The 57,426-nt window shown below is 66.2% G+C and carries 51 protein-coding genes and 6 tRNA genes (2 of these 57 cut by a window edge); 31 read left to right on the top strand and 26 right to left on the bottom strand.

Annotation, left to right across the window (positions count from 1 at the left end; genetic code table 11):
- A protein-coding gene (locus CBI38_RS17235) for a DUF3159 domain-containing protein (RefSeq protein WP_109330647.1) crosses the window boundary here: on the top strand, nt 1-130 show its 3' end. 596 nt of this gene lie to the left of the window's left edge; 130 of the gene's 726 nt are visible here — the last part of the coding sequence; the start codon falls outside the window, past its left edge; the stop codon is at nt 128-130.
- 30 nt (nt 131-160) lie between these two features.
- Here CBI38_RS17235 and CBI38_RS17230 read toward each other — a convergent pair whose 3' ends face one another.
- Together CBI38_RS17230 and CBI38_RS17225 are read right to left on the bottom strand one after the other, a co-directional pair.
- Complete coding sequence (locus CBI38_RS17230) at nt 161-820, bottom strand: potassium channel family protein (protein ID WP_109330645.1); 660 nt, start codon at nt 818-820, stop codon at nt 161-163.
- Between the two features lie 47 nt (nt 821-867).
- On the bottom strand, nt 868-1,533 hold the full coding sequence (locus CBI38_RS17225; protein ID WP_109330643.1) for a potassium channel family protein: 666 nt from the start codon (nt 1,531-1,533) through the stop codon (nt 868-870).
- 163 nt (nt 1,534-1,696) lie between these two features.
- Here CBI38_RS17225 and CBI38_RS17220 point away from each other — a divergent pair, with 163 nt between their 5' ends.
- The 3 genes from CBI38_RS17220 (at nt 1,697) to CBI38_RS17210 (ending at nt 5,574) form a co-directional block, all read left to right on the top strand.
- The gene (locus tag CBI38_RS17220; protein ID WP_109330641.1) at nt 1,697-3,691 is read left to right on the top strand and encodes an APC family permease; all 1,995 of its coding nucleotides are present in this window, start codon (nt 1,697-1,699) and stop codon (nt 3,689-3,691) included.
- 46 nt (nt 3,692-3,737) lie between these two features.
- Nucleotides 3,738-4,994, top strand: a complete 1,257-nt coding sequence (locus tag CBI38_RS17215; protein WP_109335158.1) for a class I SAM-dependent RNA methyltransferase — start codon at nt 3,738-3,740, stop codon at nt 4,992-4,994.
- Between the two features lie 76 nt (nt 4,995-5,070).
- Nucleotides 5,071-5,574 carry a MarR family winged helix-turn-helix transcriptional regulator gene (locus CBI38_RS17210; RefSeq protein WP_109330639.1) on the top strand — a complete coding sequence of 168 codons (504 nt, stop codon included), beginning with the start codon at nt 5,071-5,073 and terminating at the stop codon, nt 5,572-5,574.
- 27 nt (nt 5,575-5,601) lie between these two features.
- Here the strand turns inward: CBI38_RS17210 and CBI38_RS17205 are convergent, their stop codons facing one another.
- The 3 genes from CBI38_RS17205 to glsA all read right to left on the bottom strand — a co-directional run bounded on the left by CBI38_RS17205 (nt 5,602) and on the right by glsA (nt 9,315).
- Nucleotides 5,602-6,441, bottom strand: coding sequence for an ABC transporter permease (locus CBI38_RS17205; RefSeq protein WP_109330637.1), 840 nt, complete (start codon nt 6,439-6,441; stop codon nt 5,602-5,604).
- On the bottom strand, nt 6,438-7,400 hold the full coding sequence (locus tag CBI38_RS17200; RefSeq protein ID WP_109330635.1) for an ATP-binding cassette domain-containing protein: 963 nt from the start codon (nt 7,398-7,400) through the stop codon (nt 6,438-6,440). Before CBI38_RS17200 ends, CBI38_RS17205 begins: the two co-directional genes overlap by 4 nt.
- 94 nt (nt 7,401-7,494) lie before the next feature.
- On the bottom strand, nt 7,495-9,315 hold the full coding sequence (gene glsA / locus CBI38_RS17195) for a glutaminase A (RefSeq protein WP_109330633.1): 1,821 nt from the start codon (nt 9,313-9,315) through the stop codon (nt 7,495-7,497).
- Nucleotides 9,316-9,566: 251 nt separating this feature from the next.
- On the opposite strand from glsA, the gene dxs reads away from it, so the two are divergent.
- The gene (dxs, locus tag CBI38_RS17190; protein WP_109335157.1) at nt 9,567-11,522 is read left to right on the top strand and encodes a 1-deoxy-D-xylulose-5-phosphate synthase; all 1,956 of its coding nucleotides are present in this window, start codon (nt 9,567-9,569) and stop codon (nt 11,520-11,522) included.
- A gap of 66 nt (nt 11,523-11,588) precedes the next feature.
- On the opposite strand, the gene CBI38_RS17185 is transcribed toward dxs, so the two are convergent.
- Together CBI38_RS17185 and CBI38_RS17180 are read right to left on the bottom strand one after the other, a co-directional pair.
- Complete coding sequence (locus CBI38_RS17185; RefSeq protein WP_109330631.1) at nt 11,589-12,986, bottom strand: sugar porter family MFS transporter; 1,398 nt, start codon at nt 12,984-12,986, stop codon at nt 11,589-11,591.
- A 93-nt stretch (nt 12,987-13,079) separates the two neighbouring features.
- Entirely contained in the window at nt 13,080-14,087 is a 1,008-nt protein-coding gene (locus CBI38_RS17180; protein WP_109330629.1) for an iron-siderophore ABC transporter substrate-binding protein, read from the bottom strand.
- A gap of 295 nt (nt 14,088-14,382) precedes the next feature.
- On the opposite strand from CBI38_RS17180, the gene CBI38_RS17175 reads away from it, so the two are divergent.
- From CBI38_RS17175 to CBI38_RS17150, 6 genes are read left to right on the top strand one after another with little or no spacing between them, the layout of a single operon-like run.
- On the top strand, nt 14,383-15,192 hold the full coding sequence (locus tag CBI38_RS17175) for a GntR family transcriptional regulator (protein WP_109330627.1): 810 nt from the start codon (nt 14,383-14,385) through the stop codon (nt 15,190-15,192).
- Nucleotides 15,189-15,416: a 4Fe-4S dicluster domain-containing protein gene (locus CBI38_RS17170; protein WP_109330625.1), complete on the top strand. Its 228-nt coding sequence runs from the start codon at nt 15,189-15,191 to the stop codon at nt 15,414-15,416. Before CBI38_RS17175 ends, CBI38_RS17170 begins: the two co-directional genes overlap by 4 nt.
- An 18-nt stretch (nt 15,417-15,434) precedes the next feature.
- Nucleotides 15,435-16,865: an ABC transporter substrate-binding protein gene (locus tag CBI38_RS17165; RefSeq protein ID WP_109330623.1), complete on the top strand. Its 1,431-nt coding sequence runs from the start codon at nt 15,435-15,437 to the stop codon at nt 16,863-16,865.
- Between the two features lie 20 nt (nt 16,866-16,885).
- A complete protein-coding gene (locus CBI38_RS17160) occupies nt 16,886-17,722 on the top strand; it encodes an ABC transporter permease (protein ID WP_418328343.1) in 837 nt (278 codons plus the stop codon).
- The gene (locus CBI38_RS17155; protein ID WP_109330619.1) at nt 17,719-18,516 is read left to right on the top strand and encodes an ABC transporter ATP-binding protein; all 798 of its coding nucleotides are present in this window, start codon (nt 17,719-17,721) and stop codon (nt 18,514-18,516) included. The genes CBI38_RS17160 and CBI38_RS17155 overlap by 4 nt, the downstream gene beginning before the upstream one ends.
- On the top strand, nt 18,513-21,212 hold the full coding sequence (locus CBI38_RS17150; protein ID WP_109330618.1) for a fumarate reductase/succinate dehydrogenase flavoprotein subunit: 2,700 nt from the start codon (nt 18,513-18,515) through the stop codon (nt 21,210-21,212). The genes CBI38_RS17155 and CBI38_RS17150 overlap by 4 nt, the downstream gene beginning before the upstream one ends.
- A gap of 50 nt (nt 21,213-21,262) precedes the next feature.
- Here CBI38_RS17150 and CBI38_RS17145 read toward each other — a convergent pair whose 3' ends face one another.
- From CBI38_RS17145 to CBI38_RS17130, 4 genes are all read right to left on the bottom strand, one after another.
- Nucleotides 21,263-23,371, bottom strand: coding sequence for a 3-hydroxyacyl-CoA dehydrogenase NAD-binding domain-containing protein (locus CBI38_RS17145; protein ID WP_109330616.1), 2,109 nt, complete (start codon nt 23,369-23,371; stop codon nt 21,263-21,265).
- Complete coding sequence (locus CBI38_RS17140; protein ID WP_109330614.1) at nt 23,372-24,580, bottom strand: thiolase family protein; 1,209 nt, start codon at nt 24,578-24,580, stop codon at nt 23,372-23,374.
- A 145-nt stretch (nt 24,581-24,725) separates the two neighbouring features.
- Complete coding sequence (locus CBI38_RS17135) at nt 24,726-26,084, bottom strand: ribonuclease D (protein WP_109335156.1); 1,359 nt, start codon at nt 26,082-26,084, stop codon at nt 24,726-24,728.
- 49 nt (nt 26,085-26,133) lie between these two features.
- Complete coding sequence (locus tag CBI38_RS17130; RefSeq protein ID WP_109335155.1) at nt 26,134-27,528, bottom strand: WS/DGAT/MGAT family O-acyltransferase; 1,395 nt, start codon at nt 27,526-27,528, stop codon at nt 26,134-26,136.
- A 159-nt stretch (nt 27,529-27,687) separates the two neighbouring features.
- Between CBI38_RS17130 and CBI38_RS17125 the strand changes: the two genes are divergently transcribed.
- Entirely contained in the window at nt 27,688-28,935 is a 1,248-nt protein-coding gene (locus CBI38_RS17125; protein WP_109335154.1) for an alpha/beta hydrolase, read from the top strand.
- Between the two features lie 3 nt (nt 28,936-28,938).
- Here CBI38_RS17125 and CBI38_RS17120 read toward each other — a convergent pair whose 3' ends face one another.
- A complete protein-coding gene (locus CBI38_RS17120) occupies nt 28,939-29,532 on the bottom strand; it encodes a DUF3000 domain-containing protein (RefSeq protein ID WP_109330612.1) in 594 nt (197 codons plus the stop codon).
- Between the two features lie 161 nt (nt 29,533-29,693).
- Here CBI38_RS17120 and hemE point away from each other — a divergent pair, with 161 nt between their 5' ends.
- From hemE to CBI38_RS17100, 4 genes are read left to right on the top strand one after another with little or no spacing between them, the layout of a single operon-like run.
- Nucleotides 29,694-30,761 (top strand): uroporphyrinogen decarboxylase, encoded by a 1,068-nt coding sequence (hemE, locus tag CBI38_RS17115; RefSeq protein WP_204164972.1) that lies wholly within the window; start codon nt 29,694-29,696, stop codon nt 30,759-30,761.
- Nucleotides 30,758-32,119 (top strand): protoporphyrinogen oxidase, encoded by a 1,362-nt coding sequence (locus tag CBI38_RS17110; RefSeq protein WP_109330608.1) that lies wholly within the window; start codon nt 30,758-30,760, stop codon nt 32,117-32,119. The genes hemE and CBI38_RS17110 overlap by 4 nt, the downstream gene beginning before the upstream one ends.
- 4 nt (nt 32,120-32,123) lie before the next feature.
- Nucleotides 32,124-32,819 (top strand): hydrogen peroxide-dependent heme synthase, encoded by a 696-nt coding sequence (hemQ, locus tag CBI38_RS17105; RefSeq protein WP_109330606.1) that lies wholly within the window; start codon nt 32,124-32,126, stop codon nt 32,817-32,819.
- Nucleotides 32,820-32,834: 15 nt separating this feature from the next.
- Nucleotides 32,835-35,183, top strand: coding sequence for a molybdopterin-dependent oxidoreductase (locus tag CBI38_RS17100; RefSeq protein ID WP_230989872.1), 2,349 nt, complete (start codon nt 32,835-32,837; stop codon nt 35,181-35,183).
- Here the strand turns inward: CBI38_RS17100 and msrB are convergent.
- The 4 genes from msrB to CBI38_RS17080 are packed head-to-tail and all read right to left on the bottom strand — an operon-like array spanning nt 35,143 to nt 39,375.
- Nucleotides 35,143-35,580, bottom strand: coding sequence for a peptide-methionine (R)-S-oxide reductase MsrB (gene msrB / locus CBI38_RS17095; RefSeq protein ID WP_109330604.1), 438 nt, complete (start codon nt 35,578-35,580; stop codon nt 35,143-35,145). The two genes, CBI38_RS17100 and msrB, sit on opposite strands and share 41 nt — an antisense overlap.
- Before the next feature lie 55 nt (nt 35,581-35,635).
- Nucleotides 35,636-36,940 (bottom strand): glycosyltransferase family 87 protein, encoded by a 1,305-nt coding sequence (locus tag CBI38_RS17090; protein WP_109330602.1) that lies wholly within the window; start codon nt 36,938-36,940, stop codon nt 35,636-35,638.
- 57 nt (nt 36,941-36,997) lie between these two features.
- Nucleotides 36,998-38,563 (bottom strand): alpha/beta hydrolase, encoded by a 1,566-nt coding sequence (locus CBI38_RS17085; protein WP_204164764.1) that lies wholly within the window; start codon nt 38,561-38,563, stop codon nt 36,998-37,000.
- A 23-nt stretch (nt 38,564-38,586) separates the two neighbouring features.
- The gene (locus tag CBI38_RS17080) at nt 38,587-39,375 is read right to left on the bottom strand and encodes a pyrimidine reductase family protein (protein WP_109330600.1); all 789 of its coding nucleotides are present in this window, start codon (nt 39,373-39,375) and stop codon (nt 38,587-38,589) included.
- Nucleotides 39,376-39,409: 34 nt separating this feature from the next.
- On the opposite strand from CBI38_RS17080, the gene zapE reads away from it, so the two are divergent.
- Entirely contained in the window at nt 39,410-40,426 is a 1,017-nt protein-coding gene (gene zapE / locus CBI38_RS17075) for a cell division protein ZapE (protein WP_109330598.1), read from the top strand.
- A 10-nt stretch (nt 40,427-40,436) separates the two neighbouring features.
- Here the strand turns inward: zapE and CBI38_RS17070 are convergent, their stop codons facing one another.
- The gene (locus CBI38_RS17070; RefSeq protein WP_109330596.1) at nt 40,437-40,967 is read right to left on the bottom strand and encodes a GNAT family N-acetyltransferase; all 531 of its coding nucleotides are present in this window, start codon (nt 40,965-40,967) and stop codon (nt 40,437-40,439) included.
- A gap of 537 nt (nt 40,968-41,504) precedes the next feature.
- On the opposite strand from CBI38_RS17070, the gene CBI38_RS17065 reads away from it, so the two are divergent.
- Complete coding sequence (locus CBI38_RS17065; RefSeq protein WP_109330594.1) at nt 41,505-41,993, top strand: 2-isopropylmalate synthase; 489 nt, start codon at nt 41,505-41,507, stop codon at nt 41,991-41,993.
- A 75-nt stretch (nt 41,994-42,068) separates the two neighbouring features.
- On the opposite strand, the gene CBI38_RS17060 is transcribed toward CBI38_RS17065, so the two are convergent.
- The 5 genes from CBI38_RS17060 to CBI38_RS17040 form a co-directional block, all read right to left on the bottom strand.
- Nucleotides 42,069-42,143 (bottom strand) — tRNA-Val (locus CBI38_RS17060).
- A gap of 15 nt (nt 42,144-42,158) precedes the next feature.
- Nucleotides 42,159-42,234: transfer RNA gene (locus CBI38_RS17055), tRNA-Gly, on the bottom strand.
- Nucleotides 42,235-42,305: 71 nt separating this feature from the next.
- Nucleotides 42,306-42,377: transfer RNA gene (locus CBI38_RS17050), tRNA-Val, on the bottom strand.
- Nucleotide 42,378: 1 nt separating this feature from the next.
- Nucleotides 42,379-42,449, bottom strand: a tRNA-Cys gene (locus CBI38_RS17045).
- A 24-nt stretch (nt 42,450-42,473) separates the two neighbouring features.
- Nucleotides 42,474-42,546: transfer RNA gene (locus CBI38_RS17040), tRNA-Gly, on the bottom strand.
- Between the two features lie 231 nt (nt 42,547-42,777).
- Between CBI38_RS17040 and CBI38_RS17035 the strand changes: the two genes are divergently transcribed.
- The 10 genes from CBI38_RS17035 to pdxS all read left to right on the top strand — a co-directional run bounded on the left by CBI38_RS17035 (nt 42,778) and on the right by pdxS (nt 52,428).
- A tRNA-Val gene (locus CBI38_RS17035) sits at nt 42,778-42,849 on the top strand.
- A 162-nt stretch (nt 42,850-43,011) separates the two neighbouring features.
- Nucleotides 43,012-44,214: an RtcB family protein gene (locus CBI38_RS17030; protein ID WP_109330592.1), complete on the top strand. Its 1,203-nt coding sequence runs from the start codon at nt 43,012-43,014 to the stop codon at nt 44,212-44,214.
- 226 nt (nt 44,215-44,440) lie between these two features.
- A complete protein-coding gene (locus tag CBI38_RS17025) occupies nt 44,441-44,851 on the top strand; it encodes a TIGR02611 family protein (protein WP_109335151.1) in 411 nt (136 codons plus the stop codon).
- 94 nt (nt 44,852-44,945) lie between these two features.
- A complete protein-coding gene (gene thrS / locus CBI38_RS17020) occupies nt 44,946-47,003 on the top strand; it encodes a threonine--tRNA ligase (protein WP_109330590.1) in 2,058 nt (685 codons plus the stop codon).
- 5 nt (nt 47,004-47,008) lie between these two features.
- Complete coding sequence (locus CBI38_RS17015; RefSeq protein ID WP_109330588.1) at nt 47,009-47,584, top strand: ATP adenylyltransferase; 576 nt, start codon at nt 47,009-47,011, stop codon at nt 47,582-47,584.
- A gap of 79 nt (nt 47,585-47,663) precedes the next feature.
- Complete coding sequence (gene pgsA / locus CBI38_RS17010; protein ID WP_109330586.1) at nt 47,664-48,329, top strand: phosphatidylinositol phosphate synthase; 666 nt, start codon at nt 47,664-47,666, stop codon at nt 48,327-48,329.
- Entirely contained in the window at nt 48,326-49,231 is a 906-nt protein-coding gene (locus CBI38_RS17005; RefSeq protein ID WP_109330584.1) for a phosphatidylinositol mannoside acyltransferase, read from the top strand. The genes pgsA and CBI38_RS17005 overlap by 4 nt, the downstream gene beginning before the upstream one ends.
- A complete protein-coding gene (locus CBI38_RS17000; protein WP_109330582.1) occupies nt 49,228-50,355 on the top strand; it encodes a glycosyltransferase family 4 protein in 1,128 nt (375 codons plus the stop codon). Before CBI38_RS17005 ends, CBI38_RS17000 begins: the two co-directional genes overlap by 4 nt.
- A complete protein-coding gene (locus CBI38_RS16995; RefSeq protein WP_109330580.1) occupies nt 50,352-51,374 on the top strand; it encodes an NUDIX hydrolase in 1,023 nt (340 codons plus the stop codon). The genes CBI38_RS17000 and CBI38_RS16995 overlap by 4 nt, the downstream gene beginning before the upstream one ends.
- 151 nt (nt 51,375-51,525) lie before the next feature.
- On the top strand, nt 51,526-52,428 hold the full coding sequence (pdxS, locus tag CBI38_RS16990; RefSeq protein WP_005565691.1) for a pyridoxal 5'-phosphate synthase lyase subunit PdxS: 903 nt from the start codon (nt 51,526-51,528) through the stop codon (nt 52,426-52,428).
- A gap of 60 nt (nt 52,429-52,488) precedes the next feature.
- Here pdxS and CBI38_RS16985 read toward each other — a convergent pair whose 3' ends face one another.
- Nucleotides 52,489-53,346, bottom strand: a complete 858-nt coding sequence (locus tag CBI38_RS16985) for a UbiA family prenyltransferase (RefSeq protein ID WP_230989871.1) — start codon at nt 53,344-53,346, stop codon at nt 52,489-52,491.
- 156 nt (nt 53,347-53,502) lie between these two features.
- Between CBI38_RS16985 and CBI38_RS16980 the strand changes: the two genes are divergently transcribed.
- Nucleotides 53,503-54,324 carry an acyl-CoA thioesterase gene (locus CBI38_RS16980; protein WP_109330578.1) on the top strand — a complete coding sequence of 274 codons (822 nt, stop codon included), beginning with the start codon at nt 53,503-53,505 and terminating at the stop codon, nt 54,322-54,324.
- Nucleotides 54,325-54,336: 12 nt separating this feature from the next.
- Here CBI38_RS16980 and CBI38_RS16975 read toward each other — a convergent pair whose 3' ends face one another.
- Nucleotides 54,337-54,960: a nucleoside/nucleotide kinase family protein gene (locus tag CBI38_RS16975; protein WP_109330576.1), complete on the bottom strand. Its 624-nt coding sequence runs from the start codon at nt 54,958-54,960 to the stop codon at nt 54,337-54,339.
- Between the two features lie 55 nt (nt 54,961-55,015).
- Between CBI38_RS16975 and tesB the strand changes: the two genes are divergently transcribed.
- Together tesB and pdxT are read left to right on the top strand one after the other, a co-directional pair.
- Nucleotides 55,016-55,870: an acyl-CoA thioesterase II gene (gene tesB / locus CBI38_RS16970; RefSeq protein ID WP_109330574.1), complete on the top strand. Its 855-nt coding sequence runs from the start codon at nt 55,016-55,018 to the stop codon at nt 55,868-55,870.
- A complete protein-coding gene (gene pdxT, locus CBI38_RS16965) occupies nt 55,867-56,475 on the top strand; it encodes a pyridoxal 5'-phosphate synthase glutaminase subunit PdxT (protein WP_109330572.1) in 609 nt (202 codons plus the stop codon). Before tesB ends, pdxT begins: the two co-directional genes overlap by 4 nt.
- On the opposite strand, the gene CBI38_RS16960 is transcribed toward pdxT, so the two are convergent.
- The gene (locus tag CBI38_RS16960) at nt 56,472-57,398 is read right to left on the bottom strand and encodes a hypothetical protein (protein WP_109330570.1); all 927 of its coding nucleotides are present in this window, start codon (nt 57,396-57,398) and stop codon (nt 56,472-56,474) included. The two genes, pdxT and CBI38_RS16960, sit on opposite strands and share 4 nt — an antisense overlap.
- A protein-coding gene (locus CBI38_RS16955) for a GntR family transcriptional regulator (protein WP_109330568.1) crosses the window boundary here: on the bottom strand, nt 57,395-57,426 show its 3' portion. 325 nt of this gene lie beyond the right edge of the window; 32 of the gene's 357 nt are visible here — the last part of the coding sequence; its start codon lies off the right edge, out of view — the gene reads right to left on this strand; it ends in the stop codon at nt 57,395-57,397. The genes CBI38_RS16960 and CBI38_RS16955 overlap by 4 nt, the downstream gene beginning before the upstream one ends.

The raw sequence follows: 57,426 nt of genomic DNA, 5'->3' as shown, positions 1-57,426 counted from the left end.
CGAGCCGCGGCCCCTGGAGGCGACCGATCATCCGGAGGCGGCGGAGCCCACCGATCATCCGGAGGGCGCGGTCATGCCGACCGACGACACGGAGGCGGGTGGACCCCGCGAGGATCCACGGTCGTCGTAGGCGGTCGCCCCGACGCCTCATCCGCGAGCCTTACGAGAGGCCGACAGCGGTCCGCAGAGCGTCTTCGACGTCGACTCCGGCGACGAAGAGAAGTTCGTCGCCGCCCTCGAGCGGGTCGTCCGGCTGAGGCACGATCACTCGACCACCGCGAAGAATGGTGACCAGCGCTGCGTCACGCGGCAACTGGAGCTTGCGCACGGCTTTGCCTGCAAGTGGGGTGTTGTCGGGCAGCGTGACCTCGACCAAGTTGGCCTGCCCTTGACGGAGGGTCATGAGGCGAACCAGGTCGCCGACCGACACCGCCTCCTCGACGAGTGACGCCAGCATCCGTGGCGTCGACACCGCCACGTCGACGCCCCACGATTCGTCGAACAGCCATTCGTTGCGGGGGTCGTTGACCCGGGCGACGACGCGGCGAACCCCGAACTCGGTTTTGGCGAGCAGACTGAGGACGAGATTCGCCTTGTCGTCGCCGGTGGCAGCGATCACCACTTCGTACGTTTCCAGGGTGGCGGCCTCGAGGCTGCTCAGTTCACAGGCGTCGGCGTGAACCCAGGTGGCCTCGGGTACGGACTCCTGCTCGATGTGTTCGAGCTTGCGCTCGATCAGCATGACATCGTGTTCGCTGCGCACCAGTTCCCGCGCGATGGAGCGTCCTACGGCACCCGCGCCTGCGATTGCGACTCTCATCGGCTGCTTCCGTTCGGGTGTTCGATCGTGAAATTTCTCACTGACACTCAGTTCTCCGAGGGTGGGGGATTGCCCGCGAGAGCGACGGCTTCGGCGACGGTTCCGGACACTGCCGCGATATACACCTGATCGTCAGCCTGGAAGATCGTCTTGCGGTCGGGGAGGATGCCCGTTCCGAAACGGATGATGAATGCCACCCGTGACGAGGTGGCGGCCTCGAGTTCGGCGATCGGCCTGCCAATCCAGTCCTCGTGGAGCGACAACTCGGTGACGGCAACGGTTCCCGAGGGGTCACGCCATTTGGCCGTCTGGCTGTCACGAGTCAGGGTGTGCAGGAAACGATCCGTCGACCACGGGACGGTGGCCACGGTGGGGATTCCGAGCCGCTCGTAGACGGCGGCGCGCTTCGCGTCGTAGATGCGGGCGACTACGCGCTCGACTCCGAACGTCTCCCGCGCCACACGTGCCGAGATGATGTTGGAGTTGTCGCCGGAAGACACGGCCGCGAAGGCCTCGGCCCGTTCGATACCGGACTTCACCAGTACGTCGCGGTCGAATCCCATCCCGACGACCGTGCGTCCGGGAAAGTCGGGATCGAGTCGCAGAAATGCGGCGGGATCGCGGTCGATGACCGCGACGTCATGTCCGATGCGGGTCAGCGATCCGGCGAGGGACGAGCCGACTCGGCCGCATCCCATGATGACCACATACACCTGTTACTCCGTTCATGGACTTGTGGTGTCACGTCCCGAGCACGTGCATACCGAATCGAACCGTACAGTGCCCAGGCGAAAGAGCAACCGAGACACAGATCGCAATCCGGACACTTCGGTGGGCGACGGTCCAGTTTCTTCGCGGACGGCTTACGCTTTGCCAGTGTCAAAGCTCTCGACCGCCACCAAGCGGCTACTGCTCGGCAGACCCTTCCGGAGCGACAAGCTCGGGCACACGCTGCTTCCCAAAAGGATCGCACTACCGGTCTTCGCGTCCGACGCGATGTCCTCGGTCGCGTACGCGCCTGAGGAAATCTTCCTGGTGCTGTCGGTGGCAGGCATCTCCGCGTACGCGTACACGCCGTGGATCGGACTTGCCGTGGCCGCCGTGATGGCGGTGGTGGTGGCGAGCTATCGGCAGAACGTGCACGCCTATCCGTCGGGCGGCGGCGACTACGAGGTCGCCACGGTCAATCTGGGTCCCACTGCCGGTCTCACCGTGGGCAGCGCGCTGCTGGTCGACTACGTGCTGACCGTTGCGGTATCCATCTCGTCGGCAGCGTCCAACATCGGCTCGGCTGTGCCGTTCGTGGCTCAGCACAAGGTTCTCTTCGCCGTGGCGGCCATCGTCCTGCTCACTGCGATCAACCTTCGTGGCATCCGCGAATCGGGTATCACGTTCGCGATTCCGACGTACGCGTTCGTCTTCGGCATGGTGCTGATGCTGTCCTGGGGGCTGTTCCGGATCTACGTTCTCGGCGAAGACCTACAGGCGGAATCTGCGGGGTTCGAACTCGCGGCAGAGGACTCCCACCTGTACGGCATCGCCTTCGCCTTCCTCATCGCGCGCGCGTTCTCGTCGGGGTGCGCGGCGCTCACCGGTGTGGAGGCCATCAGCAACGGTGTTCCCGCGTTCCGTAAACCGAAGTCCCGGAACGCGGCCACGACGCTGCTCTTGCTGGGCACGATCGCGATCGTCCTCCTGATGGGCATCATCATCCTGGCGCAGAAGATCGGAATCGTCTACGCACACAATCCCGCTGCACAGTTGATCGGCGCGCCGAGCGGCTATGAGCAGAAGACGCTGATCGCTCAGGTGGCCGAGACGGTCTTCGGCGGATTTCCCATCGGCTTCTACTTCATTGCCATCGTCACGGCGCTCATCCTCGTGCTGGCGGCCAACACGGCGTTCAACGGGTTCCCGGTCCTGGGCTCCATCCTGGCGCAGGACAGGTATCTGCCGCGTCAGCTCCACACCCGTGGTGACCGGCTCGCCTTCAGCAACGGCATCCTGTTCCTCTCTGGTGCGGCCATTGCGTTCGTCGTCCTCTTCGACGCCGAGGTCACCAAGCTGATCCAGCTCTACATCGTCGGGGTGTTCGTCTCGTTCGTCCTGAGCCAGACCGGGATGATCCGGCACTGGACCCGGCATCTCGCGTCGGAGACCGATGCGCGGCAACGCCGCCGGATGCAGCGTTCGCGGGTGATCAACTCGATCGGTCTCACCATGACCGGCGCGGTCCTGATCATCGTGTTGATCACCAAGTTCGCGGCCGGGGCTTGGATCGCCATCGTTGCCATGGTGGCCATCTTCGTGGTGATGAAGATGATCCGGAAGCATTACGACAGTGTCACTGCTGAGCTCGAGGAGCAGGAGTGGGACGGTGTGCTGCCGAGCCGGACCCACTCGATCGTCCTGGTGTCCAAGCTCCACATGCCGACCATGCGAGCACTCGCGTACGCCCGCGCCACTCGCCCCGACACCCTCGAGGCGATCACCGTCAACGTCGACGAACCGGATACGCGCGCGCTGGTGCGGCAGTGGGAGAAGAGCGACATCGCGGTGCCCCTGAAGGTCATCGAATCGCCCTACCGTGAGATCACCAAACCGGTCCTCGACTACGTGCGGCGGGTCCGCAAGGACGCTCCGCGTGACGTCGTCACCGTGTTCATTCCCGAGTATGTCGTCGGGCACTGGTGGGAGCAGATCCTGCACAACCAGAGCGCGCTGAGACTGAAAAGCAGGCTGTTGTTCCAACCAGGTGTGATGGTGACCAGCGTTCCCTGGCAGCTGAACTCGTCGGAGAAGGCGAAGACGCTCGGCGTCGAGTACACCGCCGGCGCCACCCGGCGTGGGTACGACCCCGAAGAGAAGTGACGAATGGCAGTGTTGGACGGATGGCAGTGTTGGACGGATGGCAGCGTTGAGTGAGAACTGGACCGGCCGGCACCTCGAGCTGACCCTCGGCAATCCTGGCCACGGTGGATTCGTCGTCGCACGGCACGAGGGGCGGGTGGTGTTCGTGCGTCATGGCCTGCCGGGGGAGCGGGTCATCGCGATCGTCACCGAAGATCGCGGCGGATCGTTCTGCCGCGCGGAGGCCGTCGACATTCTCGCGGGTTCGCCGGAGCGAATTGCGCCGATCTGCCCGATATCGGGACCGGGAGGCGCCGGGTGCTGTGACATGTCTCATGCCCGCCTCGCCTTCCAGCGACAGATGAAGTCGCAGATCGTGTCCGAGCAGCTGCTGCGGCTCGCGCGGGTGGACCGGAACGTGGACGTCGAGGAACTGCCCGGCACCGGTGACGGAACCGGCTGGCGCACCCGGGTGCGGTTGGCTGTCGATGGCAACGGGCTGCCGGGATATCACCGGTACCGGAGTTCGGGCATCGTCACCGACCTCGAGTGCCCGCAGATCGAGACTGCCGCGTATGACGGCATCGCCGAGCACGAGTGGACGCCGGGCAGCGAGGTGCAGATCGTTCTCGACGGTGCCGGAGAGCGCCACGTTGTCGAGATCGCGCCCCCGAAGGTGTCGAAGACGGGACGAACGAGTCCCGGTCGACGGGGTGCCGCAGCGCGACGCGCGGCTGTCGCGGCGCCGCGAGTCGAGCGGCTGTTCGAGGGGTCTGGGCGGCCGCGGGAACGGGTACATCACCGAGAATGGACGCTAGCTGCCACCGGTTTCTGGCAGGCGCATCGCGGAGCGGCGCAGACGTATTCGACCGTGGTAGCGGAGTGGGCCGGTGTGACCGCGAGTGATACGGCATGGGACCTCTACGGAGGGGTGGGTGTGTTCGCGGCAGCACTGGCAGGCGCCGGGCTCGTGGAGTCGGTGGAGTCCTCGAAGCAGGCTGTCGCCGATGGAAGGGCAGCGCTGGCGGATGTACCGCAGGTCCGTTTCCATCCGGAGCGGGTCGAACGTGCGCTGTCCGAACTGGCGAGGCCGCCCCGGGTGGTGGTGCTCGACCCGCCGCGCACCGGCGCGGGGCGAGACGTGATCGCGGCGGTGTCCTCCGCAGACGCCGAACGCATCGTGCACGTCGGATGTGATCCGGCGTCCTTTGCCCGGGACGTCGGTCTCTACCTCGGTGAGGGCTACCGGCTCGATACCGTCCGGGCCTTCGATGCATTCCCGTTGACTCACCACGTGGAGTGCATCGCCCTGCTCACGCGCTGACCGGACTGCATCGGCGTGCCGCACCCCGACCTCCGTATAGTTTTCCCTGCAACAGCGGGACTAGGACGGGGATCGGATGTCGGTACAGCCAGATACAGCGCGGGCGCTCGCCGATGCAGTACTCGCACTGGGGCGCTCCCTGCGTGCAGTGGTCTTCACGAGCGGTGAGACGGTGATCGCGCCCGCTCTGACGAGCGTGTTGTTCGTGCTGTCCACCCGTGGTGAGTGTCGGCAGAACGAACTCGCCGCCGACCTGTGCGTCAGTCAGTCGTCCCTGAGCCGGCAGATCGCCGAACTCGTCGATGCGGGATACGTCCTGCGCACGGCTGACCCACACGACAAACGCGCTTCGCGTATTCAGGTGTCACACAAGGGATTCGACGTCCTCCGCGAGACAACCGAACGTCGCGCGGAACGGCTGCGGGCCATGTTGGACGGCTGGTCGCAGGAGCAGGCATCGGCCGCGGTGACGTCGCTGCTGCAACTCAACGAGACGTTTACGGCGTCTGTGCAACAGCGAAACGGTCGCGTGCAGAGTGCTGCGCCGCCTCAGCGCCCGGTCCGGACCGAGAAGGACTAGACACCCGCTTCCGGCCGGTGCTTGGCACTAGGACTTCCGGTTGTAGAGGCGCATCGTCAGGGGTCCGAAGATGACAATGAAACCGGCGCACCAGCCGAAGACCACGACGAGGTCAGCCGACTGCACCGATCCGGCCATCAGTCCGCGAATGGCCGTCACCAGTTTGCTGATCGGATTGACCCCAACGAACGCCTGGAGCCATCCGGGCATCGTGGCGGGATCGACGAAGATGTTGCTGGCAAATGTCAGCGGAAACAAGATGAACATCGACACCCCCATCACCGCCTGCTCGGTTCGCATGAGCATCGCGAACATCGTCCAGATCCAGGACAGGCTGAAGGAGAACAGCAACAGCAGTCCGATCGACGCCGCGACTCCGACGATCCCGCCATCCGGCCGGAAACCCAGGACCAGACCGAGGATCAGGACGATGATCGAGGCGATCGTGTAGCGCACCACGTCACCGAGCAGGGCGCCGACGAGGGGCGACGGACGCCAGATCGGAAGCGAACGGAAGCGGTCGAAGACACCCTTCTCGATGTCCTTGTTCAGCGTCAGGCCGGTGTACATGGTGATCATGACGACGGTTTGAACGAGGATGCCGGGCAGCAGGAACTGGACGTAGGCGTCGGTCGATCCGGCGAGTGCCCCGCCGAACAGGTACGTGAACATCAACGTGAACATGATCGGGAACATGGTGACGTCGAAGAGTTGCTCGGGAACGTGCTTGATCTTCAGCAATGCACGCCACCCGAACGACAGGGAGGTCGACCACGCAGTGGGACGCGAAGGGCGCGGTCCGGGCATCTTCAGGACGTCGGCGACCGCCTTCGTGGTGTCGGTGGTCCGGTCGGCGGTGGAGGTCATGACGCAGGCTCCTCGGTGGGTCGGCCGGTCAGGGATAGGAATACTTCGTCGAGGCTCGGCTGCCCCAACGCAAATGTGCTGACGGCGATTCCGGCGTCGTGGAGGGCGGGGAGTGCCTGCGCGACCCTTCGCGGATCGTCGATGCGGGCAGTCAGCGCGACGGGGTCGTTCTCCTCGGTAACCGGGACACCGAGTACGTCACGGAGCAACCTCGCTGCGGCCGGCCGGGTGTCCGCATCGGTCACGCGCACATGCAGAGACCCGGATCCGACGGACGCCTTGAGTTCGCCGGTGGTGCCCTCCGCGATCACCTTGCCGTGATCGATCACGGCCACCCGGTCGGCCAACTGGTCTGCCTCGTCGAGGTACTGCGTGGTCAGCAGCACTGTCGTCCCCCCGGCCACGAGGGCGCGCACGATGTCCCAGACTTGGTTGCGGCTGCGGGGATCGAGTCCGGTGGTGGGTTCGTCGAGGAAGATCATCTCGGGTGTGACGATGATGCTCGCCGCGATGTCGAGCTTGCGACGCATCCCGCCCGAGTAGTTCTTCACCTGTCGATTTCCGGCCTCCTCGAGGCCGAACGCCGCGAGCAGCCGCTCGCATCGCGATCGCGCTGCCGCGCGCGAATAACCGAAGAGGCGGCCGAGTAGCAGGAGGTTTTCAGTACCCGTCAGATCCTCGTCGAGCGAAGCAAATTGGCCCGTCAGCGATACCTTGCCGCGAACGGCGTCCGGTTCGGTGGCGACGTCGTGTCCGAGTACCGTGGCCGATCCGCCGTCGAGGGGCAGCAGCGTGGCGAGCATGCGGATCGCGGTGGTCTTGCCGGCACCGTTGGGACCCAGGACGCCGTAGACGCCCCCGAGGGGTACGCAGAGGTCGAGTCCGTCGACGGCGCGGGTGGAACCGAAAGTCTTGACGAGTCCCGTCGTCTCGATGGCCAGCTTCGTGGCTGTCAGCATTGCACCCTGCCTTCGCGTTCGAATGGCGTCGAATCCCGAGACCCCGAGCCTGTCCGATTTTCCCGATTCCGGCAAGCGGATTTCGGTATGCCGCTCAGCTGCCGTTCCCTTGCCTCAGCAGCGACCGCAGCATGAGGTCGAGCTGTTCGTAGGCGCCCGACGCCAGTCGCTCGAGCAGCGCGACTTTCAGTGCGGGTTCCTTCGACGCCATGTCGGCATACCGCTCGGGAGTCAGCACCGCGACGGTCACCGCGGTGTCGGCCCGGACGTCGTTGAGGAAGCGGGAATCGAGCATCATCGGCATCTCACCGAAACTCATCCCGGCTGACAAGGTGATGATGCGGTACGTCGACCCCGCCTGATCGGTGATCGTGGTGCTCACCTTGCCCGAGAGAATGAGGAAGAGCCCTGAGGCGGAATCCCCCCGGTGAACGATGTGCTCGCCGCGGTCGAAAGTTCGGATCTCGAGGTCGCGGGTGAGCCGATCGAGCTGTTCGGGATCGAGTGCGGACAGGACCGGATGCTCGGTGACAGCGAGGGAGGCCGGCTGGCGGGCCGACCGGCAGTGCCGATCCAGGAGAACGTCCTCACACCACTGCACGGCGGCGTCGAGGTCGGCGAATACCCGTCCGGTGTCTCCCGTGAGGTCCGAGCGGGAGTTGCCGAGCAATCCGCCGGGGTCGACGAACGCCACGGCGCACCCGCGCTGGGCGAGCGTGCCGCGCAGGGTGTCGATCATCCGGCAGGCCACCCCGCTCACATCGTCGACTCGCCGGACGTCGACCACCACTACCTCGAGGTCCTCGTCGACGCCGCCGATCTCACGGACGGCGGTCTCCGCGCCGGCGAACAACAGATCGCCGTGCAGTTCGTAGATGCGGCTGCGTTTGCCGACATCGTCGAGGGTGGCCCGCTCGACCGGGGTGCGCCGCATGCGCGACGGGGCATCCGACGCGGAGTAGCGGGCGCGGATCGCGGCGCGCGCCGCCCGAGTGACGTGGAGGAAATGCAACTCGAGTTCGGCCGACAGTGCCCTGCATGCCTCGACTCCGCGGACGCTGTTTCCGTGGGCATCGAGCCTCGGCGAGTAGATGGCGATGCCGATCTGGCCCGGCAGAACCGCCACGATCCCGCCTCCGACGCCGCTCTTGGCGGGCAGGCCCACCTCGTAGAGCCACTTACCGGCGCCGTCGTACATGCCGCAAGTGGACATCACACTCAGCACCCGCTCGACCAGGACGGGGGCGAGCACCGTGTCGTGCGTGACGGGATTGACCCCGTTGTTGGCCATCGTCGCCGCCATCAGGCTCAGGTCTCGGCAGGTCACGTCGATCGAGCACTGCCGGAAGTAGAGGTCTACCGCCTCGTCGGGGTCGCCCGTGATGATGTCGAACGAGCGCAGCATGTGCCCGATGGCGCGGTTCCGGTGGCCCGTGTGCGACTCGGACGCGTACACCGCCTCGTTGAAGGTGAGCTCTCGCCCTGCATACCGCGAGTAGGCCTCGCGGATTCGTTCGAATCGCGAGTCCACGTCGGGCCCGGCCACCAACGACGCAGCAGTGATCGCACCGGCGTTGATCATCGGATTGCGCGGCCGCTCGGTCATCGGGTCGAGACTGATCTCGTTGAAGGGTTCCCCCGACGGTTCGACGTCGATCTTCTCCGCGACGGCCTCCGCGCCTCGGTCGGCGAGCGCGAGGGCATAGGTGAACGGTTTCGAAATCGACTGGATGGTGAACGGCAGGCGCGTGTCGCCCACCTCGTATACGTATCCGTCGACCGTGGCTATGCAGATACCGAACGAATCGGGGGCCACGGCCGCCAGCTCCGGAATGTAGTCGGCCAGCTCGCCGCCGCGGTTGCTGCAGGTCTCGGAGAAGATCTTCCCGATCAACGCGTCGACGACGGTGCTCATGAGACGACCCTAGAGCCTGACGACGGCGAAGTCGGGGGTTCCGAGGGGTGCCCGTGTGGCCGCAGTCGTGTGAACCCGGTCACGGCCGGTCGCGCGGCTGTCGAGGATGCGGGGGTGTTCGGAGGACGCCTGTGTGCACATGGTGTGTCGCCCGGTCCCGCGGCTCCGTAGACTGGGTGCACTGTGACGTGACACGAAGCCACGACGCAGAGGCACGTAATGCGGCGTGCATCACGGAGGGAGCGATCTCGTTGGGTGTTCTTGCCCGTATCCAGACGCCTGACGATCTGCGTCAGCTGAACCCCGCGGAGATGAAGCAACTCGCCGCGGAGATCCGTGAGTTCCTGGTCCAGAAGGTGTCGGCGACCGGCGGCCACCTCGGACCGAATCTCGGTGTCGTCGAGCTGACGCTCGCCCTGCACCGCACGTTCGTCTCGCCCGCCGATCCGATCATCTTCGACACCGGTCACCAGGCCTACGTCCACAAGATCCTCACCGGTCGCAAGGGAGACTTCGAGTCGCTCCGCAAGCAGGGCGGACTGTCCGGGTACCCCTGCCGCGCCGAGAGCGAACACGACTGGGTCGAGTCCTCGCACGCCTCCGCATCCCTGTCCTATGCGGACGGTCTCGCGAAGGCATTCGAATTGACCGGCCAGGCTCGCCACGTGGTCGCCGTCGTCGGTGACGGCGCACTGACCGGCGGTATGTGCTGGGAAGCGCTCAACAACATCGCGGCAGGCAAGAGCCGATCGGTGATCATCGTCGTCAACGACAACGGCAGGTCGTACGCGCCGACGATCGGGGGTCTCGCCGATCATCTCGCCACCCTCCGGCTGCAGCCCGCCTATGAGCGGGTGCTCGACAACGGTCGCAGAATCGTCAAGAAACTGCCGTGGGTGGGCCGTACCGCCTACTCCGTCCTGCACGGGATGAAAGCAGGTCTCAAGGACGCGGTCGCCCCGCAGGTCATGTTCACGGATCTGGGAATCAAGTACCTCGGTCCCGTCGACGGTCACGACGAAGCTGCCCTCGAGTCTGCGCTGCGCCGTGCCAAGGCGTTCGGGGGACCGGTCATCGTGCACGCCGTCACCCGCAAAGGCATGGGGTACGCACCAGCAGAGAATCACGTCGCCGACCAGATGCATTCGACCGGTGTGATCGACCCCCTGACCGGGAAGTCGACGGCGACGGCATCCGCCGACTGGACCTCCGTGTTCTCGGCCGAGCTCATCGAGCAGGCCGGTCGCCGCGAGGACATCGTTGCGATCACTGCCGCGATGGCGGGTCCGACCGGACTGGCAGCGTTCGGTGACGCCTATCCCGACCGGATGTTCGATGTCGGCATCGCCGAGCAGCACGCCGTCACCTCGGCGGCGGGGCTGGCACTCGGAGGACTGCACCCGGTTGTCGCGGTGTATTCGACCTTCCTCAATCGTGCATTCGACCAGCTGTTGATGGATGTCGCCCTGCTGAAGTTGCCGGTCACCCTGGTGCTGGACCGCGCGGGGATCACCGGAAACGACGGTGCCAGCCACAACGGCATGTGGGACATGTCGCTGCTGGGCATCGTGCCCGGCATGAGGGTCGCGGCTCCGCGCGACGCCGCGACTCTGCGCGAAGAACTGGACGAGGCGCTGGCTGTCGACGACGGACCCACGGCGGTGCGCTTCCCCAAGGGCACCGTGGGTGACGACGTGCCCGCGCTGAGCCGAATCGATGGTGTCGTCGACGTCCTGCGGGACTCCTCCGGCCGAAAGGACGTCCTGCTCGTGTCGGTCGGGGCGTTCGCCGGACTCATTCTGGCTGCGGCCGATCGTCTCGAGCAGCAAGGTATTTCTGCGACGGTCGTCGACCCGCGTTGGGTCCTCCCGGTGCCGGAATCTCTGGTCAAGCTCGCCGAGGACTACAGCATGGTGGTCACGGTCGAGGACAGTGGCCTGCATGGAGGCGTCGGTTCCACCGTGTCGGCGGCCCTGCGCTCTGCGGGCGTCGATATCCCGTGCCGGGATCTGGGCGTTCCGCAACGGTTCCTCGACCACGCCTCCCGCACCCAGGTTCACGCCGAACTGGGGTTGACTGCGCAGGATGTCGCCCGCCAGATCACCGGCTGGGTGGCGAGTCTGGGGAACCACCCCCCGTCGGCGGCCAACGGGGTGGTTGCGCGCGAGAGCGCCGAACACATCGAGAACAGCGGCCGGCAGAGCTGACACACCCGTGAAAAACCCGATCCGGCCGAATCGGAACGATTCGGCCGGATCTGTATGTAGACCACGTCAGGTCGTCATCTCCTCGAGTTCCATCCCCTTCGTCTCCCGGACCCTCGACCGGACGAAGAAGAACGACAGCAGCGCGAAGAACGCGAACAGGCCGTACAGGAACCACAGGCCCACCGAACGGGTCAGCGGCGGGAACGACAGCGTGACGGTGAAGTTGGCGATCCAGTTCGCCGCCGTGCTGATGCCGAGTGCGTAGGCGCGCATGTTGTTGGGGAACATCTCGCCCAGCATCACCCACATGACCGGGCCCCAGGTGGAGGCGAAGAAGATCACGAACAGGTTGGCGCCGATCAGGGCGACTGCCCCCCACGGGCTGGGGAGCACGACGTCGTCACCGCTGCCCTTCGCCTGGGAGAAGGCGATTGCGGCCGTCAGCAGGCTCACGAACATGCCGAGCGAGCCGACCATGAGCAGGATGCGCCTGCCGATCCGGTCGACGAACAGGATGGCGACGAATGTCATACCGACGTTGATGACCGCGGTGATCACCGACGTAACGAACGACTCGTTCTCGGTGAAGCCCACCGACTTCCAGAGCGTGGTTGAGTAGTAGAAGATCGCGTTGATACCCACGAACTGCTGGAAGATGGCCATGAAGATACCGACCCAGACGATGGGCTGCAGCCCGAACTTGGGGCCGCGAATGTCGTCGAACGACGCCGTCGATTCGTGGCGAAGGGTCACCCGGATCTCGGATACGCGCCCCTGCGGGTCGACTTCGCCGGTGATGTTCGCGAGGATGTCGGCCGCTTCCTGGTCGAGGTGCTTGCCGACCAGGTAGCGCGGAGACTCGGGAATCATCAGCGCGATAATGCCGTACACGACCGCGGGGACCACGCCGACGATGAACATCCAGCGCCACGCGTCGAGGTTCAGCCACAACTCGTTCGATGCGCCGCCTGCGGCATTCTGCAGCACCGCGTCCGACAGCAGCGCGGCGAAGATGCCGAGAGTGATCGCCAGCTGCTGCAGCGACGCCAACGCGCCGCGGTAGCGTGCCGGTGCGATCTCCGCGATGTAGGTCGGCGCAATGACAGACGCGATACCGATTCCGAGGCCGCCGAGAATGCGCCAGAGCATCAGGTCGGGAACGCTGAAGGCGAGTCCGGCGCCGATCGACGAGACGACGAACAACACCGAACCCAGCAGCATCACCTTCTTGCGGCCCCACCGGTCTGCGAGGCGGCCCGCAAACCACGCGCCCACAGCGCATCCGAGCAACGCGATGGCCACCGCGAAGCCGGTGAAGAACGCACTCAGTTCGAAGTGCCCCTGGATGGAATCGACGGCGCCGTTAATCACCGAGCTGTCGAATCCGAACAGGAAACCCCCGACCGCTGCCGCGACCGTGACCCCGATGACCTTGGCGGTGTGTCTTTCGGACATCTGTGTCATCGCATACCTGCTTTCGGCGAGCGTGGCTGTGGGCCGGCTACGAAATTTCGTGTGGAATCACGCTACGCTCGCGATGCCTGATCAGGCGGGACTTCACGCACCGGCCTTGTTCGCCGCCTCGCTCAATTGCGGCGTCAGCCTCTCGAGCGCCCAGGGAGTGGCAAGCACGCTGGTCTGGCTGAGTCCTGCGATCACCTTCGTATCCGACAATGTCACCGCGCTTCCCCGGCCGAGGGCGCCGAGATTCGCGTAGGCAGGGTTGGCCGCGACGGTGCTGTCGTCGGCGACGAACGCGACCACGACATCGGCGTCGATATCGGCGATGTTCTCCACCGAGATGTCGGCGAAGAACTTGTCCGGATTCGACTCGGCGAGCTTCGACACACCGGGTGCGACTGTGAATCCGAGCTCGGTGAGCACCTGCACGCGGGGGTCGGAGGGCATGTAGACGTTCACCGTGGCAGCGTCGGTATCGAAGTTCACCACCGACACCGTCTTTCCGGCGAACTCCTGGTGTTTTGCGGCGGTCTGCGCGAGCCGGTCGTCGAGGCCGGTGACGAGAGCCTCTGCCTCGGCGGTCTTACCGAGCGCCTGACCGATCAGGGTGGTCTGGTCCTGCCAGCTGGTCTGCCACGCCTTGTCCGGGTAGGCGACGGTGGGGGCGAGCGCGGAAAGTTTTTCGTAGGTGCCCTGGTCGAATCCCTCGTAGGGTGCGAGGACGACATCGGGTGCCAGCGAGGCCACTTGCTCGACGGGAATGGTGGTGGCGGTGTCGAGGAGTGTGGTCCGGCTGGGGTCGTAGCGGTCCTGGAGCCAGGGCATCACTCCGTTCGCCTCGGCGCCGTAGGAGTACTTTGGCATGCCGACGGGGGTCTCGCCGAGCGCGTAGACGACGTCCTGGGCGTTCCAGCCCAGGGTGACGATGCGCTCCGGGGCGGCGTCGATCGTGGTGGATCCGAAGGTGTTCTCGATCGTGACCGGGAAGCCGGCTCCGCCGCCTTCCGCGCTCGTGCCGCCGTCGCCGGACGAGCAGGCGGCGACGAGCAGCGCGGTGCCGGCCACGGCGAGTGTTACAGCGATCGGGCGTGGGGGTGTGTACACGGCAACGACTCCTTCGACGAGCGAGTAAAAGGTAAGCCTAACCTAGATATCGGGCCGGGACCGGGTTCTGCGCTCGACTTCGGATCACCGTGATTCGAACTCTGCTTCCGGTTCAGCGGTGGCGTAATGGGGCGCCGTAGTCGCGTTTATCCAGGTGAGCGGGGCACTCCACGGGACCCAACCGGCAGATTCGCGGAGGCCGCGCCGGGTGGTCCGTAGGCGCGACTTCCGGTGGTCGAACAGCAGTTAGCGTCTCTTGTCGTTCAGCACACTGCACAATCGACGGAGGAAACGCATGGCGCTCGCCGCGGACGATGCAGAGGCGGTGGTGGCTCCGACTGCCCTGCACGGCCAGCCCTCTGCCCGCAGATCTCGCGCCGACGAGGCTCGCCGATTCGCCGACCTCTTGCGGCAGCAGATCCACGCGGACTCTTTCGCCGACCGCGGACTGCCTCCGGAATCGGAGTTGGCGCACGAATTCGGGGTGTCTCGGAACGCGGTGCGGGACGGGCTCGCGCTCCTCAAGCAGGAGGGTCTGATCGACCGTGCGCCCCGGGTGGGCACTCACGTGGCGCGGCGCAAGTACGACCACGGGCTCGACGCCCTGCTGGGACTGAGGGAGACCTTGAAGGAACACGGTGAGGTGCGCAACGACGTGCGCGTGGCCAGGGAGATCACGCCACCACCGGCCGTGGTGCGTCGATTGCAGCTGGCAGCAGGGGAATCCGCGGTCTACATCGAACGTGTCCGCTATCTCGGTGACCTCCCGCTCAGTCTCGACCTCACCTATCTGGTGCCCGACATCGGGCGGAACATCCTCGGCCGCGACCTCGAGCACAACGACGTCTTCACGCTGATCGAGGAGGTCTGTGGGCAACCACTCGGTTCAGCGGATGTGGCGATCGAATCGGTGAATGCGGATGCGCACTCGGCGGCGAACCTACAGACCCCGGACGGGGCCGCGCTCCTGTTGCTCGAGCGTCTCACCCGACTCGTCGACGGACGTCCCGTCGACCTCGAGTACATCCGCATGCGCGGTGATCGAATCACCATGCGCAGCAACCTCATCCGACGTCCCGAAATTTCGAACTGGGAGCTCACATGACACTTGTCAACGCACGCGCCGACGTACCGGTCACCATCGACGAGTCACTGTGCATCGAGGGGTGCACGCTGTGCGTCGAAATCTGTCCTCTCGACTCGCTGGCCATCAACCCGGACAACGGCAAGGCCTTCATGCACGTCGACGAATGCTGGTACTGCGGCCCGTGCGCAGCCCGCTGTCCCACCGGCGCCGTCACCGTGAACATGCCGTACCTCCTCCGCTGAGCGAAAGACTTCGAAAACATGTTGCGTCCCTACTCCTCTCTCGTGCTGACCGCTGCGGTCGCACTGCTCGCGACCGGCTGCTCGCTGGAAGACACCACCGCCGGGAGCGACGATGCAGTGCCCGTAGTGATCGGTTACCAATCGAAGACGATCAACACGGTCACCGCCGGAACACTGTTGCGAGCCAGGGGCTACCTCGAACAGCGTCTGCAAGAACTGACCGAGGAGACGGGGACGAAGTACTCCGTCGAATGGCAGGATTACGACACCGGCGCGCCGATCACCGCGCAGATGGTGGCCGAGAAGATCGACATCGGCTCGATGGGTGATTATCCCATGCTGATCAACGGCTCACGCACACAGGCGAATCCGCGATCGAAAACCGAGATCGTGTCGGTCACCGGGTACAACCCGGAGGGTGCCCTGAACATGGTGGTCGTCCCTCCTAGCTCTCCCGCCACCACGCTCGCCGATCTCGCGGGCCGGAAAGTGTCTGCCAGCGTCGGTTCTGCCGGGCACGGCACCCTCGTCCGTGCACTCGACCGCGCCGGAATCGAGCCGGGCACCGGCGTCGAGGTTCTCAACCAGCAACCGCCGGTCGGATCCTCCGCCCTCGAATCGGGTCAGGTCGAGGCATTGTCACAGTTCGTGGCCTGGCCCGGGCTTCTCGTGTTCCAGGACAAGGCGAAATTGCTCTACGACGGCGCAGAGCTGAACACACCCACCCTGCACGGGGTCGTCGTGCGGGAGGCCTACGCGGACGAGCACCCCGAAGTCGTCGATGCGTTCCTCCGTGCACAACTCGACGCCACGCACTTCATCCGGACCGAGCCACTCGAGGCCGCACGTATCGTCGCCGAAGACAGCGGACTGCCGCAGGAGGTGGTCTACCTGTACAACGGGCCCGGTGGTACGACGTTCGACACCACGCTCCGACCCGAACTGGTCGAAGCGTTGAAGGCAGACGTCCCGTATCTGAAATCGATCGGTGACTTCGCGGATCTCGATGTCGAGGGGTTCGTCGACGATGCGCCTCTGCGCGCGGCATTCGATGCCGAGGGGCAGAACTACGATGCCACGGTCACGACGCCTGGCAGCCCCACAGCGGTGACCGGCACCGATCCTGTGTGCGGCACGCCTGCGACCGATCCGGCTCTGGCCGGGGAAGTCTGGTTCGCAGATGCGACGCAGACCCAGCCTGCGGCGAGCCCGACGTGCCTGCTCCGGGCGGTCAAACAGGCACGCGCCGAGGGCCGTGACGTCCGCAGCGCGTACATTCCCGATGCCGAATTGGGCACCCGCTGGTTCGCGGACAAGGCGGTGTGGGTGCGCGACGGTGACACCTTCCTGCCTTTCACCACCGACGCCGCCGCCGGCCGCTACCTGCGCGTCCACCCGGCGGGAACGGTTGTCACGTACGACCGCGCTGTGGAGGAGGTTCGGCAGTGACCACCCTGCAGTCGTCGATCATGTCGATCGAATCCGAGGCTTCGGTACTGCAGCCCGATCCGGCACCGCTGCCCGCGTCGGCATCGTCGTGGCGATCCCGCCTTCTGCGCATCACGTCCGTCGTCGCCGCCATCGCAGCGTGGCAGCTGCTGACGGCCAACGACGTGCGGTTGTGGTTGCGATTCGACACCCTTCCCACCGTCACCGATGTCGTGTCCGCGTTCGGCACCCAGCTGCGCAACGACCTCTTCTACCTCGACCTGGGCCAGTCCCTGATCCGCATTCTCAGCGGGTTCGGACTCGCCACCGTGATCGGTGTGGCCGCCGGGATCGCGCTCGGCAGATCGACGCTGTTCGCCGACGTCCTCGGACCGTTGACCGAACTGGCCCGGCCGATTCCGGCGATCGCCGTGGTCCCCGTTGCGATCCTGTTGTTTCCGAGCGACGAGGCCGGGATCGTCTTCATCACCTTCGTGGCCGCATTCTTTCCGATCATGGTCAGCACCCGGCACGCGGTCCGGGCGTTGCCCACGCTGTGGGAAGACTCGGTGCGCACCCTCGGCGGCGGGCGCTGGGATGTGCTGGCCCGGGTGGTGCTTCCGGGGATCCTGCCCGGAGTGTTCGGTGGCTTGTCGGTCGGGATCGGTGTCGCGTGGATCTGCGTCATCTCCGCGGAAATGATCTCCGGCCGGCTCGGCGTCGGCTACCGCACCTGGCAGGCCTACACGATCGTCGACTATCCCGGTGTATTCGTCGGCATGATCACCATCGGCATCCTGGGCTTCGCCACATCGGCAGCGGTGGAGCTGCTCGGCAGGCGTGTCACCCGCTGGCTGCCCCGAGGGGAGCGCGCATGACCGCCACCACGCTCGCGACCGGAATGTCACTCATACTCGACGACGTCACACTGTCGTACACCGGAGCCCCGGTCATCCGCTCGCTGTCGCTGACCGTGGTGCCGGGTGAGATCCTCGTACTCACGGGGCCGTCCGGTTGCGGTAAATCGACAGTGCTCCGGGCTCTGGCCGGGTTGCTGGCACCCACCGCCGGCCGGGTGGTCGCGGACGGTGAGTCGGTGGTGTCGACGTCCCGGGACAGGGCTGTGGTGTTTCAGGACAACGCTCTGCTGCCGTGGCGCAGCGTGCGCTCGAACATCGAACTTGCTCTGGCGCTTCGCGGTGAGCCGCGGAAGGGTCGCCGGGCCACTGCCGACCGCTGGATCGACGAAGTCGGTCTCACCGGGTTCGGAGACTTTCTCCCGAAGAACCTCTCCGGCGGCATGCGACAACGTGTGCAGTTGGCGCGTGGTCTCGCCGGCGCACCCCGCGCCGTGATGATGGACGAGCCGTTCGGCGCTCTCGACACGCAGACCCGCGGCGTGATGCAGCGGCTTCTCGTCGACACCTGGAGCACCCACCCCACGACGGTGGTCTTCGTGACCCACGACGTGGACGAGGCGGTCCTGCTCGGAGACCGGGTGGCGGTCCTGGGCGGCGCGGGCAGACCACTGCGGGCGCTCGTGGACATTCCCCACCCGCGCAAGCGGGAGTTCCTCGGCGACACCGAAACCCGAGCCGCACGCGACGAGGTACTGGCGGCGCTGGAACAGACCGATGACGCCCCGACGACGAACGATCCGGAGAACCGATGAACATCCCCGACCTCGACGAGACCGTGCGTCTCGACTGCGATGTACTGGTCATCGGCGGTGGCACAGCAGGCACGATGGCTGCCCTGACTGCAGCCGAGAACGGGGCGAACGTCCTGCTGCTGGAAAAGGCACACGTGCGGCACTCCGGGGCCCTCGCCATGGGCATGGACGGCGTCAACAACGCGGTCATTCCCGGCAAGGCCGAACCCGAGGACTACGTCGCGGAGATCACCCGGGCAAACGACGGAATCGTCAATCAGCGCACGGTCTATCAAACCGCAACCCGCGGCTTCGCCATGGTGCAGCGCCTCGAGAAGTACGGAGTGAAGTTCGAGAAAGACGAGTACGGAGAGTACGCGGTGCGGCGCGTGCATCGCTCCGGTTCCTATGTGCTGCCGATGCCCGAGGGCAAGGACGTGAAAAAGGCTCTGTACCGGGTGCTGCGGCAGCGGAAGATGCGGGAGAAGATCCGCATCGAGAACCGGTTGATGCCCGTTCGCGTCCTCACGGAGAACGGCCGGGCCGTCGGGGCCGCTGCGCTGAACACCCGCACGGGGGAGTTCGTGGCAGTCGGCGCGAAAGCGGTGATCCTGGCGACCGGTCCCTGCGGCCGACTGGGACTACCGGCCTCCGGATACCTGTACGGCACCTACGAGAATCCGACGAACGCCGGCGACGGCTACTCGATGGCCTACCATGCCGGCGCAGAACTCAGCGGCATCGAGTGCTTCCAAATCAATCCGCTCATCAAGGATTACAACGGGCCTGCCTGCGCCTACGTCGCCAACCCGTTCGGCGGTTACCAGGTCAACGCGCACGGTGAACGGTTCGTCGATTCCGACTACTGGTCGGGGCAGATGATGAGCGAGGTCAAGAGCGAAATCGAGTCGGCCCGTGGGCCCATTTATCTCAAGGTGAGTCACCTTCCGGAGGAAACGCTCGACACCCTGGAATCGATCCTCCACACCACCGAGCGTCCCACCCGCGGCACCTTCCACGCGGGCCGCGGTCACGACTACCGCAGTCACGACATCGAGATGCACATCTCCGAAATCGGACTCTGCAGCGGGCATTCCGCGTCCGGAGTGTGGGTGGACGAGCACGGCGCCACCACCGTTCCCGGGTTGTACGCCGCGGGCGACCTCGCCTGCGTTCCGCACAATTACATGATCGGCGCGTTCGTCTACGGCGACCTCGCCGGGGCACACGCGACCGGCACGCTGCCCGGTATCCCCGCGCCCACCCTGCTGCCCGAAGACCAGTTGAAGGAGGCGCACGAGCTGATCTACCGGCCGTTGCGCAACCCGGGCGGCCCCCCGCAGCCGCAGGTGGAATATAAGCTGCGCCGATTCGTCAACGACTACGTCGCGCCGCCGAAGACGGCCACCAAGCTGTCCATTGCCGTGGAAACCTTCGAACGGATGGAGCGCGAGATCGCCGAGATGGGCGCCACCACCCCGCACGAGTTGATGCGTTGCGCGGAGGTCACGTTCATTCGCGACTGCGCCGAGATGGCCTCCCGCAGTTCCCTCACCAGAACCGAGAGCCGCTGGGGGCTCTACCACGAGCGCGCCGACCTACCGGAGTCGGGCGACGAGGAATGGGGGTATCACCTGAACCTGCGTCGCGGGGAGAACGGGGAGATGGAGTTCTTCAAGAGGCCGGTCGCACCCTACTTCGTTTCGGTTCCGGGCCTCGATTCCCTTCCGCCGCAGGACCAGACGGTGGTCGCGGTGACTCAGCCGCCGCTGGTCGGAGGACGCGCGCCGGTCGAGGAGCGTTCGCGTATCGCCGCGCCGGTCCGGCAGGAACCGTCGTCGCCCGCCCTCGTCGCGCTGCTCGGCCTCGATGCACCCAGCATCGGCGAGCTGGAGCCGTACCTCCGAAATAACGACCCCCAGGTCCGGGTGACCGCACTGTCGGTGCTGACCGAGGGAACTCCCGACGGCTTCACCGGAGCACTCTTGGCGGCTCTCGCCGACGAAGCCGTCACCGTTCGCCGCGCCGCCGCCGAAGGACTGCGCGAACTGGTCGAGGTGCTCACCTCTGCCGCTGGGCTCGAGGCGCATCTGGGGTCGGGTGACGCCGTGGTTCGGGCCGCGGTGATCGACGTGCTGCGCGCACTGCACGCGGGGTCGGCAGAGCAGTTCCTGACGGCGTTGTCCGACTCCGATCACCACGTTCGGATCGAAGCGGTGCGAGGCCTGGTGTCGCTGGACAAGTGGGAGTCGGTGGCGTCGGGGGCACACGACGAGAACCGGGAAGTGCGGATCACGGTGGCGCACGGGCTCGCCACCATCGGTCTCGGTGGACTCGACGCAGTGCGAGAGTTGACCGATGACCGCGACCCGCTGGTGCGTGCAGCGGCACTGACGGCATTCGCCGGATTGGGGTGCCGCGACGACGATGTCGCCCTCGTCGTCACGGCACTGCGCGAATCCGCCTGGCAGATACGGCAGGGGGCAGCACGCGGACTGGCCGGAGCGGACCCGGGCATTGCCGTGCCCGCTCTCGCGGAAATATTGGAGGATCCGCACCTCGATGTGCGGAAGGCAGCCGTGCTCTCACTCGGACGGTGGGCCGGCGATCGGACTGCGGCTCAGGCTTTGACCGAGGCCCTGGACGACACCGATGCCGACGTACGGGCCTACGCCCGGCAGGCGTTGAGCGCGGCGAACAGCGTCCCAGTCGCCTGACACAGGTGGGGGCGAAGGACGCCGTGGCGTCCTTCGCTCCCACCAGGAAGTCAGACGCTTGCGACGCCCGGCGCCAGGAACCGCTTCCCGTTGACTGCCTCGGAGGTGCCCGTGCGGTCCAGGTACGGCGTGATGCCACCGTTCCAGAAACCGAACCCGCCGCCCAGGATCAGGCAGAGATCGATGTCCTCGGCCGCGGCGACGACACCCTCGTCGAGCATGATCTGGATCTCTTCGGCGAACGCGCGACGAGTGCGCTCCAGAACCTCTTCGGACGTGGACGCCTTGTCGCCCTGCTTCCACAATTCGGCGACCTCGGGGTCGACGACCTGTTTTCCGTCGGCGCCGTAGCTCCACACCGCGGGCTTCTTGGCCTCGACCAATGCCTCGAGCCCGGGGGAGTTGTGGAACCGCTCGGGGTACGCCTCGGCGAGCGTCTCACCGGTGTGCAGCGCGACCGCCGGTCCGACGAGTGCGAGCAGCGTGAAGGGCGTCATCGGCATGCCCAGTTCGGCGATGGCGTTGTCGGCCACCTCGAACGGGGTGCCCTCGTCCACCGCGTTCATCACCTCACCGAGGGTGCGGATCAGAAGCCTGTTGAAAACGAAGCCGGGCAGGTCGGCGGAACCGACGGCCGACTTCTTCAGCGCCTTCGCGGTCGCGAATGCCGTTGCCAGAGTGGCGTCGTCGGTCTTCTCACCCTTGATCACCTCGAGCAGCGGGAGGACCGCAACAGGATTGAAGAAGTGGAAGCCGACGACCCGCTCGGGGTGCTTCAGGTCCGCGGCCATCTTGGTGATCGACAGCGAAGACGTGTTGGTCGCCAGGATCGTCTCGGGAGCGATGTACTCCTCGAGTTCCGCGAAGATCTTCTTCTTCAGATCGAGATTTTCGAACACGGCCTCGATCACGAAGTCGGTCTTCGCGAAGGCGGACTTGTCCAGCGATCCCGATACCAGGCCCTTGAGGCGGTTCGCGGCGTCGGGAGACAGCCGCCCCTTGCCCTGGAGCTTGTCGATCTCACCGTGGACGTAGCCGACACCCTTGTCGATGCGCTCCTGGTCGATGTCGGTGAGGATCACCGGAACCTTCAGTTGCCGCACGAACAGCATGGCGAGCTGGCTGGCCATCAGGCCGGCGCCGACGATGCCGACGCCGGTGACCTTGCGTGCGAGGGACTTGTCCGGCGCGCCCGCGGGACGCTTCGCCCGCTTGTTCACCAGGTCGAATGCATACAGCCCGGCGCGGAGCTCGTCCGCCAGCAGAAGGTCGGCGAGAGCTTCGTCTTCGGCGGCGAAACCCTTGTCGAGCGACGCCGGATCGGTGAGGTCGGTGTTGCGAGCCAATTCCAGCAGCTCGACGGCCTTGACCGGTCCGGGAGCGTTGTTCTTCGTCTTGCCTTCGACGATGGCCTTCGCGCGCGAGATTGCCTCGTCCCAGCCCTGACCCCGATCGATCTCGGGACGGGACGGAGTGATCTCACCCGCGAGAACCTGTGCCGCCCAAGCGAAGGACTGCTCGAGGAAGTCGGCCGAACCGAACACGGCATCGACGACACCGAGCTCGAGAGCCTTCTTCGGGTTGAGAATCTTGTTCTGGTTCAGCGCATTCTCGAGGACGACGGTCACCGCGTTCGAGGGCCCGATCAGATTGGGCAGCAGCTGTGTTCCGCCCCAGCCGGGGACCAGACCGAGGAAGGTCTCGGGCAGACCCAGCGCGCCGGCGCTCTCGGATGCCGTGCGGTAGTGGCTGTGCAGCGCGACCTCGAGACCGCCGCCGAGCGCGACCCCGTTGACGAAGGCGAAGGTCGGCACGGAGGACTCACGCAGGCGACGGAACACCCTGTGACCCAACCGGCCGAGCTCGAGCGCCTGCTCGCGGTCGGTAATGCTCGGGACGCCCTTGAGGTCGGCGCCGGCAGCGAAGATGAACGGCTTGCCGGTGATCGCGACCGCAACCGGGTTCGCCGCGAAGGCCTCTTCCAGGGCTGCGTCGAGGGCAGCGAGGCCGCTCGGGCCGAACGACGACGGCTTGGTGTGGTCGAAACCGTTGTCGAGCGTGATCAGGGCGACCGGACCCTCGATGCCCGGGACTGCCACGATCTTGGTGTACGCGTTCGTCACGACCTCGTCGGCGAATGCTGTGGTGATAGAAGTCATTTACTTCGCTCCGTCGAAAATCGGGTTCTCCCAGATCACCGTTCCACCCATGCCCAGACCGATGCACATCGTGGTCAGGCCGTAGCGGACGTCGGGACGCTGGGCGAACTGGCGGGAAAGCTGAGTCATCAGGCGCACGCCGGAGGACGCGAGCGGGTGACCGCAGGCGATGGCGCCACCCCACTGGTTGACCCGCGGATCGTCGTCGGCGATGCCGTAGTGCTCGAGGAAGGCGAGCACCTGTACGGCGAATGCCTCGTTGATCTCGAACAGGCCGATGTCCTCGATCTTCAGACCGGTACGGGCGAGCAGCTTCTCGGTGGCAGGGACTGGACCGATGCCCATCACGGCGGGGTCGACACCCTGGAACGCGAATCCGACCATGCGCATGCCGATCGGCAGTCCGAGCTCGTGTGCCGTGTCCTCACCCGCGAGGATCGCCGCGGTGGCGCCGTCGTTGAGACCGGCCGCGTTGCCTGCGGTGATGCGGCCCGCCGGACGGAACGGAGTCTTCAGCTTGGCGAGGTCTTCGATCGTGGTGCCGGGGCGCGGCGGCTCGTCCTCGGTGGCGAGTCCCCACCCCGCGGCGGAGCGGGTGGCCACCGGAACGAGGGTGTCGGCGATGAAACCGGCCTTCTTGGCGGCGTCGTACTTGTTTTGGCTGGCGACGGCGTACGCGTCGGTGCGGTCCTTGGTGATGCTGGGGAACCGGTCGTGCAGGTTCTCGGCGGTGTTGCCCATCACCAGAGCACTGGGGTCGACGAGGCGGTCGGCGAGGAATCGCGGGTTCGGGTCGGCGCCCTCACCCATCGGGTGGTGACCCATGTGCTCGACGCCTCCGGCGATCACCACGTCGTACTGGCCGAAACCGATGCCGGACGCGGTGGTGGTGACCGACGTCATGGCGCCGGCGCACATTCGGTCGATCGCGAAACCGGGCACCGTTTCGGGCAGGCCGGCGAGGATGCCGGCGGTGCGGCCGATGGTCAGACCCTGATCACCGGTCTGCGTGGTCGCGGCGATGGCGACCTCGTCGATCCGGGCGGGATCGAGCTGCGGATTGCGGCGGAGTAGTTCACGAATGGTTTTGACGACGAGGTCGTCTGCCCGGGTCTCGGCGTACATGCCCTTGGGGCCGGCCTTGCCGAACGGGGTCCGGATCCCGTCGACGAACACGACGTTGCGTTGCGATGTGGTGGATGGAGCCACGCGAATTCCTCCTGATGGAGCAGTCTGGTGCCGGATCACGGCCAAGCGTCCGGCCTCGGGCACAGACTACCCCTATCGTTACTCGCGGGTAACTTAATGGGTGCTTCATCAGGATTTTGCCCGTAGAACCGGGCGATCGTGCCGGTCAGGCGCTGGGCGGCTCGTCGCCGGGGGGCGCCGACATTGCCGCGCCGAGCACCGGCACCGTCAACTCCCGCTGCCACGGACGCGCGCCACCCGCTGCGAGGATGCGGTCGACGGATGCCCCGACGTCCCCGTCCACGGGCGGCGTCCAGTCCCAGCACAGTCGGCGCACGAGATCCGGGGTCAGCAAATTCTCCACCGGAACCGACACCTCCTCACCGAGAGTTGCCAGCGCAGCACGAGCCGCCGTCAACCGGTCGGCAGCGGCCGGATCGTGCCGCGCCCACCGGCTCGGCGGAGGTGGTCCCGTGAAGGGCTGAGTCTTGGGTGGCAGCTCGGTGTCCGGCAACGCCCGTGCCTCCTCCAGCGCCGCCAACCAGATTCGCGTGTGCCGCCGCTGACGCGGGCCGCCGAACACCGGAAGGGCGCGCAGAGTGTCGATGCTCCGCGGACTCTTCACCGACGCCTCGATGATCGCGGAGTCGGGCAGCACCCGGCTGGGGGAGACGTCACGAGTGCGGGCAAGGTCCTCCCTAGCCTGCCAGAGGGAGCGCGCCGCGGCGAGCTGGCGTTGCGTCTTCAACGACGTGATGTGTGAGGTTCGACGCCAGCGGTCGGGCTTGGGCTTCGGCGGACCGGCCAGCCGGATGTGCTCGAACTCCTGCGCCGCCCACTCGGTCTTACCCTGCTTCTCGAGTTCCGCGGCCATGACCTCGCGCAACTCGATGAGAACCTCGACGTCGAGTGCGGCATAATTCAGCCACGAGTTGGGAAGAGGTCGCTTCGACCAATCCGCGGCACCGTGCCCCTTTCTCAGCTCGAGGCCCAAGGTCCGCTCCACGATGGCGGCAAGTCCCACCCGCTCGAAGCCCGCGAGACGACCGGCGAGTTCGGTGTCGAACAAGGCCGCCGGTGCCAGCCCCAGCTCGGCCAGCCCCGGCAGATCCTGATCAGCGGAATGCAGAATCCACTCCAGCGGATTGATCGCCTCCGCGAGCGGTGCGAGGTCGGCCGCCGTCGGAATCGGATCGAGCAGCACCGTCCCCGCGCCTTCCCGGCGCAGCTGCACCAGATACGCCCGAGCCGAATACCGGAAACCGGAAGCACGTTCGGCGTCCACAGCCAAAGGCCCGGTGCCCTCACTCAACGCGGCAGCCGCCTTCGCTACACCCTCCGCTGTGGTCACGACCTGCGGTACCCCATCACGCGGGGCGAGAAGCGGCACTACCTGCAGGGCGGTCTGCTCGTCGGCAACAGTGGACGAGGTCTCGTCGGTGACAGTGGACGAGGTCTCGTCGGTGACAGTGGACGAGGTCTCGTCGGTGACAGGGGACGAGGTCTCGTCGGTGACTTCGGACATGAGACCTGACTCTACGTCGCCGCCCGATTCCTGCAGCGATTCGGCGGTGTCAGGCACGGGTGACCGCGGCCTTGGCGAGTTCGTCCAGAGCGTCGGGGAACGCGTCGGCAAGGTCCCAGAGCTGTGGAGCGAGCTCCGGGCAGCTCATCAAGCCGATGTCGAGCTGCCCGTTCAAGGACATCACCGTCACATTGAGGCCGGCCCCGTGGAAAATCGGTCCCATCGGATACATCGCCTTGATCAGGGCGCCCAGGAAGTAGAGCGGATCTGTTGGCCCCGGCACGTTCGAGATCACCAGGTTGTGCACGACGGGATGACGTTCGGCCAGTCCGAGTGTGGAGTACAGGCGCATGGCGGCTCCGAATACCGACTGCCCGATGAACTGGGACCAGTCCTGCAGGAGGGTCGCGCCCAACGTCTCGTTGTGCTCTTTCGACGTCGAGTTGTGTTCGGCGATGGCGAGCAGTCGTTCCGCAGGATCCTCGATATCGCTGCCCAGTTCGGTGAACATCCCGCTCACCTGATTGGTGCCGGGCCGGTCCGACTTGCCGCGCACCGACACCGGAACGATGGCGACGAGCGACTTGTCGGGTAGTTCCCGACGCGTATCGAGGTAGGTCCGCAATGCCCCCGAGCAGAGGGCGAGGACCACGTCGTTCACCTTGACCCCGAAGGCGTTCTTCACCTGTTTGACGAGGTCGAAATCGAGCTGGGTGAAGGCAATGGTGCGGTGGCTGGTCAGCGTGCCGTTGAGCGAAGTTCGGGGCGCGGTGAACGGCGCGGGCATTGCGTCTCCACGCCGTGCACGGTCGATCCAGCGGGGGAGCAGGCCGACGCTCCGGGGAATGATCTGCAACAGCTTCACCGGCCGTGACGCGACGGACAGCAATCCACCGACGGCGATCTCGAGTGAGCTGGCGCCGCCGGCGCCCTGGGCGGAGTCTGCGGGATCGGGCCTCGGCGAATCGGGTTCGAGGCTGCACAGCTGGGCGATCATGCTCGCGCCGGTAACTCCGTCGACTCCTGCGTGATGCATCTTGGACATGACCGCGACGGACCCGTCGTCCAAGCCCTCGATGACCCACATCTCCCACAGTGGCCGTGCGCGATCGAGCGGTTGCCCCGCGATGTTTCCGCACAGTTCGGCGAGCTCCTCCCGTCCGCCGGGGGCTGGAACGGCCACCCGATGGCAGTGCCGGTCGATGTCGAAATCGGCGTCGTCGACCCAGACGGGGTGGTCCAGATTGAAGCGGGAATCCTGCAGCTTCCGCCGGAACGAAGGGATGGCTTCGGTCCGGATGCCGAGTTCCTCTTTCAGCCGGCCGTAGGAGTAGCCGCCGGGGACCGTCGACGTATCGAGCACGATGAGCCCGCAGACGTGAAGGAGCTGCGTCGAGGTTTCGAGGTACAGGAAGGAGGCATCGAGCCCGCTGAGTCGCTGCATCTTCAAATAGTAGAACACGTTCTAGTAATCAGTCCATGGAAAGGAAAGAATGCGAGATGGGCGGCCCCCGAGGCGTGAAGGACGTGCGCAGTGATGTGTTCAGCTCGGTACTCGCTGGCGCCTGGCGACGATCGATAGAACATGTTCTACGATGTCGGGATGACTCGAGGCTTCGTTCTCCGGCACGGCGTGGGGGCCGCGCTCGCCGCCAACGCGCTGCGTCCCCTGCCCGGCGCACCGACGTCGGTGTTCGCCTTCTTCTCCGGATGGCTGACAACCGAATTGGCGCCGCACCTCCTCGCGGCGACTGCTGCGGACACGGCCGTCCATGTCGCGCGACACGGAATCCGTTCGCGCACCGACCGCATCGGGGTCGCACTCGCACTCGCCTCGATGAGCGGACTGGCCGCCGCGATCGCCACCGGCCGTGGAGCAGGTGAGGAAGCCGAAAGCGCGCTGGTCGAGGCGCTCGGCGAAAACTACACCGATCGCGACGAGGCCATCGAACGTTCGGGACGGCCGGTATGGCGTCAGCTGCTCAATCCGTTCCGGATGGCCAACGAAGACGTCACCCGCATCCGCAACCTCGCGTACGGCCCGGGCGGTCGTCGTGCGCAACTCGACATCTACCACCACAAGGACCGCCCGGCGAGCAGCCCCATCCTGCTGCAGATCCACGGCGGCGGGTGGGTCATCGGCAACAAGGACCAGCAGGGTCTGCCGTTGATGTTCGAGATGGCGTCGCGCGGATGGGTGTGCGTGGCGGTGAACTATCCGCTCTCGCCGCGGGCCAAGTGGCCCGAACACCTCGTAGCGATCAAGCAGGCGCTGGCCTGGATGAGGAAGAATATCGAGAACTACGGCGGCAACCCCGACTTCATCGCTGTCACGGGTGGGTCCGCGGGCGGTCACCTGGCTTCCATGGTGGGTCTTACCGCCAACGACCCACGGTTTCAGCCCGGTTTCGAGGACGCCGACACTTCCGTACACGCGTGCGTCCCGTATTACGGCGTCTACGACATCGCCGGTGACTCCGGGATCAGGGCCGTCCTGCAGCGTGTCCATTCCGGACTGATGCCGTTGATCCTCGGCAGGCACGCCACCTTCCCCGACGACTACCGGGCCGCGTCACCGTTGGCACAGGTGCGGGCCGACGCGCCGCCGTTCTTCGTCATCCACGGCGCGAGCGACTCCCTCGTGCCGGTCGCGGAGGCACGGTTCTTCGTCGACGAGTTACGCAAGGTGTCCCGCAATCCTGTCGCCTACGCCGAACTGCGGGGAGCCCAGCACGCCTTCGACATCTTTCCGTCGATTCGCAGCATCTCGGTGACCCAGGCGGTCGGGCGGTTCCTGGAATGGTCGCGAAGTGCCACCACCGACGTTCCGGCGGCTGAGGAACCGGCGTAGCGGCTAGTCGCCGTTCTGGGTCTTGAGCTGCGCGACACCGGCCGGTGGCAGGCCCGCGGCGTAGGCCAGCACCTCGCAGAACGCCTCGACGTGGGCCGCGAGTTCTACGGACGTCGCGGTCCACGACGCGCGGAGTTCCAATTGGTGTGCGTGTGGTGGTCCGGCGATGTCGCCGTAGCGGACGGACGTGGTGGCGGTGACCGTGCCACCGAGCGCAGTGAGTGGTTCCGACCGCGACTCGAGGGCATCGACGAGCCAGCTCCACGCGACCTCGGGAAGCAGCGGGTCCGCCGCGACAGCGGCATCGAGGTCGGCCTGAATGTAGGCGACCAGCCGCATCGTGCCGTTCCAGGCTTCGTCGCCCTCCGGGTCGTAGAGGAGGATCAGCCGGCCGAACGCGTCGCCCTCGCTCTGTTCGGCAACGACACCGGTGTCCTCGTGCACGACTTCCGCACCGACGGCGTAGCTGAACGGCGCCAGTCGCTGAGGGGGCCGGATGGGGCCCAGCTCGATGTCCGCACGAACCTGCGCGGAGTTCATCGCATCGACGGCGGCGCGGAACTCGGCGGGTTCGGCGCGCGATCCCGAAGTCGTCACAGCTCGGGACGTTAGACCCGGACGTTCGCATCTCGTCGGAGGCGCGCCGAGCAGGGCCGATCGGCGACGGCGCGAGGACATGGCAGCATGAGAGCTGCCGAAATACGAGCCGGCAGAGAGCGTGAGGACCGATGAGCGGGTTGGAAAGCACGAATGCAGGCATGGCCGAGCGGGCCACGTTCACCTCGAGGAGGGTGCTTCCCGACGCACCGTTCCTCGCGGCCGCGAACGGTCGCACGCCGAGTCACCGTCCTGTCTGGTTCATGCGGCAGGCGGGGCGCTCACTGCCCGAGTACCGCAAGATCAGGGCGGGCATCGGAATGCTCGAGTCGTGCTTCGACCCTGCCCTGGTCAGTGAGATCACCATGCAGCCGGTGCGCCGCCACGGTGTCGATGCCGCGATTCTCTTCTCCGACATCGTCGTGCCGCTCAAAGCGGCCGGTATCGACCTGGACATCGTGGCGGGAACGGGGCCCGTGGTGGCCAACCCGGTTCGATCGATCGGGGACGTGGCAGCGCTGCCACGGCTCGTCCCCGAGGAGGTGGGCGCGGTGGCCGAGGCAGTCCGGCTGCTCACGGTCGAACTCGGCTCGACCCCGTTGATCGGCTTCGCGGGTGCCCCCTTCACCCTCGCGTCGTATCTGGTCGAGGGCGGCCCCAGCCGCAACCACGAGCGCACCAAGGCGCTCATGCACTCCGACCCGAAGACGTGGCACGCACTACTGAGCACCCTGGCCGACACCACGATCACGTTCCTGCAGGCCCAGTTGCGCGCCGGGGTGGACGCAGTCCAGCTGTTCGACTCGTGGGCGGGCGCACTGTCACTGGCGGAGTACCGCGAGTTCGTCCTGCCCCACTCGGAACGAGTGTTCGCCGAGATTCAGAGCGCCGGTGTTCCGCGAATCCACTTCGGCGTCGGTACCGGCGAACTGCTCGGTGCGATGGGGGAAGCGGGTGCCGACGTGGTAGGCGTCGACTGGCGGATTCCCCTGGACGTCGCGGCCCATCGCGTCGGCCCGGGTAAGGCGCTGCAGGGCAACCTCGATCCTTCGGTGCTGTTCGCCGGACCGGCGGCCGTCGAGAAGCAGGTCCGCCGGATCGTGGCGGAGGCCGATGCCGCGATGGCATCCGGGACGACCGGTCACATCTTCAACCTCGGTCACGGCGTTCTGCCCGACACCGACCCGGGAGTCCTCACCGCCGTCGTCGAGTTGGTGCACTCGCTGTGACGGTGTCGTCGCCGAATGTGCTCGTGGTCGGCGGCGGCATCTCCGGGCTGGTCGCGGCGTACCGCCTGCGTCAGCAATTGGGCGACGGAGCGCGCATCACCCTCGCGGAGGGTGCTGGGCGACTCGGCGGCAAGCTGCGCACGGACCTACTGGCGGGGGAGCCCCTCGATCTGGGGGCGGAGGCCTTCATCGCACGACGCCCTGAGGTGCCTGCGCTACTGACCGAATTGGGTCTGACCGAGCAACTTGTGCATCCGGCGGGCCTGCGTCCGCTCATCTGGTCCCAGAATTCGCTGCACCCGTTGCCGCAGAACACGCTGATGGGCATCCCCGCCCGGCCCGAGGACCTCGCCGGACTGGTCGACCACGGGACACTCGCCCGGATCGAGGAGGAGTCGGAGCTGCCCCTGCGCTGGGTTCCCGGCTCCGACGTCGCGGTGGGTTCGCTGGTGGGCGAGCGGTTCGGGGAGCAGGTCGTGCGGCGCTCGGTCGATCCGCTGCTCGGCGGCGTGTATTCGGGTCTTGCGGACACGATCGGAGTGCGGGCCGCCCTGCCCACACTTGCCGCCGCCCTCGATCGCGGAGCGGCAAGCCTGTCTGCCGCCGTGGCGGAGGCGCTTCCTCCGCCCTCCGCCGGGCCGGTCTTCGGGGCCTTGCGCGACGGCTACGGAGTTCTCCTCGACGCGCTCGCCGCCGCCGCACGCGCGCACGTCGTCCACGAACAGATACGGACCATCACCCGCGAGTCCGACGGCTGGTCGGCCGATCCGGTCGGGCTCGTGGACGGCATCGTCCTCGCCGTACCCGCACCGCAACTGGCGGACCTGCTCGCCGAGATCGCGCCTGGTGCGGCTGCGGCCGCCGGGCGGATTCCCCTCGCCTCCTCTGCTGTTGTGGCGTTGGCTCTTCCCGCCGCGGCGGACCTACCGCAGAACTCGGGAGTCCTCGTCGCAACAGACGCGTCGCTCGCCGCCAAGGCCTTCACGCTGTCGAGCCGGAAATGGCCCCATCTCGCCGGTCGGGACGTGGCAGTGGTCCGCGCGTCGTTCGGCAGGTTCGGTGACGCCGGCATCGTCGATGCGCCCGACGCGGATCTCGTCGCGGCGGCGCGACGCGACCTCGGTACGGTCACCGGAGTGACGGACGAACCGGTGGCGGCACGGGTCCAGCGGTGGTACGGCGGGTTGCCGCAGTACGGCCCCGGGCATCTCGACCGGGTGGCCGAGATCGAGCGCGACATCGCAGGTCTGGAGGGTGTCGAGGTGTCCGGCGCGTTGCTCCACGGGGTGGGGGTTCCCGCCTGTGTCGCCTCTGCGACGACGGCGGCTACACGCCTCGCCGAGCGAGTGGCACGATAGACCCATGGCACGCCTCGACTTCGACGCATTGAACTCTGAAATCCGCTACCTGATGTTCTCCGTGTTCCAGGTGGAACCCGGTGTTCTCGGGGACGACCGGGAAGCTGTGATCAAGGAGGCTCGGATCTTCTTCGAGGCTCAGGCGGAGAAGGGGGTCGTCGTCCGCGGACTCTATGACGTGGCCGGTCTTCGCGCCGATGCGGACTTCATGATCTGGACCCATTCGCCGAGCATCGAGGCGCTGCAGGCCACGTACTCCGACTTCCGGCGCACCACCGCGCTCGGGCGGGCGAGCGCACCCGTGTGGAGCAATGTGGCCTGTCACCGCCCTGCCGAGTTCAACAAGAGTCACATCCCCGCATTCCTCGCGGGGGAGGACCCGGGCAACTACATCTGCGTGTACCCGTTCGTGCGGTCCTACGAGTGGTACCTCCTGCCGGACGAGGAACGCCGCAAGATGCTCGCCGACCACGGCATGGCCGCCCGCGCCTACAAGGACGTCCGCGCCAACACCGTGCCCTCGTTCGCGTTGGGGGACTATGAGTGGATCCTCGCGTTCGAGGCGCCCGAGCTGTACCGCATCGTCGATCTCATGCGCGATCTCCGGGCCACCGAGGCACGCCTTCACGTCCGGGAGGAAGTACCGTTCTTCACCGGTCCCCGGGTGGATGTGGAGAAGCTCGTCACGGCTCTTCCGTGATTCACCGCACCGTCCATGAGTGACGTCGACGAGGCGGACCGCGGGGTCCGCTACCAGCACATGTCCCATTGGGGGATGTTCGAGGCCCAGGTGTCGGACGGCGAGGTCGTCGCGGTTCACCCGTATTCGGGTGACTCGGACCCTTCGCCGGCGCTGGGTAACATCGCCGGTTCGATCCGCAACAAGGCGCGCATTACCGGCCCTGCCGTGCGGCGCGGCTGGCTCGAGAACGGACCCGGTCCCAGCAGTGCCCGAGGCTCGGACGAGTTCGTGTCCGTCGACTGGGAAGAGCTGACGGAGCGCCTTTCCGGTGAACTGCGCCGAGTGATCGACACGTACGGCAACAGCGCGATCTTCGGCGGCTCCTACGGTTGGGCCAGCGCCGGGCGGTTCCACCATGCGCAGAGCCAGGTGCACCGGTTCCTCAACTCGCTCGGTGGCTATACACGGTCCGTCCACAGTTATTCACTGGGTGCGACGGGCGTGATCATGCCCCGCGTCGTCGGTACGCACTGGAAGTTGTTCGCGCGGTCGACGTCCTGGAAAGTCATCGCCGAGCACACCGAACTTCTGGTGTGCTTCGGCGGTGTCCCGCTGAAGAACACCGGAGTGAACCACGGCGGCACGAGCGACCACCCGACACGAGGCGCGCTGGACGCGCTCCGACGTCGCGGTGGCTGCATCGTGTCCTTCAGTCCGCTGCGTGACGACCTCCATGGTGCCGCGGAACGGCACGCACCCGTCCCCGGCACCGATGTCGCCATCATGCTCGCCCTCGCCTACGTTCTGGCGACGGAAGGCCTGCACGACACGGCGTTCCTGGCAAGCCATTGCGTCGGTTACGACCGTTTCGAGGAGTACCTGCTCGGACGTTCCGACGGAGTGCCCAAATCGCCGGCGTGGGCGGAGCAGATTTCGGGAATCGCCGCGGACGAACTGGTGGTACTGGCGCGACGGATGGCGGCGAGCCGGACCATGGTGACCGTCACGTGGTCGTTGCAGCGCGTGCGGCACGGGGAGCAGGCGCCGTGGATGGGCGTCACTCTTGCCGCGATGCTCGGACAGGTCGGTCTGCCCGGCGGGGGCTTCGGCCATGGCTATGGTTCGATGAACGAGCCGGGCCTCGCACCCGTGCCGTACCCCCTGCCCACCCTGCCGCAGGGACTCAACCCGGTCCCGGATTTCATCCCGGTGGCGGCGGTCTCGGACATGCTCCTGAATCCGGGAGCACCCTTCGACTACGACGGTCAGCGGCTGAGCTATCCGGATATCCGGATGCTGTACTGGGCTGGGGGCAACCCGTTCCACCACCATCAGGATCTTGGCCGGCTCAGGCGGGCGCTGGCACGCCCCGAGACGATCGTGGTCCATGAGCCGTACTGGACCCCGATGGCACGGCACGCCGACATCGTGGTGCCGTCCACCACGTCGCTCGAGCGGGACGACATCAGCTGCACCCGCAACGACCCGCTGCTCGTCGCCATGCACGCCGCAGTGCGCCCGTACGCCGATGCCCGGGACGATTACGACACCTTCAGCGCACTCGCCCGCAGGCTGGGTGTCGGCGAGAAGTTCACCGAAGGACGCTCGTCGCAGCAATGGCTCGAGCACCTCTACGAACAATGGCGCGGATTCGTCCGGGCGGACGGCGGCCCGGCGCCGATCTTCGACGACTTCTGGACAGACGGGCAGGTGCGGATGCGCACCGAAGACGACCTCGTGCTGTTCGGCGATTTCCGTGCCGACCCGGCCACGTACCCGCTCGCGACACCCAGCGGTCGCATCGAGATCTTCTCGGCAGACATCGACAGCTTCGGTTACGCGGACTGCGCCGGCCATCCACGCTGGTACGAGCCGGAGGAATGGCTCGGTGGCGATCGAGCACAGCAGTATCCGCTGCACCTGATCGCCAATCAGCCGCGGAGTCGGCTGCACAGCCAACTCGATCACGGCGCGACCAGCCGGGAATCGAAGATCAAGGGCCGCGAACCGCTCCGGATCCACCCCGATGATGCCGCGGCTCGCGGCGTCGTCGCCGGTGACGTCGTCCGGGTCTACAACGATCGCGGCTCCTGCCTCGCCGGTGTCGTGGTGGACGACGGTGTCCGGCGAGGCGTGGTGCAGTTGTCGACGGGTGCCTGGTACGACCCGCTCGACCCCACCGACCCGGAGTCGCTGTGCGTGCACGGCAACCCGAACGTGTTGACCGCGGACGTGGGCAGTTCTTCACTGTCCCGCGGCTGCACGGGCCAGCACGTGCTGGTGCAGATCGAACGCTATCTGGACGAGCTGCCGCCGATTCGCGCCTTCGACCCGCCGACGATCACTTCTCGGTCGGCTCGAGGACCAGTGAAATGGAGTTGATGCAGTAACGCTGGTCGGTCGGGGTGGGGTAGCCCTCGCCTTCGAAGACGTGACCGAGATGGCTGTGGCACGTCTTGCAGATGACCTCGACGCGGCGCATACCCAGCGATGTGTCCTCGCGGAGAATGACGGCATCGGAATCGGCGGGGTCGAAGAACGACGGCCACCCGCAATGGGATTCGAATTTCTCGGTACTGCGGAACAACTCCGCGCCGCATGCGCGGCAGTGGTAGACACCCTCGGTTGTCGTGTCGGTGTATTCACCCACGTAGGGACGTTCGGTTCCGGCCTGCCGCAGTACCGCGTATTCCTCGGGCGTCAGCTTCTCCCGCCATTCACTGTCGGAGAGGACGACCTTCGGTGCGGACTGGGTGGGATCCTTCTGCTGCGAACTCATGGCTCCACGCTAATACGTTTCGAGTTCGCGGGTCCGTCAGCGCCCGGCGAGACTGCTACGACTTGGCGACAGCCGACTCCGCTTCCGGTTCCGGTGCGAGCTCGGGTTCCGTCGACGGGGTCTTCGGGCGAGGTTCGAGGAGGAACGCCGGATCGATGCCCTGATCCAGCCGACCCTCACGCTTCGCGGTGACGTAGCGGACTGCGAGCACCCCGAAAATGACGATCAACAGCAGACTCCACCCGAGGGTGGTCTTCATGTATTCGGCGGTGCGGCCCGCCTCGACGAACCGTCCCGACAACCAACTGTCGTAACTGAGGAACCCGTACACCGCCAGCCACGCCGGCCAATTTCGCATCACCGAGTTCTTCAGTACCACCGACATGACGAGCGGGAACAGCATCATCGAGTAGTACATCTGGCCCAGCGAACCGAGCAGCCAGGACGCGGTCAGCAGGACACCGGACGTGGTCACCACGAAGAACAGTTCGTCGTGCCGGTAGTAGCGGTACAGCAGCCAGAGGGACCCCGCCACCAGTGCGGCGAAAATTCCACGGAGCGTGAAGATCATCCACGTCGGGAGACCGTAGTACCTGCCGTTGCCCACGATCGCGCTGTTGAAGTAGTCGCGCGACTCCATCAGGTACGGAACGGTGTGGTGAACGAAGTCCATCGGATCCGCCGACAGCGGCCACGCTACGGCGGTGAGGACGAGGGGGATGCCGAGGGCGGTGACGAACACTTTCCACTGCCCGCGGACGAGAGGAAGTAAGAGAAGTGGCGCCAGGATCGGTTTCACCGCGAACGTCAGGCCGATGGCGACGCCGGACCACATGTCCCGTCGCTTCATGAGCAGCACCAGGAACGCGATCTCCCCGAGCAGCACCAGACCGTTGATGTTGGTGAAGACCAGCGTGTTCGTGACAGTTTCCGACGAAAACGTCGCGAAGAGAAGGATCGGGGCGGCGATCGAGTTCAGGCCGAGGCCGAACAACCGCAACAGCAGGTACAACGCGATGACGATGGCGATCGTGTTGGCCAGGATGAAGAGCCACCGCGACTTCTCGGGATCGATGATCGCGATCGGTGCCATCAGCAGCGTTCCGGACGGCGGATACAGGTAGTGCGGGTCCACCCAGTCGAAGTTGGCGGTGTAGACGGGGCGGCGGTTGAGGAACGCCAGGGCAGCGTTGTAGACCGGCCGGAAGTCGTCGGTGATGTAGCCGTTGACCGCCTTGACAACCACTCGATGCAGCACGGTCATGACGGCGATCGGCCACAACGCGAAGTTGATGACCTCGTGAGGAGTCCGCCCGGTGCGCGGTTCGAGATGTCGAAGGAACACCACGGCACGGTACACCGGCTAGCCGTGACATGCGGTCACGCACCCCCTGCGGGTGTCGGGCCCGGTTACCGGCTAGGCGGGGCAGGCGCTGCCGTCGGGAGGCAGTGTTCCGTCGGCCAGATACGAGACGATGGCCTTCTGCGCGCAGTCCGAGTGGGTGGCCGGGTGACCCCGGCCGTGCCACGTCAGGGTGGCGGTGGTGGCGCCCGCGCTGCCCACTGCTCCGGTGACGGTGCCGACGCCGGCGTTACCGACGACGGGGTCGGCCGCGCCGCTGAGTACGAGCACGGGCATCGAGAGGTCACCGGGGAGCGCGGGCGGTGCGGTCGCAGGCCACGACGTGCACAGCAGGAGGCCCACGGCCGCATCGGGGCCGAACAACGGAAACTGCTCACCCCACACGCGCTGGAGTTCGCGCACGCGATCCGGGGCAGGCCACTGCTGCCCGTCCGTGCACCGGGTGATGAACTGGCCGTCGGACTCGTAGGCCGCCTCCGCCTGCGCTGCGAGGGCCAGCAGCGGCGCGGTGTTGCCGGCGGTGGCGGCCGACACGGCGTCGGACAACATGCGTACCCGGCCCTGCTGGTCACCTCCGGCCGTACCCAGCACCCCCGAGATCGCCGTGAGCAGCGCATTCGACGACACCCCGGGGATCCGACCGGCCGCGGCCGCGGCAACGGCTGCGGTGACCGCAGCCCGCGGGTCGGGGCCGAGGGAACAGTTCAGTGCGGTGCACTGCCGGGCGAAGGCGTCGAACGCCGCTTCCTGTCCGGCCACCTGCTGCTCGGTGACGGTTGCGGCGTCCACGGTGGTCACCGCGGGGGAGTCGAGGACGAGCCGGCCGACCCGTCCCGGGTATTCGGCGGCGTAGCTCAATGCAACGGCGCTCCCGTTTCCGGTGGCCAGTATCCCGAGGGAGTCGACCTCCCACGTGCGACGCAGCGTTTCGATGTCATCTGCGGCGTGGGTGCTGTCGAAGGCGAGTTCTTGCGGTTGCAGATAATCGGTACAGGCGATGGTGGCATCTCGCCCGAGAGCGGCCACCTTGTCGACCTGGTCGCCGGCACCCGGATCGAATTGTCCCAGGTCGGCCAGCCTGCGCCGAAGGTCGGAGGTCGGCGGCGAAAGGCATTCGATTTTCTGTGACGACGCGATTCCGCGGCGATCGACGGCGACAACCGGACGCGTCGAGAGCAGAGTCGACAACCCTCCCGTGCTGAGCGCGGCGAGCGTCGACGTCGACGACCGGTCCGACCCGGACGTCAGGACGAGGGGGGCAGCGTTTGCCGGGGTGTCCGCGAGTCGCGCCCGCATCGCGCCCATTGTGAACGATCCGGGAAGGACTCCGCTCTCGTCGACGGCCGATTCGTACGACGCGCACTCGAAGATCAGACCCGAAGGCGCCACCACTCCGGGGCCCAGCGTCTCGAGGGTGCCCGGGGTGCAGTCTGTCCACGTGAGGTCCGTCTTCGGAACCTGCAACTGGGGCGGGGGAGCGTCGGCGTTCTGGGATTCTGTCGGGGTGGGTTCGCTGCCGCCGCCCTCGCGTTCGACGGCGACGTGCGGCCGGTTCGACGGTCCGGCTCCGCACGCACTGCACACCACGAGAACCAGTGCGAGCAACCCCAATCTGCGCATGCCGGACAGCCTGCCAGGTTCCTTCACGGGCGGGGAAGCCGCACCCAGCGTGTCAGAACCGTGCCGTCTGTGTCGGCGAGGACGTGCGCAGGTGTCATCGAGACCGTGGCGACGTGGGGAGAAGTGGCGATGCGCCCGGCGGTTCCCCCCACCAGGACGGGTGCCGTGGTGAGGCAGAGTTCGTCGACGAGGTCGTCGGCCACGAGCTGTCCGAACAGGCTCGGCCCGCCCTCACAGAGAATTCTGCGCAGTCCCAGCCCCTCCACTGCGGCGATCACCTCAGGACCTGTGATCTCCGAACCGCCGGTGCGAATGACGTGAGCACCGGCCTCGACGAGGGCGGCCACCCGGACCGGATCGGCGGCGGCGCAGGTGATCACGATGGGCGCGACCTCGGTGTCGGTGAACAGTCGGGCGTCGGCGTCGAGGTGTGCCCGTGCCGAGACGACCGCAATCGGCGGGACGGCGGACAATCCCGATGCGATACGGCGTTGCCTGCCGTCCGCGTCAATTCGCACGCCACCGTAGTTTTCGGCGCGGACGGTTCCTGCTCCCACCAGGACGACGTCGGCCGCCTCCCGAAGGGTGTCGAACACCTTCTTGTCGGCGGGCGTTCCCAGCGTTCCGCTCACACCGCCGACAGAGACGGCTCCGTCGATGCTGCACACGAAATTCGCCCGCACCCACGGTCGCGGCATCTCCACCGGGTACGCATACAGCTCACGCAATGCGTCCCCGGTCACTTCACCGGTATCCGTCCCCGACTGCCCGGAGTCCGATGTGAGGTAGGTCGCAATATGTACACGCTGCATGTTAGTGATCACAACACGTGGATACCCTGCTTGTATGCATGCACGTCTTGTCGATCGCAGCCCCGTGGTGCCGGCTGATCAGTTGGTCGCTCAAATGGTGCCCCCGGCCATGTTCGACGAGGTGAGCTTCGCGTCGTACATCCCGGACCCCGCCGAGCCCAGCCAGGCCGTGGCTGTGCAGAAGGCCGAGGAGTTCTCGAAGAAGGTCGGCAAGATCCGCAGCGGCGGCCGACGTGGCCTCTTCGGGAAGAAGACGCCGTCCACCGGTGCCGGTCTCTACCTCGACGGTGGGTTCGGCGTCGGCAAGACCCACCTGCTCGCGTCGATCTACCACAGCGTCCCGTCGCCGAAGGCATTCGGCACCTTCGTCGAGCTGACCCACGTGGTCGGCGCGCTGGGGTTCAACAAGGCGGTCGAGCAGCTGTCCGACCACAGTGTCCTCTGCATCGACGAGTTCGAACTCGACGATCCGGGTGACACCATGCTCGTGTCCCGGTTGCTGTCCGAGCTGTCCGCGCGTGGTGTGTCCATCGTCGCGACGTCGAACACCCTTCCCGGCCAGCTCGGTGAGGGCCGCTTCGCAGCGCAGGACTTCCTGCGGGAGATCAAGAAGCTGGGCTCGATCTTCGAGACCATCCGGGTGGATGGCCCCGACTACCGGCACCGCGACCTGCCGCCGGCGCCCGACCCGATCTCCTCGGAGGAACTCCTCGAGCGTGCCGACGCCATCCCCGGTGCCACACTCGACGACTTCGATGCGCTGTGTGCGCACCTGAGCACCCTGCACCCGTCGCGATACAACAAGCTGGTCGAGGGCATCCCGGCCGTGTTCCTGGACGGTGTCCATCCGGCCGACGACCAGTCGGTGGCTCTGCGGCTCGTCGTTCTCGCGGACCGCCTGTACGACGCCAGCATCCCGGTGACGGTGGCGGGCGCGAAGCTCGACTCCATCTTCACGCCCGAGATGCTTGCCGGTGGGTACCGCAAGAAGTATCTCCGCGCCACCTCACGGCTCCTCGCGTTGTCGCGCTTCGAGGTAGCCGCGAACTGAGCCGGCAGGCTCAGAGGGCCCGCTGCATCACGAAATCGTGGTGTAGCTGCGACCCCACCAGGAAGGTCTTCGTCCCGACAGTCTCGAAGCCGTGCTTCTCGTAGAAACGCTGAGCGCGCAGGTTCTCCTGATTGACTCCGAGCCACAGTCCCGCACAATCCCCGGCGACGGCGCGCTCGACGATGGCGTTCATCAGCGCGGACGCGACTCCGGTGCCGTGATTGCCCGGCAGCACATACAGCTTGCTGATCTCGGTGACGGGACGCAGTGACACGCTCCGGGCCACCTCGGGATCTGCAGGTTCTCCGTCGATCAACATTGCATAGCCGACGATGGCGCCTTCGTGGGTCACCTTGAGCACGGTTCGGCGCGGGTCGGTGAGGTACTCGGAAAATCGTTCCGCCGACAGCACATCATCGATGAAGGTGGCGATGTCGTCCTGGGTGGCGCCAGGTGGGCAGGCGAGCGGAAACGTCGCCGCCGCTACGTCGGCGATCGCCTCGGAGTCCCAGATCCCCGCGGAATTTATTTCGACCGTCACCGTTCAGTCACCGCGTCTTTCCTGTTCGTCACCATTATGTGCGTACTGTCCCGCAACCGCGTGCTCACCGCAATCTGCCACGCCCTGCGCGGCGTGTGAAACCGACCGTATGCGATGCTTCGTCGTCGACTGCGCAGAGTCCGGCGCAAGGCGAGAACGACAGCCCGAATCGGTGACCGTCCGGGGACTTTGTTCGACGGAGGTGACCCGGAACAAGACTGAGCCCCAGCCTTGGATGGGGGGTCATGGCTGGGGCTCATTGCCATCGGGGGGGTGGATGGCACGTTCGACGATACATGAGGATTTCCTCACGTTCCAGGCCCGTGGATAACAATTTCGTCACCGGGAAGATGCGCGGCCGAATTCCTCGATGAGGTGGCAGGTTGTCCTTCGGGACGATCCTCGCCTAGAGTGTCTTCCCATGCAGCGCATTCTCGTAGTTCTCCGCCGTAGCGGGGTCTGATACGGACCGACCCCTCGCTGCGGGTCGTTGAGCTACGCGTTGGTCCTCCCTTCACTTTCAGGAAGACCACGAGAATGAGCACCTCCACTTCGTTTGCCGCAACTTGTCGCACGTCGAGCAGCGCCGCCGATCCCTTCGCGACGCGTCACGGAAAGCCGCTCCCCCGCGAATTCGCGGACGAGGCAGCCGGGATGAGCTGGACCGCGTTCGAGAGCCTGTATGCGCCGATGTCCGGCCCGTTCCGTCTCGGTCGATGGTCCGAGAAGAAAGCCGCCCCAGGCCTGTGGGTCTTCGAGGCGACCTTGGGTATCGGAGAATCGATCTGCACGATGAGCGCACTCGCGCCGGGCCCGGTGTCCGCGATGACGTCGATGCTCTACGACGCCGGATGTTCGATCGAGATCCTCGCCTTCCACCAGCATCGAATCGGGCACCGCACGGCAACGTTCCTGAGGTGCGAGGCGGGGGGAGTGCGACTGTGGACGATGGGAATCGGTGAATCCGACACCGAGTCGGCGCTGCGCGCGATGATTTCCGGTGCGAATAGGGTGCACTCGGCGTGACAGACAGCGGTTCGGCCCCGGTCGTATGACCGGGGCCGAGCCGCTGGGAACGTCTTTTCGGATGAACCGAAGAGATGGTGCGCGATACTGGGATTGAACCAGTGACCTCTTCCGTGTCAGGGAAGCGCTCTCCCGCTGAGCTAATCGCGCGAGATCGAGAAGAAATGGAGCGGACGACGGGATTCGAACCCGCGACCCCAACCTTGGCAAGGTTGTGCGCTACCAGCTGCGCCACGTCCGCATGCGTGAAAACCTCCGAGTCCGGGGGAGTTCACTGTCGTGCAAGTACTACAGTCCTACGATCTATCTCGGTGCGCGATACTGGGATTGAACCAGTGACCTCTTCCGTGTCAGGGAAGCGCTCTCCCGCTGAGCTAATCGCGCGAGGTGGAGACGGGAATCGAACCCGTGTGCACGGCTTTGCAGGCCGTTGCCTCACCACTCGGCCACTCCACCGTGAAGGTTGAGTCCAACCTCTCGAGCGGACGACGGGATTCGAACCCGCGACCCCAACCTTGGCAAGGTTGTGCGCTACCAGCTGCGCCACGTCCGCATGCACCGTGTAACTCGCGGAGAATGTTCTCCGTGGTGCGGTTGAGAACATTAGCCGACCATGCCTGTTAGTTACAAATCTGCAGGTCATGACTGCTGCCGGGCTTCGGGGCGCATGCGGAAAGCGGTGGTCTGTGCGGGTGACCGCGAATCACCACGACGTGATTTTCGTTCGGCCGGTCCGTCGTGTTAATGTTCCAACTCGTTCGAGCGCGAGCATGTGGCGTGCCTCGGTCCCGTGGCTCAGTGGAAGAGCGTCCCGTTCACACCGGGGAGGTCGCTGGTTCGATCCCAGCCGGGACCACCGAGAACACGAAGAGGGCGTTTCCGGGAATTCGGAGACGCCCTCTTCTGCATGTGCCCTCACGTGCCGATATTCGGTTGTCCGGGTACCCGGAAACGGCGAACAATGACAGGGCAGGCCGAACCGCACCCGCGGTGGCCGCTGTCGAAGGATCGAAGTCGAATGTTTCCCGTCACCCTCGAAGGCACTGCCGCGCCGACCTTGATGTGGGCGGAGGAACGGTCCATAGAGCCGGCCGCACTTGCCCAGCTCCGCACCATGGCAGACCTGCCGTGGGTCCACGGTGTCCGCGTCATGCCCGACGTCCATGTCGGTAAGGGCGCGACGGTCGGCTCCGTCATCGCGATGCGTCAGGCTGTCGCACCTGCCGCCGTGGGGGTCGACATCGGCTGCGGCATGACAGCGGTCAGGACCGATGTCACCGCCGACGACCTGCCGGACAGTCTGCGGTCGCTGCGCGCGCGCATCGAGCGTGCGGTTCCGGTGGGATTCGCCATGCACGAGAACTCTCTCGACACCGGTGCCCTCTCGGTGTCCGGCGCCGGCGTCCACAAGGGATGGACGCGATTCTGGCAGGAGTTCCGCGATCTGCACCCGGGCGTCCAGTCTCGTGAATCGAAGGCGATGAAGCAGATCGGAACGCTCGGCGGCGGGAATCACTTCATCGAGGTGTGTCTGTCCGACGCAGAGGAGGTGTGGCTCATGCTCCACTCCGGATCCCGCAACATCGGGAAGGAACTGGCCGAGCGACACATCGCCGTGGCGCGGACGTTGCAGCACAACCAGAGGCTGGTCGATCGTGATCTGGCGGTCTTTTTGGCAGGTACACCCGAGATGGACGCCTACCGCCACGACCTGTCGTGGGCCCAGGAATACGCGGCCCGCAACCGCGCCGTCATGCTCGCCCTGATCATGCAGGCATTCCGGGACGCTCTGCCGACTCGGCCCGTCCGTTTCGACGATCCGATCTCGTGTCACCACAACTATGTGTCCGAGGAGGTCGTCGACGGGGAGACGATGCTCGTGACCCGCAAGGGTGCTATTCGCGCAGGAAAGGGAGATCTCGGTCTCATTCCCGGTTCCATGGGCACCGGTTCGTACGTGGTGCGCGGACTGGGGTCGGAACTGTCCTTCAACTCCGCCTCGCACGGCGCCGGTCGGACCATGAGCCGTACGAAGGCGAAGAAGCGTTTCACGGTCGACGACTTGAGGCGTCAAACGTCCGGCGTCGAGTCGCGTAAGGACGCCGGGGTGATCGACGAGATCCCGGCCGCGTACAAGGACATCGAGCAGGTGATCGATGCTCAGGCCGATCTGGTCGAGGTCGTCGCACACCTGCGGCAGGTCGTGTGTGTGAAGGGCTAGACCGGACCTGACGGCGCGACCGTGCCCCGGGCACTGGGTAGGGTGGACGATGGCAGTTTCACTCGCGCCTCCGTGCCTGCTTCGTCACGGATTGCCGTTCACACTGGGTCGACACACGAGGGGCAGGTAGATCGTGAGCACCGGGGAAGTCCGGCCGGACGAGGCCGACCGTGCCGACAAGGCCGACACGGAGGGGCCGGAACCTGTCGACACGGAGGATTCCGACCTGTCGCCGTTCCAGGAGGCGGAGAGCCGCTGGAAGCGGTGGCGCGCTCGGATCGCCGCCAAGCCGAGTCTGAACCTCGGTTACCGCATCGCCGTCGGCGTGATCGGCGCCTTGGTGCTGGCCGCCGGCGTGCTGGCAATTCCGTATCCCGGTCCCGGATGGCTGATCGTTTTCGCCGGACTCGGCATCCTGGCGTCCGAGTTCGAGTGGGCCCATCGACTGCTCCGCTTCGCGCGGACGAAGTACGACGCCTTCATGGACTGGTTCTCCCGGCAGTCGCTGCTCGTCAAGGGTGCCGGCGCGGTGCTGACGGGTCTGATCGTGCTGGCCACCCTGTGGTTACTGGGAACGTTCGGTCTGGTCGGGACGTGGGTCGGCCTCGACTACCCGTGGCTGGAGAGTCCCCTCTAGCGGACGCATGATTGGGTAGCACAGCTGGGCCGATAGCATGGGCTGGCACATTCTTCATGTCTGCACCGCATACCTCACCTAGGAGAACATCGCTGTGACCACGCCCGCATCCGTCGCCCCCGCCGCCCTTGTCCGGGTGCCTGCAGGGACTACGGCCGGAACCGCGGTTCGGGAAGCCGGCTACCCGAGCAAGGGTCCGGACGTCGTCGTCGTGGTCCGTGACGCCGAGGGTCAGCTGAAGGACCTGTCGTGGGTGCCGGATGTAGACACCGCCGTCGAGCCGGTGGCCGCGAATACCGAGGACGGGCGCAGCGTCATCCGCCACTCCGCGGCGCACGTCCTCGCGCAAGCCGTGCAGCAGGAGTTCCCCGAGGCCAAGCTCGGCATCGGTCCGCCCATCAAGGACGGCTTCTACTACGACTTCTCGGTCGATCGTCCCTTCACTCCGGAGGATCTGGCGAACCTCGAGAAGCGGATGAAGAAGATCATCAAGGGCTCTCAGCGGTTTTCTCGTCGTGTCGTCGACTCTCTCGACGAGGCTCGCGCGGAGTTGGCGAAGGAACCGTTCAAACTCGAACTGATCGACGACAAGTCGGGCATCGACGACCCGGAGGTCATGGAAGTCGGCGGCAACGAGCTGACGATCTACGACAATGTGGATCCGCGCACGGGGGAGAAGATCTGGGGCGATCTCTGCCGTGGCCCGCACATCCCCACCACCAAGCACATTCCTGCGTTCAAGCTCACCCGCAGTTCCGCCGCCTACTGGCGAGGTAATCAGGACAACGCCGATCTCCAGCGGATCTACGGCACCGCCTGGGAGTCGGCGGAGGCCCAGGAACAGCACCTCGAGCTTCTCGCCGAAGCAGAACGGCGCGATCACCGGAAGTTGGGCGCCGAACTCGATCTCTTCAGTTTCCCCGACGAGCTCGGCTCGGGCCTGCCCGTGTTCCACCCCAAGGGCGGCATCATCCGCACCGAGATGGAGGATTACTCGCGCAAGCGGCACGTCGACGAGGGCTACGAATTCGTCAACACCCCGCACATCACGAAGGGGCACCTCTACGAGGTGTCGGGTCACCTCGACTGGTACCGGGACGGCATGTTCCCGGCCATGCACATCGACGAGGAATTGAACGAGGACGGCACCGTGCGCAAGCCGGGGCAGGACTACTACCTCAAGCCGATGAACTGCCCGATGCACAATCTGATCTTCCGGTCCCGCGGACGGTCGTACCGGGAATTGCCGTTGCGGCTCTTCGAGTTCGGATCCGTGTACCGGTACGAGAAGTCGGGTGTCGTACACGGGTTGACCCGCGTGCGCGGCATGACACAGGACGACGCGCACATCTACTGCACCCGCGAGCAGATGCGCGATGAATTGGCCACCACCCTGCAGTTCGTTCTCGGGCTCCTCGAGGACTACGGGCTCGACGACTTCTACCTGGAACTGTCCACCAAGAACCCGGACAAGTTCGTCGGTGACGACGCGGTGTGGGAGGAGGCCACGCAGACGCTGGCCGAGGTCGCCGAGGCGTCGGGGCTGAACCTCGTGCCCGACCCCGGGGGTGCCGCCTTCTACGGTCCGAAGATTTCGGTGCAGGTGCAGGACGCCCTGGGCCGAACCTGGCAGATGTCGACCATCCAACTCGACTTCAACCTGCCCGAGCGCTTCGACCTCGAGTACACGGCGAACGACGGCACGAAGAAGCGGCCGGTGATGATTCACCGCGCGTTGTTCGGGTCCATCGAGCGATTCTTCGGTGTGCTGACCGAGCACTACGCAGGTGCGTTCCCGGCCTGGCTTGCACCCGTTCAGGTGGTGGGCATCCCGGTCGCCGAGGCGTTCGCCGATCATCTTTTCGACGTGGTGAAGCAGTTGAAGGCGGCGGGGATCCGCGCGGAGGTCGACGCGAGCGACGACCGGATGCAGAAGAAGATCTTCAACAACACCGCGCTGAAGGTGCCGTTCATGCTCCTCGCGGGTGCCCGCGACGTCGAGGCGGGTGCCGTGAGCTTCCGCTTCCGCGACGGCACTCAGGTGAACGGTGTGGCGGTCGACGAGGCCGTTCGGATCGTCACCGAATGGGTCGCGCGCCGTGAGAACGCGTCCCCGACCGCGGAGCTGCTCCAACCCGGTGGGAGAGGGTGACACACATGGCAGGAGGGGATGATGTGACCGCCGACGGGATGCGAGACAGTCCCGGTAGTCTCGTCGACCGTGGTCCAGGTCAGCCGGACCATCTTCAACGGATCTGGTCGCCGCACCGCATGTCATACATCGCCGAGGCACCGAAGTCTCCGGACACTCCGAACGAACCGTTCACCGACATCCCGAAGATGAATGACGAGGACGGGCTGATCGTCGCGCGCGGCGAGCACGTCTACGCGGTGCTCAACCTGTATCCGTACAACCCTGGTCACCTGATGGTCGTGCCCTACCGCAAGGTCGCCGCGCTCGAGGACCTCACGGAGGAAGAAAGCGCCGAGCTGATGTCCTTCACTCAGCAGGCGCTGCGCGTCATCAAGCGGGTGTCACGGCCGGACGGTTTCAATGTGGGTCTGAACCTGGGGGCCGCCGCCGGCGGCTCCCTCGCTGAACATCTCCATCAGCATGTGGTCCCCCGGTGGGGTGGGGACGCCAACTTCATCACGGTCCTCGCCGGCGTCAAGGTCATGCCACAGTTGTTGCGCGAGACCCGCGGTCTGCTGGCGAAGGCTTGGAATGAATGACTCGATAGATGAATGACGCGGGGGTCGCACACTCCTCCGTGCAGGGTCGGTGGCAGGACGTGATGAACGGGGTGGGCAGGTGCTGAGCTTTTTCGGACGGGCACCGGTGTCCAAGGTGACCGCGCCGTTGGGGAGGGCTCTGGTCAAGACCGGGCTGACCCCCGATTCGGTCACAGTGATAGGGACCGTCGCGACCGTGGCTGGGGCGGTCGTGCTGTTTCCCAGCGGACATCTGTTCTGGGGTGCGGTTGTCATCACCGTGTTCGTCCTGTTCGACATGCTGGACGGCGCGATGGCCCGGGCCCGTGGTGGGGGAACTCGATTCGGCGCCGTCCTCGACGCCACCTGTGACCGAGTGGCGGACGGTGCGATTTTCGCCGGTCTCGCCTGGTGGGCCGTGTACCACGAGGCGAGCAAGCCGCTCGTGATCGCGACTCTGGTGTGCCTGGTCACCTCGCAGGTGATCTCCTACGCCAAGGCCCGCGCCGAGGCGAGCGGGTTGTCCGCGGACGGCGGACTCATCGAACGGCCCGATCGATTGGTCATCGTCCTCATCGGGGCCGGTGTCACCGGGCTCGGCGTGCCGTGGGCGATCCACATCGCCATGTGGCTCCTCGCTGCGGGCAGCGTGCTCACGGTGTTCCAGCGGGTTCTGGCGGTGCGGGGGTCGGCCGGCGCACGGGACGTCCTCCCGCTGCCGGCACCCGGCACGACGCCCGAAGACGGACAGGCGACGGCGCAGTGAGCCTCGGTGAACGGGTCGCCGACCTCGGCTACGCGGCCGGCTGGCGGCTGGTCCGTGCCCTGCCCGAGCGAGTCGCTGTCACCCTGTTCGACACGGGTGCCGACTTCGCCGCACGCAAAGGCGGCGGTCCCGAGCAGCTGCGCCGCAACCTTGCTCGCGTGCTGCGAGTGACTCCGGCGGAGGTTCCGGAGTCGCTGGTACGTGCGTCGCTGCGGTCCTATGCGCGGTACTGGCGGGAGGCGTTCCGGCTGCCGGCCATGGATTTGGAGAAGACCGGGGCGGCTCTCGACGCCCTCATCGAAGGACAGGAGCATCTGGACGCCGCGAAAGCCGCTGGCCGCGGAGCGGTACTCGCACTGCCGCACAGCGGTAACTGGGACATGGCCGGGGTGTGGTGCGTGCAGCACTGGGGCGTGCTGTCCACCGTGGCCGAGCGGTTGAAGCCGGAGTCGCTGTATCAACGTTTCGTCGACTACCGCGAAGGGCTGGGATTCGAAATCTTCCCGCTCAGCGGGGGAGAGCATCCCCCGTTCGTCGAACTGTCGGCGCGCCTGCGCGCCAACGGAATCGTGTGCCTCCTCGGTGAACGCGATCTCGCGAAGAAGGGCGTTCCCGTCACATTCTTCGGGGAACCGACGCGGATGCCCGCAGGTCCGGCGAAGCTGGCGATCGACACCGGTGCTCCGCTCCTGCCCGTGCACTGCTGGTTCACAGGGGACGGGTGGGGTTTCCGGATCGATCCCCCGATCGATACGTCAGTCGGGGTGGCGGCGGCCACCCAGGCGCTGGCGGAACGGTTCGAGGCGAACATCGCACAACACCCGGAGGACTGGCACATGCTGCAGCCGCTCTGGCTGTCCGACCTGTCGCAGGCGAGACTCACGCGTATGGAGAGCCCGTGAAGATCGGCATGGTCTGTCCGTACTCGTTCGATGTTCCGGGCGGGGTGCAAGCCCACGTCGTGGATCTCGCCGAGGTGTTGATCGAACGCGGGCACAAGGTCAGCGTCCTGGCCCCCGCTTCGGACGACACCGAATTGCCCGACTTCGTCGTGTCGGCCGGCCGGGCGCTGGCCATTCCGTACAACGGATCGGTAGCCCGGTTGAGTTTCGGACCTGCCGCGAGCGCGCGGGTGCGGCGCTGGATTTCCGACAACGACTTCGATGTCCTGCACATCCACGAACCCAATGCGCCGAGCCTGTCGATGCTCGCCATGCGGGTGGCCGAGGGACCGATCGTGGCGACCTTTCACACGTCGACGACGAAATCATTGGTGCTCAGCACCTTTCAGGGAGTCCTCCAGCCCTACCTGGAGAGGATCAGCGGACGGATCGCGGTGTCGGAACTGGCGCGCCGATGGCAGGTGGAATCGCTCGGGTCGGACGCCGTCGAGATCCCCAACGGTGTCGACGTGGGGGCCTTCGCGAACGCCGAACCGTTGCCGGGCTACCCCCGCCCGGGCCGGACGATCGTGTTCCTCGGGCGATACGACGAGCCGCGCAAGGGCATGTCTGTCCTGTTGCGCGCGCTTCCCGCGCTGGTCGACAAGTACCCGGAGCTGCAGGTGCTGGTGGTCGGCCGGGGAGACGAGGACCGCCTACGTCGTGAGGCGGGCCCGCTGTTCGGGCACCTGTGCCTCCTCGGCCAGGTCGGCGACGCCGAGAAGGCGTCGGCTCTGCGCAGTGCCGACGTGTACTGCGCCCCGAATCTGGGCGGGGAGAGTTTCGGGATCGTGCTGGTGGAAGCGATGGCGGCCGGTGCCGCGGTGGTGGCAAGTGAACTCGACGCGTTCCGCCGCGTCCTCCGCGACGGGCAGGCGGGTGTGCTCGTGCCGGTGGGTGATTCCGCGGCGCTCGCCGAGGGTATCGATTCCGTGCTCGGCGACCCGGCGCGCAGTGCCGCACTGACCGAGGTCGGGAGGACGGTCGTCACCGAATACGACTGGCCGGTGGTGGCCGAACAGATTCTGCGGGTGTACGAGACGGTAACCGTCGGGCGTGACGGCGTCCACGAGGTCGGATCGTGACCTTCTCCGCGCTGACCATCTTCGTTCTGGCACTCGTGGCAGTGGTCGTTCTGGCGATCGGGTTGTGGGCCTACGGAACGGCCAACCGCCTCGACCGTTTGCACGTGCGTTCCGATCTGTCCTGGCAGGCCCTCGACTCCGCGCTGGCCCGTCGGGCGGTGGTCGTGCGGGCTGCGGCTGCGGCGATGGACGCACCCGAGGCAAGGAGGCTCACTGCCCTGGCCGCCCGCGCCGAGCGGTCGGAGCGCACCGACCGCGAAAGCGCGGAGAACGCGTTGTCCAGCGCGCTCTCGCTGCTCGATCCCGAAGATCTCAGACCTCAGCTCGTCGCGGAACTCGCGGACGCGGAGGCGAGGGTCCTGATCGCGCGCCGTTTCCACAACGACGCCGTGCGGGACACCCTGGCATTACGTGCCCGCAGACCCGTTCGGTGGTTGCACCTGGGCGGCACCGCACCGCTACCGACCTATTTCGAGATCACGGAACGGGCGTCGGCTGCGGCGGTAGCCGACGGTTTGTCGCTCGACTCCGTCCGCACGTCCGCGCGGGTGGTGCTGCTCGACGAGCGGGGCCGTGTGCTGTTGCTGAGGGGCCATGATCCGGAGATTCCCGACACCTACTACTGGTTCACGATCGGTGGCGCGGTCGAAAAAGGGGAGAACCTGCGTGCTGCGGCGGTCCGGGAAATCGCCGAGGAGACCGGGTACACCGCTTCCGCGGAGTCGCTGCGCGGCCCGATGTGGCGCCGGGTGGCGATCTTCTCTTGGGGCGGTGAGCTGATTCGTTCCGAGGAACTGTTCTTCGCCCTGCAGACGGAGGGTTTCGAACCTCACCACGGCGGGTTCACCGAACTCGAGGAGCGCACCATCACCGGCCACCGGTGGTGTACTGCCGACTGCGTCCGGGAACTGACGGCTGCCGGTGAAGCCGTCTATCCCCGCGATCTTGCCGATCTGCTCGAGGAGGCCGCAGCCGTCGCAGCCGCCGCCGACAACCCCGAAGTGCGCGCCATCACGTAAGTCGCGGAGCGGACTCGACGAGGCCAGCAATCCGAGACTGGCTACAGAGCATCGCGGGCCGTCGTCCTAGAATCGAACAAAGCAGCGTGAACGTCGTCGCTCACGCATGCCGCCATCGAAGTTCCACCCCGCCACTACCCAGGAGTTCGCTGTGAGCACCCCCGACACCACCCCCACCACCGGCACTGCGCGCGTCAAGCGGGGCATGGCCGAGATGCTCAAGGGTGGGGTCATCATGGACGTCGTCACCCCCGATCAGGCGAAGATCGCCGAGGACGCCGGCGCGGTCGCGGTGATGGCGCTCGAGCGGGTGCCCGCGGACATCCGCGCGCAGGGTGGGGTGTCGCGGATGAGTGATCCGGACATGATCGACGGCATCATCTCCGCGGTCTCGATCCCGGTGATGGCCAAGGCCCGGATCGGGCACTTCGTCGAGGCGCAGATCCTGCAGTCCCTGGGGGTCGATTATGTCGACGAGTCCGAGGTCCTGACCCCGGCCGACTATGCGAATCACATCGACAAGTGGAAGTTCACCGTCCCGTTCGTGTGTGGTGCGACCAATCTGGGTGAGGCGTTGCGGCGGATTACCGAGGGTGCGGCGATGATTCGGTCGAAGGGTGAGGCCGGTACCGGGGACGTGTCGAATGCCACCACGCATATGCGGACCATCGGTGGGGAGATTCGCCGGTTGACGTCGCTGAGCGAGGACGAGCTGTATGTGGCGGCGAAGGAGCTGCAGGCACCGTATGACCTGGTGGTCGAGGTGGCGAAGGCCGGGAAGTTGCCGGTCACCATGTTCACCGCCGGTGGCATCGCGACCCCGGCGGATGCGGCGATGATGATGCAGCTCGGCGCGGAGGGTGTGTTCGTCGGGTCGGGGATCTTCAAGTCGGGTAATCCGGCGGAGCGGGCGGCGGCGATCGTGAAGGCCACCACCTTCTTCGACGACCCGGACGTGCTTGCGAAGGTCTCTCGTGGGCTGGGTGAGGCGATGGTCGGGATCAACGTCGACGACATCCCGGTTCCGCACCGCCTCGCCGAACGCGGCTGGTGATTTGCAGGCTCGACCGGTGACTGATCCGGGCCGACGACTTTTCTGGGTCGTCGGCTTGGATCACTCGAGCAGGAGCATCACGCCGTTGGCGCCGGCGACGGCGATCGCTGCGTAGAACGGCATTCTGTTCGGCGCCCGGACGGTCAACGCGGCAAGAATGAGAACGGCGCCCAGCAATACCCGGTGCCCCACCGAGGCTGAGTTACCGGTTCCGAGGAATACGGTGGCCGAGGCAGCCACCAGGATCAGTGCCGCGATGATCCGAATGGTGCGGGCGCCCAGGCGATGTGGCAGTCCCCGCACGCCGGTGGCTGCGTCCGCGGCGAGGTCGGGCATGACATTGAGTAGGTGCGCCGCGATCCCGAACAGTGCGCCGGCCACCACCATCCACAGAGGCGGAATCTGCGCCGGGTCGGACGCCAGTGACACGACGACAGGTAACCCTCCGAACGCCAGTGCGTACGGGAGCCAGGACCACACCGTCGATTTGAGTCCCGCGTTGTATGCCAGGGCAGCACCGACGAGCGCCAGGTGAAGAAGCCCCGCCGCCAGGCCGCAGAGCAAGGACGCGACCACGCATGTCGCGGACGCCATGCCGACGGCCCGGCGGACAGCGGTCCGGGATATGCGTCCGGTGGCGAGAGGTTTGTCCGTACGGCCGGCCACCTGGTCGCGGGTGCGATCGAGCAGGTCGTTGGTCCATCCGACGACGAGCTGACCACTGAGAACTGCGATTCCGAGGACCATCACGGTGCCCGGATTCGCATCCATACCGACCGCAATCACCAGAGTGAGCACGGTGACCGCGGCGGCCGGGCCGGGGTGCGCGGTGCGCACGAGCGACACGGCAGTGGAGAGGGGCATGGCCCAACGCTGCCACGACGGTGCGTGCGACGGCAGGATTGCCGAATCCGGCATCGTCTAGCGTGACGTCTGCGCGGGTCCGGGTGTTCTCGGCGCACGATGCCCATCTCTTCGCTGCGCTGGCCGGTGAGCGGCGGTAGTACCTTCCTGCGTTGGCCTCTGCTCGGGATGTGAGAGTGTCAGCGGAACAACATCGGGAAGGGACACTGGATGGCGACGATCGAAGAAATTCTCGAGGTGGAACGTCTCGAAAAGAACATCTTCCGCGGCATCGCCACCGAGACCACGCTTCCCCGTACCTTCGGCGGGCAGGTGGCCGGGCAGGCGCTGGTGGCGGCGGTGCGTACGGTTGACCCCCAGTTCGCGGTGCACTCGCTGCACGGCTACTTCCTGCGGCCGGGCAACACGACCATGCCGATCGTGTATCTCGTCGACAGGATTCGAGACGGGCGATCGTTCGTGACCAGGCGGGTGAGTGCGGTTCAGGACGGTCAAGCGATCTTCACGATGTCCGCGTCCTTCCAGGTCTCCGAGAGCGGCATCGAGCACCACGACGCCATGCCCGTGGTGCCGCCGCCGGACAACCTGCCTCTTGCTCGCGATTCGGACGACCCGGAGATCGCCTGGCTTGCCCGCGAATGGTCCGACTGGGACATCAGGATGGTCGGTGACGGTGAGGTCGACCGCCGACGCGGAGCGGCGGCACAGCAGCAGGTGTGGTTCCGTTCGCGGAAGACGTTGCCCGACGACCCGGTTTTCCACGTGTGTGCGCTGACGTACATGAGCGACATGACGCTGATCGGTTCGGCCATGACACCCCACAAGGACGTGCACATCAACGGTGCTTCTCTCGATCACGCGCTGTGGTTCCTGCGGCCCTTCCGCGCGGACGAGTGGTTGCTGTACGACCAGACGTCACCGTCCGCAGGTTTCGGCCGTGCAGTGGCACAGGGTCGAATTTTCGATCGGGCCGGGAACCTGGTGGCCGCGGTGGTCCAGGAAGGGTTGACCCGGTTCCTGCGCGCAGAGTGAATCACTGCCCCGTCATCGAAGCGTCTGCACGGCCGGCTTCGGTGGATGGTCGTATCGCACCAGCAGGTCCGGTTGTTCCAAGACGCCGGCTGCATGCCGGATGAGCGCGGGCACGGTCCAGAGCGCATCTGCAGGAGTGTGCCTACGCAACGCATCATCGCTCAGGTGAAGTGCCACGGTGACGTCGAAGTCGAGTCCGCGCCCGAGGAGCATCGGACCGGTGACGAGGAGTACCTGCCGCGCCGCGGTGGGAACACGCGCACACCGCGCCGAGCGATCGGCCGTTTCGTCCCACAGGCGCGGCAACCAGACGCCGTCGGTGCGTGCCGACCGCAGGACCTCCCGGTCGAGCGCCTCGTAGTCGAACCACAGCGTGCGGTAACTCAGCTCGTCGTCGCGTCCGTGCTCGAAGCGCAGGGAAGCCGGTCGAACATAGTCGTGGAGCGAGACCACGTCACAGGGGCGTCCACGCTCGCGCAGGGCTACGCAGACTGCGTTCGCCAGCAGCTCCGGGCGAGCGCCGTCGGGTGCGTCGATCGCGACGAGAACCGTGCCGTTGACGTCCAGGCAGCGTGTCGTGACGAGTGTGACGAGTCCTTCCGGGCTCGTCGGTGTGAACATCGTCATGACACCCATCGTGCCTCGAGCGCGAACAGGGCAGATAACCTTGACGGGCACCGTAGGAGGGCACATGGCGAGCATTGAAGACATCCTCGAACTGGAAGCGCTGGAGAAGGACATCTTTCGCGGCGCGGTGCATCCTTCGGTGCTGAAGCGAACCTTCGGTGGTCAGGTGGCCGGTCAGTCGCTGGTGTCGGCGGTCCGCACCGTCGACGAGCGGTTTCGGGTTCACTCGCTCCACGGGTACTTTCTGCGGCCGGGTAACCCCACCGAGCCGACCGTGTATCTCGTCGACCGCATTCGTGACGGCCGGTCCTTCTGCACTCGCCGCGTCACCGGTATCCAGGACGGCAAGGCGATCTTCACCATGTCCGCCTCCTTCCACGCAGAGGACGCCGGAATCGAACATCAGGACACGATGCCGTCCGTGCCGGATCCGGAGGAACTCGTCGACGCGCAGACTGTCGAGGAGTTCGCGAACACCGAGTTGTATCAGGAGTGGAAGGAATGGGACGTCCGCATCGTTCCGTCCGATGCCGTCAAGCCGATTCCCGGTATCGCGGCACAGCAGCGTGTCTGGATGCGATACCGCAACAAGCTTCCGGACGATCAGGTGCTCCACATCTGCACACTCGCCTATCTCAGTGACATGACATTGCTCGGAGCATCGAAGGTGCCGCACCCCGGCGTGGTGACCCAAACAGCGTCACTTGACCACGCCATGTGGTTCATGCGCCCGTTCCGCGCCGACGAGTGGCTGCTCTACGACCAGACTTCACCTTCTGCTGGTTTCGGTCGGGCTCTCACCCAGGGCCGCATGTTCGATCAGAACGGCGCGATGGTGGCCGCGGTGGTGCAGGAGGGGTTGACCCGCATCCAGCGCGACCAGGACAAGCGCGATATCGAGACAGGAAATATGGCATGACCCGTCCCCTCGTCGGTGTTCTCGCTCTCCAGGGCGATGTGCGTGAACACCTTGCCGCACTGCCGGACGCAGGCGCCGACGCCGTGGGTATTCGTCGTCCGGAAGAGCTCGACAAGGTCGACGGTCTCGTCATTCCGGGCGGCGAGTCGACCACCATGAGCAAGTTGCTGGAGATCTTCGAGCTGCTCGAGCCTCTGAAGACGCGACTACGGGACGGCCTGCCCGCTTACGGTTCCTGCGCTGGAATGATCCTCCTCGCGAGCGAGATCCTCGACACCCGCCCGGATGCGCAGCATCTCGGCGCGATCGATATGACGGTTCGCCGCAACGCCTTCGGGCGGCAGGTCGATTCGTTCGAGTCCGACCTCGACTTCGAGGGCATCATCGGCGATCCGGTACGCGCCGTCTTCATCCGCGCCCCCTGGGTCGAGCGGGTCGGGGACGCCGTCGAGGTGCTCGCTCGTGTCCCCGAGTCGGGCGGCGCCGCTGCCGGACGCATCGTCGCCGTCCGGCAGGGCCGCGTGGTGGCAACCTCCTTCCATCCCGAGGTGACCGGCGATCGGCGGGTACACGAGTTGTTCGTGGACCTCGTCCGTGAGGCTTAACTCGCTGCCCGCACTTCCAGCAGCGAATTGAGCAGGGCGGCACCCTGCTCCGCCGCAGGGACCGTCACTGCGAACTGTCTGCGGTCCCGGCAGGTGAGCAGAATTCCCTCGCCGCCCCGCACCACGACTGCGGTGCCTCGGGGGCTGAAACGGTAACCCCATCCACCCCACTCGGCGGGCCGGATGGTGGCCACCTGGGCCGATTCGATGCTGTCGAGGGGAATTCGCCGCCACCGCACATTCCACGACGACAGCGTCAGACCCGCACGATCGACGTGCACACCGACAGAGGCGAATACGCCGCTCGCCACGGCCAGTATCAGGAAGAGCGGGGCGAGCCACCAGACGCCCATCAGCAGGGAACCGATTGCGGTGGCCGTCATGAGGAGGGTGAGCGCAGCGGCCCAGGGGCCGCGGGAGTATGCGGTCCACGAGGCCCGTTCGCTGGGCGCCAGAGGTGGGGACAGGGTCGGGGTGGGCCCGCTGAGCCGCGCCCGGGTGGCCTTGGATGTAATCGCGAATACCGCCGCGCCCCAAGCCAGCCCGAGTAGCGGTATGACGATCCATGCGCCCATCGTGGCGGCGGCAGGGGATCCGGCGCGCACGGTGAGGGCGACGCCGAGGATCCAGGCCGAGGACACCGTCCAGGTGGTGAGTGCGGTGATCGGGAGCCACAGCGCGGCGTCACTTCTGTCGCGGGCCACCACCAGGCCGGCGACCACTGCGGCCACGCAACACACGGCCAGCGCGATCCAGAAGTACGTCGTGGTGTTCCCGAATCGGTCCGGCTGCGTCCCGGACCAGTGCTGCGGGATCACGGGAGGCACTTCAGCGCCCCAGCCGATCCGCGCGACGACGAGGGCGAGTAGCGGGAGCACGGTGGCGGCAGCACCGGCGCCGAGGCGTATGCGAGTGGTGGTCATTTCTTCGAAATCTCCTTGATCATGTCGA

This window comes from Rhodococcus oxybenzonivorans (assembly GCF_003130705.1).
GTDB classification, from domain to species: Bacteria; Actinomycetota; Actinomycetes; order Mycobacteriales; family Mycobacteriaceae; genus Rhodococcus_F; species Rhodococcus_F oxybenzonivorans.
The sequence above is the reverse complement of the archived record's forward strand: the minus strand, read 5'-3'. Positions and strand labels throughout refer to the sequence as shown.

What these genes read in the sequence shown, in the direction of transcription:
- CBI38_RS17230 (WP_109330645.1), bottom strand. Translation starts at nt 820, where the DNA reads ATGAGAGTCGCAATCGCAGGCGCGGGTGCCGTAGGACGCTCCATCGCG.
- CBI38_RS17210 (WP_109330639.1), top strand. Translation starts at nt 5,071, where the DNA reads ATGTCGGTACAGCCAGATACAGCGCGGGCGCTCGCCGATGCAGTACTC.
- CBI38_RS17205 (WP_109330637.1), bottom strand. Translation starts at nt 6,441, where the DNA reads ATGACCTCCACCGCCGACCGGACCACCGACACCACGAAGGCGGTCGCC.
- CBI38_RS17200 (WP_109330635.1), bottom strand. Translation starts at nt 7,400, where the DNA reads ATGCTGACAGCCACGAAGCTGGCCATCGAGACGACGGGACTCGTCAAG.
- glsA (WP_109330633.1), bottom strand. Translation starts at nt 9,315, where the DNA reads ATGAGCACCGTCGTCGACGCGTTGATCGGGAAGATCTTCTCCGAGACC.
- CBI38_RS17185 (WP_109330631.1), bottom strand. Translation starts at nt 12,986, where the DNA reads ATGACACAGATGTCCGAAAGACACACCGCCAAGGTCATCGGGGTCACG.
- CBI38_RS17175 (WP_109330627.1), top strand. Translation starts at nt 14,383, where the DNA reads ATGGCGCTCGCCGCGGACGATGCAGAGGCGGTGGTGGCTCCGACTGCC.
- CBI38_RS17170 (WP_109330625.1), top strand. Translation starts at nt 15,189, where the DNA reads ATGACACTTGTCAACGCACGCGCCGACGTACCGGTCACCATCGACGAG.
- CBI38_RS17165 (WP_109330623.1), top strand. Translation starts at nt 15,435, where the DNA reads ATGTTGCGTCCCTACTCCTCTCTCGTGCTGACCGCTGCGGTCGCACTG.
- CBI38_RS17160 (WP_418328343.1), top strand. Translation starts at nt 16,886, where the DNA reads ATGTCGATCGAATCCGAGGCTTCGGTACTGCAGCCCGATCCGGCACCG.
- CBI38_RS17155 (WP_109330619.1), top strand. Translation starts at nt 17,719, where the DNA reads ATGACCGCCACCACGCTCGCGACCGGAATGTCACTCATACTCGACGAC.
- CBI38_RS17150 (WP_109330618.1), top strand. Translation starts at nt 18,513, where the DNA reads ATGAACATCCCCGACCTCGACGAGACCGTGCGTCTCGACTGCGATGTA.
- CBI38_RS17145 (WP_109330616.1), bottom strand. Translation starts at nt 23,371, where the DNA reads ATGACTTCTATCACCACAGCATTCGCCGACGAGGTCGTGACGAACGCG.
- CBI38_RS17135 (WP_109335156.1), bottom strand. Translation starts at nt 26,084, where the DNA reads ATGTCCGAAGTCACCGACGAGACCTCGTCCCCTGTCACCGACGAGACC.
- CBI38_RS17130 (WP_109335155.1), bottom strand. Translation starts at nt 27,528, where the DNA reads ATGCAGCGACTCAGCGGGCTCGATGCCTCCTTCCTGTACCTCGAAACC.
- CBI38_RS17125 (WP_109335154.1), top strand. Translation starts at nt 27,688, where the DNA reads ATGACTCGAGGCTTCGTTCTCCGGCACGGCGTGGGGGCCGCGCTCGCC.
- hemE (WP_204164972.1), top strand. Translation starts at nt 29,694, where the DNA reads ATGGCCGAGCGGGCCACGTTCACCTCGAGGAGGGTGCTTCCCGACGCA.
- hemQ (WP_109330606.1), top strand. Translation starts at nt 32,124, where the DNA reads ATGGCACGCCTCGACTTCGACGCATTGAACTCTGAAATCCGCTACCTG.
- CBI38_RS17100 (WP_230989872.1), top strand. Translation starts at nt 32,835, where the DNA reads ATGAGTGACGTCGACGAGGCGGACCGCGGGGTCCGCTACCAGCACATG.
- msrB (WP_109330604.1), bottom strand. Translation starts at nt 35,580, where the DNA reads ATGAGTTCGCAGCAGAAGGATCCCACCCAGTCCGCACCGAAGGTCGTC.
- CBI38_RS17085 (WP_204164764.1), bottom strand. Translation starts at nt 38,563, where the DNA reads ATGCGCAGATTGGGGTTGCTCGCACTGGTTCTCGTGGTGTGCAGTGCG.
- CBI38_RS17080 (WP_109330600.1), bottom strand. Translation starts at nt 39,375, where the DNA reads ATGCAGCGTGTACATATTGCGACCTACCTCACATCGGACTCCGGGCAG.
- zapE (WP_109330598.1), top strand. Translation starts at nt 39,410, where the DNA reads ATGCATGCACGTCTTGTCGATCGCAGCCCCGTGGTGCCGGCTGATCAG.
- CBI38_RS17065 (WP_109330594.1), top strand. Translation starts at nt 41,505, where the DNA reads ATGAGCACCTCCACTTCGTTTGCCGCAACTTGTCGCACGTCGAGCAGC.
- CBI38_RS17030 (WP_109330592.1), top strand. Translation starts at nt 43,012, where the DNA reads ATGTTTCCCGTCACCCTCGAAGGCACTGCCGCGCCGACCTTGATGTGG.
- CBI38_RS17015 (WP_109330588.1), top strand. Translation starts at nt 47,009, where the DNA reads ATGGCAGGAGGGGATGATGTGACCGCCGACGGGATGCGAGACAGTCCC.
- CBI38_RS16985 (WP_230989871.1), bottom strand. Translation starts at nt 53,346, where the DNA reads ATGCCGGATTCGGCAATCCTGCCGTCGCACGCACCGTCGTGGCAGCGT.
- CBI38_RS16980 (WP_109330578.1), top strand. Translation starts at nt 53,503, where the DNA reads ATGGCGACGATCGAAGAAATTCTCGAGGTGGAACGTCTCGAAAAGAAC.
- CBI38_RS16975 (WP_109330576.1), bottom strand. Translation starts at nt 54,960, where the DNA reads ATGGGTGTCATGACGATGTTCACACCGACGAGCCCGGAAGGACTCGTC.
- tesB (WP_109330574.1), top strand. Translation starts at nt 55,016, where the DNA reads ATGGCGAGCATTGAAGACATCCTCGAACTGGAAGCGCTGGAGAAGGAC.
- pdxT (WP_109330572.1), top strand. Translation starts at nt 55,867, where the DNA reads ATGACCCGTCCCCTCGTCGGTGTTCTCGCTCTCCAGGGCGATGTGCGT.
- CBI38_RS16960 (WP_109330570.1), bottom strand. Translation starts at nt 57,398, where the DNA reads ATGACCACCACTCGCATACGCCTCGGCGCCGGTGCTGCCGCCACCGTG.